This window comes from Pseudomonas sp. NFACC14 (assembly GCF_900106885.1).
In the GTDB taxonomy this organism is placed as follows: domain Bacteria; phylum Pseudomonadota; class Gammaproteobacteria; order Pseudomonadales; family Pseudomonadaceae; genus Aquipseudomonas; species Aquipseudomonas fluorescens_AA.
Genome location: NZ_FNOA01000001.1, coordinates 337,470 through 395,140 on the forward strand (window position 1 = coordinate 337,470; position 57,671 = coordinate 395,140).

At 61.6% G+C, this 57,671-nt stretch carries 47 protein-coding genes and 2 pseudogenes (1 of these 49 only partly in view); 30 read left to right on the forward strand and 19 right to left on the reverse strand.

Translation table 11 applies throughout. The features are described 5' to 3' along the window. Positions 1–267: 267 nt before the first annotated feature. Complete coding sequence (gene clpA / locus BLU85_RS01665; RefSeq protein WP_072406802.1) at positions 268–2,538, reverse strand: ATP-dependent Clp protease ATP-binding subunit ClpA; 2,271 nt, start codon at positions 2,536–2,538, stop codon at positions 268–270. A 29-nt stretch (positions 2,539–2,567) separates the two neighbouring features. Beyond that, a complete protein-coding gene (gene clpS, locus BLU85_RS01670) occupies positions 2,568–2,930 on the reverse strand; it encodes an ATP-dependent Clp protease adapter ClpS (RefSeq protein WP_003180089.1) in 363 nt (120 codons plus the stop codon). A 227-nt stretch (positions 2,931–3,157) separates the two neighbouring features. Here clpS and cspD point away from each other — a divergent pair, with 227 nt between their 5' ends. Beyond that, positions 3,158–3,433: a cold shock domain-containing protein CspD gene (gene cspD, locus BLU85_RS01675; RefSeq protein WP_092196957.1), complete on the forward strand. Its 276-nt coding sequence runs from the start codon at positions 3,158–3,160 to the stop codon at positions 3,431–3,433. Between the two features lie 80 nt (positions 3,434–3,513). Here the strand turns inward: cspD and icd are convergent, their stop codons facing one another. Next, positions 3,514–4,770 (reverse strand): NADP-dependent isocitrate dehydrogenase, encoded by a 1,257-nt coding sequence (icd, locus tag BLU85_RS01680; protein ID WP_060741560.1) that lies wholly within the window; start codon positions 4,768–4,770, stop codon positions 3,514–3,516. Between the two features lie 482 nt (positions 4,771–5,252). On the opposite strand from icd, the gene BLU85_RS01690 reads away from it, so the two are divergent. The 10 genes from BLU85_RS01690 to aceA all read left to right on the forward strand — a co-directional run bounded on the left by BLU85_RS01690 (position 5,253) and on the right by aceA (position 17,470). Next, positions 5,253–7,478, forward strand: coding sequence for an NADP-dependent isocitrate dehydrogenase (locus tag BLU85_RS01690; protein ID WP_092196963.1), 2,226 nt, complete (start codon positions 5,253–5,255; stop codon positions 7,476–7,478). A gap of 561 nt (positions 7,479–8,039) precedes the next feature. Next, positions 8,040–8,921 (forward strand): hypothetical protein, encoded by an 882-nt coding sequence (locus tag BLU85_RS01695; RefSeq protein WP_092196966.1) that lies wholly within the window; start codon positions 8,040–8,042, stop codon positions 8,919–8,921. Positions 8,922–9,097: 176 nt separating this feature from the next. Continuing rightward, complete coding sequence (locus tag BLU85_RS01700; protein ID WP_092196969.1) at positions 9,098–9,544, forward strand: NUDIX hydrolase; 447 nt, start codon at positions 9,098–9,100, stop codon at positions 9,542–9,544. A gap of 59 nt (positions 9,545–9,603) precedes the next feature. Further along, on the forward strand, positions 9,604–10,728 hold the full coding sequence (gene mnmA, locus BLU85_RS01705) for a tRNA 2-thiouridine(34) synthase MnmA (protein WP_092196972.1): 1,125 nt from the start codon (positions 9,604–9,606) through the stop codon (positions 10,726–10,728). Beyond that, on the forward strand, positions 10,725–11,348 hold the full coding sequence (gene hflD, locus BLU85_RS01710) for a high frequency lysogenization protein HflD (RefSeq protein WP_060741554.1): 624 nt from the start codon (positions 10,725–10,727) through the stop codon (positions 11,346–11,348). Before mnmA ends, hflD begins: the two co-directional genes overlap by 4 nt. A 296-nt stretch (positions 11,349–11,644) precedes the next feature. Beyond that, positions 11,645–13,015 (forward strand): adenylosuccinate lyase, encoded by a 1,371-nt coding sequence (purB, locus tag BLU85_RS01715; protein WP_053123194.1) that lies wholly within the window; start codon positions 11,645–11,647, stop codon positions 13,013–13,015. 84 nt (positions 13,016–13,099) lie between these two features. After that, positions 13,100–14,266, forward strand: coding sequence for a ribosomal protein uL16 3-hydroxylase (locus BLU85_RS01720; protein ID WP_092196975.1), 1,167 nt, complete (start codon positions 13,100–13,102; stop codon positions 14,264–14,266). Next, positions 14,259–14,684, forward strand: a complete 426-nt coding sequence (locus tag BLU85_RS01725) for a GNAT family N-acetyltransferase (RefSeq protein ID WP_092196978.1) — start codon at positions 14,259–14,261, stop codon at positions 14,682–14,684. Before BLU85_RS01720 ends, BLU85_RS01725 begins: the two co-directional genes overlap by 8 nt. A gap of 242 nt (positions 14,685–14,926) precedes the next feature. Then, positions 14,927–15,688, forward strand: coding sequence for a secretin N-terminal domain-containing protein (locus BLU85_RS01730; RefSeq protein ID WP_092196981.1), 762 nt, complete (start codon positions 14,927–14,929; stop codon positions 15,686–15,688). Positions 15,689–16,144: 456 nt separating this feature from the next. Further along, complete coding sequence (gene aceA, locus BLU85_RS01735; RefSeq protein WP_014337679.1) at positions 16,145–17,470, forward strand: isocitrate lyase; 1,326 nt, start codon at positions 16,145–16,147, stop codon at positions 17,468–17,470. Between the two features lie 107 nt (positions 17,471–17,577). On the opposite strand, the gene BLU85_RS31600 is transcribed toward aceA, so the two are convergent. Together BLU85_RS31600 and BLU85_RS31605 are read right to left on the reverse strand one after the other, a co-directional pair. Next, complete coding sequence (locus tag BLU85_RS31600; protein ID WP_371914225.1) at positions 17,578–18,495, reverse strand: methyl-accepting chemotaxis protein; 918 nt, start codon at positions 18,493–18,495, stop codon at positions 17,578–17,580. Beyond that, a pseudogene (locus BLU85_RS31605) lies at positions 18,481–19,500 on the reverse strand (methyl-accepting chemotaxis protein); the annotation flags it as partial. The pseudogene BLU85_RS31605 and the gene BLU85_RS31600, both read right to left, overlap by 15 nt. Positions 19,501–20,366: 866 nt before the next feature. On the opposite strand from BLU85_RS31605, the gene BLU85_RS01745 reads away from it, so the two are divergent. From BLU85_RS01745 to BLU85_RS01810, 14 genes are all read left to right on the forward strand, one after another. After that, positions 20,367–20,780, forward strand: coding sequence for an NADH-quinone oxidoreductase subunit A (locus tag BLU85_RS01745; RefSeq protein WP_003203367.1), 414 nt, complete (start codon positions 20,367–20,369; stop codon positions 20,778–20,780). A gap of 10 nt (positions 20,781–20,790) precedes the next feature. Continuing rightward, positions 20,791–21,465, forward strand: a complete 675-nt coding sequence (locus tag BLU85_RS01750; RefSeq protein WP_030141322.1) for a NuoB/complex I 20 kDa subunit family protein — start codon at positions 20,791–20,793, stop codon at positions 21,463–21,465. Positions 21,466–21,537: 72 nt separating this feature from the next. Next, a complete protein-coding gene (nuoC, locus tag BLU85_RS01755; RefSeq protein ID WP_092196987.1) occupies positions 21,538–23,322 on the forward strand; it encodes an NADH-quinone oxidoreductase subunit C/D in 1,785 nt (594 codons plus the stop codon). Positions 23,323–23,324: 2 nt separating this feature from the next. Next, positions 23,325–23,822: an NADH-quinone oxidoreductase subunit NuoE gene (nuoE, locus tag BLU85_RS01760; RefSeq protein ID WP_092196990.1), complete on the forward strand. Its 498-nt coding sequence runs from the start codon at positions 23,325–23,327 to the stop codon at positions 23,820–23,822. Continuing rightward, complete coding sequence (gene nuoF, locus BLU85_RS01765; RefSeq protein WP_092196993.1) at positions 23,819–25,177, forward strand: NADH-quinone oxidoreductase subunit NuoF; 1,359 nt, start codon at positions 23,819–23,821, stop codon at positions 25,175–25,177. The genes nuoE and nuoF overlap by 4 nt, the downstream gene beginning before the upstream one ends. A gap of 140 nt (positions 25,178–25,317) precedes the next feature. Beyond that, positions 25,318–28,032 (forward strand): NADH-quinone oxidoreductase subunit NuoG, encoded by a 2,715-nt coding sequence (gene nuoG / locus BLU85_RS01770; RefSeq protein ID WP_092196995.1) that lies wholly within the window; start codon positions 25,318–25,320, stop codon positions 28,030–28,032. Next, positions 28,029–29,036 carry an NADH-quinone oxidoreductase subunit NuoH gene (gene nuoH, locus BLU85_RS01775; protein ID WP_092196998.1) on the forward strand — a complete coding sequence of 336 codons (1,008 nt, stop codon included), beginning with the start codon at positions 28,029–28,031 and terminating at the stop codon, positions 29,034–29,036. Before nuoG ends, nuoH begins: the two co-directional genes overlap by 4 nt. 11 nt (positions 29,037–29,047) lie before the next feature. Continuing rightward, a complete protein-coding gene (gene nuoI, locus BLU85_RS01780) occupies positions 29,048–29,596 on the forward strand; it encodes an NADH-quinone oxidoreductase subunit NuoI (protein ID WP_003180051.1) in 549 nt (182 codons plus the stop codon). A gap of 9 nt (positions 29,597–29,605) precedes the next feature. Next, on the forward strand, positions 29,606–30,106 hold the full coding sequence (gene nuoJ, locus BLU85_RS01785; protein WP_003180049.1) for an NADH-quinone oxidoreductase subunit J: 501 nt from the start codon (positions 29,606–29,608) through the stop codon (positions 30,104–30,106). A 4-nt stretch (positions 30,107–30,110) separates the two neighbouring features. Then, positions 30,111–30,419 carry an NADH-quinone oxidoreductase subunit NuoK gene (nuoK, locus tag BLU85_RS01790; protein ID WP_003180046.1) on the forward strand — a complete coding sequence of 103 codons (309 nt, stop codon included), beginning with the start codon at positions 30,111–30,113 and terminating at the stop codon, positions 30,417–30,419. Further along, entirely contained in the window at positions 30,416–32,269 is a 1,854-nt protein-coding gene (gene nuoL, locus BLU85_RS01795; protein ID WP_092197001.1) for an NADH-quinone oxidoreductase subunit L, read from the forward strand. The genes nuoK and nuoL overlap by 4 nt, the downstream gene beginning before the upstream one ends. Positions 32,270–32,308: 39 nt before the next feature. Continuing rightward, positions 32,309–33,841 (forward strand): NADH-quinone oxidoreductase subunit M, encoded by a 1,533-nt coding sequence (gene nuoM, locus BLU85_RS01800; protein ID WP_092197004.1) that lies wholly within the window; start codon positions 32,309–32,311, stop codon positions 33,839–33,841. Between the two features lie 7 nt (positions 33,842–33,848). Further along, positions 33,849–35,312, forward strand: a complete 1,464-nt coding sequence (nuoN, locus tag BLU85_RS01805) for an NADH-quinone oxidoreductase subunit NuoN (protein WP_092197007.1) — start codon at positions 33,849–33,851, stop codon at positions 35,310–35,312. A gap of 282 nt (positions 35,313–35,594) precedes the next feature. Further along, positions 35,595–36,071, forward strand: a complete 477-nt coding sequence (locus tag BLU85_RS01810; RefSeq protein ID WP_092197010.1) for a hemerythrin domain-containing protein — start codon at positions 35,595–35,597, stop codon at positions 36,069–36,071. 51 nt (positions 36,072–36,122) lie between these two features. On the opposite strand, the gene BLU85_RS01815 is transcribed toward BLU85_RS01810, so the two are convergent. The 7 genes from BLU85_RS01815 to BLU85_RS01845 all read right to left on the reverse strand — a co-directional run bounded on the left by BLU85_RS01815 (position 36,123) and on the right by BLU85_RS01845 (position 42,972). Next, entirely contained in the window at positions 36,123–37,001 is an 879-nt protein-coding gene (locus BLU85_RS01815; RefSeq protein ID WP_092197013.1) for a LysR family transcriptional regulator, read from the reverse strand. 261 nt (positions 37,002–37,262) lie between these two features. Further along, entirely contained in the window at positions 37,263–37,892 is a 630-nt protein-coding gene (gene ycaC, locus BLU85_RS01820; protein WP_003203400.1) for an isochorismate family cysteine hydrolase YcaC, read from the reverse strand. A gap of 155 nt (positions 37,893–38,047) precedes the next feature. Next, positions 38,048–39,886 carry an amidohydrolase gene (locus BLU85_RS01825; protein ID WP_024617381.1) on the reverse strand — a complete coding sequence of 613 codons (1,839 nt, stop codon included), beginning with the start codon at positions 39,884–39,886 and terminating at the stop codon, positions 38,048–38,050. Positions 39,887–40,035: 149 nt separating this feature from the next. Continuing rightward, on the reverse strand, positions 40,036–40,668 hold the full coding sequence (locus BLU85_RS01830) for an antibiotic biosynthesis monooxygenase (RefSeq protein WP_092197016.1): 633 nt from the start codon (positions 40,666–40,668) through the stop codon (positions 40,036–40,038). Continuing rightward, positions 40,661–41,074 carry a DoxX family protein gene (locus BLU85_RS01835; RefSeq protein WP_092197019.1) on the reverse strand — a complete coding sequence of 138 codons (414 nt, stop codon included), beginning with the start codon at positions 41,072–41,074 and terminating at the stop codon, positions 40,661–40,663. Before BLU85_RS01835 ends, BLU85_RS01830 begins: the two co-directional genes overlap by 8 nt. Continuing rightward, positions 41,071–42,018 carry a LysR family transcriptional regulator gene (locus tag BLU85_RS01840; RefSeq protein WP_060741535.1) on the reverse strand — a complete coding sequence of 316 codons (948 nt, stop codon included), beginning with the start codon at positions 42,016–42,018 and terminating at the stop codon, positions 41,071–41,073. The genes BLU85_RS01835 and BLU85_RS01840 overlap by 4 nt, the downstream gene beginning before the upstream one ends. A 132-nt stretch (positions 42,019–42,150) precedes the next feature. Continuing rightward, positions 42,151–42,972 carry an alpha/beta fold hydrolase gene (locus BLU85_RS01845; protein ID WP_092197022.1) on the reverse strand — a complete coding sequence of 274 codons (822 nt, stop codon included), beginning with the start codon at positions 42,970–42,972 and terminating at the stop codon, positions 42,151–42,153. A gap of 256 nt (positions 42,973–43,228) precedes the next feature. Here BLU85_RS01845 and BLU85_RS01850 point away from each other — a divergent pair, with 256 nt between their 5' ends. Then, positions 43,229–46,033, forward strand: coding sequence for an ATP-binding protein (locus tag BLU85_RS01850; protein ID WP_092197025.1), 2,805 nt, complete (start codon positions 43,229–43,231; stop codon positions 46,031–46,033). On the opposite strand, the gene BLU85_RS01855 is transcribed toward BLU85_RS01850, so the two are convergent. Both BLU85_RS01855 and BLU85_RS01860 read right to left on the reverse strand, forming a co-directional pair. Next, positions 45,980–47,470, reverse strand: a complete 1,491-nt coding sequence (locus BLU85_RS01855) for an ATP-binding protein (protein ID WP_092197028.1) — start codon at positions 47,468–47,470, stop codon at positions 45,980–45,982. The genes BLU85_RS01850 and BLU85_RS01855 overlap by 54 nt on opposite strands. 184 nt (positions 47,471–47,654) lie before the next feature. After that, the gene (locus BLU85_RS01860; RefSeq protein ID WP_092197031.1) at positions 47,655–48,605 is read right to left on the reverse strand and encodes a GlxA family transcriptional regulator; all 951 of its coding nucleotides are present in this window, start codon (positions 48,603–48,605) and stop codon (positions 47,655–47,657) included. A 311-nt stretch (positions 48,606–48,916) separates the two neighbouring features. On the opposite strand from BLU85_RS01860, the gene BLU85_RS01865 reads away from it, so the two are divergent. After that, complete coding sequence (locus BLU85_RS01865) at positions 48,917–49,639, forward strand: pirin family protein (protein WP_092197034.1); 723 nt, start codon at positions 48,917–48,919, stop codon at positions 49,637–49,639. Between the two features lie 191 nt (positions 49,640–49,830). Here BLU85_RS01865 and BLU85_RS01870 read toward each other — a convergent pair whose 3' ends face one another. Then, positions 49,831–50,706: a LysR family transcriptional regulator gene (locus BLU85_RS01870; RefSeq protein WP_092197037.1), complete on the reverse strand. Its 876-nt coding sequence runs from the start codon at positions 50,704–50,706 to the stop codon at positions 49,831–49,833. 110 nt (positions 50,707–50,816) lie between these two features. Here BLU85_RS01870 and BLU85_RS01875 point away from each other — a divergent pair, with 110 nt between their 5' ends. Further along, positions 50,817–52,019 (forward strand): YbfB/YjiJ family MFS transporter, encoded by a 1,203-nt coding sequence (locus tag BLU85_RS01875; protein ID WP_092197040.1) that lies wholly within the window; start codon positions 50,817–50,819, stop codon positions 52,017–52,019. Positions 52,020–52,046: 27 nt separating this feature from the next. Here BLU85_RS01875 and BLU85_RS01880 read toward each other — a convergent pair whose 3' ends face one another. Then, on the reverse strand, positions 52,047–53,090 hold the full coding sequence (locus BLU85_RS01880; protein ID WP_092197043.1) for a GlxA family transcriptional regulator: 1,044 nt from the start codon (positions 53,088–53,090) through the stop codon (positions 52,047–52,049). Between the two features lie 373 nt (positions 53,091–53,463). Here BLU85_RS01880 and BLU85_RS31610 point away from each other — a divergent pair. Both BLU85_RS31610 and BLU85_RS31615 read left to right on the forward strand, forming a co-directional pair. Next, a pseudogene (locus BLU85_RS31610) lies at positions 53,464–54,465 on the forward strand (cache domain-containing protein); the annotation flags it as partial. A 93-nt stretch (positions 54,466–54,558) separates the two neighbouring features. Continuing rightward, a complete protein-coding gene (locus BLU85_RS31615) occupies positions 54,559–55,326 on the forward strand; it encodes a methyl-accepting chemotaxis protein (RefSeq protein ID WP_371914226.1) in 768 nt (255 codons plus the stop codon). Positions 55,327–55,362: 36 nt separating this feature from the next. Here the strand turns inward: BLU85_RS31615 and BLU85_RS01890 are convergent, their stop codons facing one another. The 3 genes in view from BLU85_RS01890 to BLU85_RS01900 are tightly spaced (at most 36 nt apart) and all read right to left on the reverse strand, a layout consistent with a single transcriptional unit that may run on beyond the window. Next, complete coding sequence (locus tag BLU85_RS01890; RefSeq protein ID WP_092197049.1) at positions 55,363–56,145, reverse strand: phosphate/phosphite/phosphonate ABC transporter substrate-binding protein; 783 nt, start codon at positions 56,143–56,145, stop codon at positions 55,363–55,365. A gap of 35 nt (positions 56,146–56,180) precedes the next feature. Beyond that, on the reverse strand, positions 56,181–57,509 hold the full coding sequence (locus BLU85_RS01895; RefSeq protein WP_092197052.1) for an LLM class flavin-dependent oxidoreductase: 1,329 nt from the start codon (positions 57,507–57,509) through the stop codon (positions 56,181–56,183). 36 nt (positions 57,510–57,545) lie between these two features. Continuing rightward, a protein-coding gene (locus tag BLU85_RS01900; RefSeq protein WP_256572823.1) for an ABC transporter substrate-binding protein crosses the window boundary here: on the reverse strand, positions 57,546–57,671 show its end. The gene runs 813 nt beyond the window's last position; the window shows 126 of its 939 coding nt (coding positions 814–939); the start codon falls outside the window, past its right edge; its stop codon occupies positions 57,546–57,548.

Consider the following 57,671-nt stretch of genomic DNA (forward strand, 5'->3'; position numbering starts at 1 on the left):
TGCAAGACGCCCGGCTAGATGCCGGGCGTTTTTGTTTGCCTGCGATTTGCCCAATCTTCAGAAACACACAGCCTCCCCTGTGAGAGCGAGCTTGCTCGCGATGGTGGCGGTACATTCGGCATTGATGCAAGCTGATCCGCCGCTATCGCGAGCAAGCTCGCTCCCACAAGGGATTAGCGGTGAAACACAATCTTGTGCCATGCCCACAACAGCCAGTAACAGCAAAAAGGCGCCTTTCGGCGCCTTTTGCTTTGTTGCAGTCAACGATCAGGCCATTTCGGCCGTGGTTTCGAAGTCGAAGGTCAGTTCGCCGTCCTTGATGTCGATGTGAACCACACCGCCATGCTCGGCCAGCTCGCCAAAGAGGATCTCCTCCGCCAGCGGACGCTTGATCTTGTCCTGGATCAAGCGAGCCATCGGCCGCGCACCCATCGTCACATCGTAACCACCTTCGGCCAGCCAACTGCGAGCCGCATCGGTAACCTCCAGCAACACACGCTTGTCTTCGAGCTGCGCCTGAAGTTCGGTAAGGAACTTGTCCACCACGCTCTTGATGACTTCATGACTGAGGCGACCGAACTGGATAATGGTGTCCAGGCGATTGCGGAACTCAGGCGTGAAGCTCTTCTTGATCACTTCCATCGCATCGGACGAGTGGTCCTGATGAGTGAAACCGATCGAAGCGCGAGCTGCGGTTTCGGCACCGGCGTTCGTGGTCATGATGAGGATCACGTTGCGGAAGTCCGCCTTGCGCCCGTTGTTATCGGTCAGCGTACCGTGGTCCATTACCTGCAGGAGCAGATTGAAGACTTCCGGATGCGCCTTCTCGATTTCGTCGAGCAGCAATACGCAGTGCGGTTGCTTGGTGATGGCTTCGGTCAACAGGCCGCCCTGGTCGAAACCGACATAACCCGGAGGCGCACCGATCAGACGCGATACGGTATGGCGCTCCATGTACTCGGACATGTCGAAGCGCACCAGCTCGATGCCCATCGCCTTGGCCAACTGTCGCGCCGCCTCGGTCTTGCCGACCCCGGTAGGACCGGCGAACAGGAACGAGCCCACCGGTTTGTCCGGCGACTTGAGACCGGCGCGGGACAGCTTGATGGCGGTCGACAGCGAGTCGATGGCCGCATCCTGGCCGAACACCGTCAGCTTCAGGTCACGCTCCAGGTTACGCAGCAGTTCCTTGTCGGAACTGGTGACGTGCTTGGGCGGAATACGCGCGATTTTCGCCACGATATCCTCGACCTGAGGCACTTCGATGCGCTTGACGCGTTTCTCCACGGGCTGCAGGCGCTGGTAGGCACCCGCTTCGTCGATGACGTCGATGGCCTTGTCCGGCATGTGCCGGTCGTTGATGTAGCGCGAGGCCAGTTCAGCCGCCGCACGCAAGGCTTCATCGCTGTATTCGATGTTGTGGTGCAGCTCGAAACGCCCTTTCAGGCCGCGCAGGATGCCAATGGTGTCCTCCACCGAAGGTTCCGACACATCGACCTTCTGGAAACGCCGGGCCAGGGCGCGGTCTTTCTCGAAGATCCCGCGAAATTCCTGGAACGTGGTCGAGCCGATGCAACGGATATCACCCGACGACAGCAGCGGCTTGAGCAGGTTCGACGCATCCATGACCCCGCCCGACGCCGCCCCGGCACCGATAATGGTGTGGATTTCGTCGATGAACAGGATCGCCTGCGGACGTTTTTTCAGTTCACCGAGCAACGCCTTGAAGCGCTTCTCGAAATCGCCGCGGTATTTGGTACCGGCCAGCAAGGCGCCCAGGTCGAGGGAATACACCACGCTGTTGGCCAGCAGGTCCGGCACCTGGTTATCGACGATGCGCTTGGCCAGGCCTTCGGCAATCGCGGTCTTGCCCACGCCTGCCTCGCCCACCAGCAATGGATTGTTCTTGCGACGCCGGGCCAGGATCTGGGCCACGCGCTCGACTTCCGCCTCGCGCCCGACCAACGGATCGATCCGGCCCTGGCGCGCCAGTTCGTTCAGGTTGCTGGCATAGGCATCCAATGGGTTGCCTGAAGAAGAAGACTCACCGCCCTCGTCGTCCTGCATATCCTGCTCACCTTCGGAATGATCGCCATGCCCCGGCACCTTGGAGATGCCATGGGCGATGTAGTTGACGACATCGATACGCGCAACGCTCTGCTGCTTGAGCAGGAACACCGCCTGGCTTTCCTGCTCGCTGAAGATGGCGACCAGCACGTTGGCGCCGGTGACTTCACGCTTGCCCGAGCTCTGTACGTGGAAGACAGCACGCTGCAGGACACGCTGGAAGCCCAGGGTTGGCTGGGTTTCACGATCCTCGTCATGCACGGGGATCAATGGCGTGGTGGAGTCGATGAACTCCTGCAGATCATGCTTGAGTTTATCGAGGTTCGCGCCGCAGGCACGCAAAACGGTGGCGGCAGCCTCGTTATCCAATAGGGCCAGCAGCAGGTGCTCGACGGTCATGAATTCATGACGCTTCGAACGAGCCTCCTTGAAGGCAAGATTGAGGGTGACTTCGAGCTCGCGGTTTAACATAGCTTCACCTCATACCCAAGTGGTCGGCGTTAACCGTCCTTCTCGATTTCACAGAGTAGCGGATGCTGGCTTTCCCGGGCGTACTGGTTGACCTGCATGGCCTTCGTCTCGGCGATGTCGCGGGTAAACACTCCACATACTGCCCGTCCCTCTGTATGGACGGCCAGCATGACCTTGGTCGCCAGCTCCCGATTCAGGTTAAAAAACACCTCGAGCACTTCGACGACGAAATCCATCGGTGTGTAGTCATCGTTGAACAAAACCACCTTGTACATCGGTGGCGCCTGTAATGCGGGCTTTGCTTCCTGAACAGCAATGCCTGCGGAATCGTCGTCGTGTAGATCCGGGCGATCCTGATTGAATGTTAGTCGAATCTGGCTGACTGCATGCATGGAAAGAAAGGTTCGTTTAGTTGGCGAATACAGTGATGGGGGCGCTTGTGGGCGATTTCAACCACGACCACCGGAGCCACCTTGACTATCGGGAAAACGGTGTTACAACCAATAGAGCCCATCGTGGGTTAAAAAGGTCCGTGGAATCTATCCTGTTAACAAGATTAGCCTGCGGATGGACTGGATGATACTCCAGTGATGGAGTGCGTTGCAGAGGGAAATGGGTTATGTCGGTCGTCAAGATGAAGGGTAAGGTGAAATGGTTCAATAATGCCAAGGGTTACGGTTTCATTCTTGCGGACGGCAAGGATATTGGAGACCTGTTCGCCCATTTTTCGGCGATCGAGATGGACGGCTACAAGACCCTGAAGGCTGGGCAGCCTGTGACATTCAACGTCATCCAGGGGCCCAAGGGCCTGCACGCGGTCAACATCAAGGTTGTCCTCGCCGAAGACTCGCCCGCCCCTGTCAACGCCATTGCCAGGGTCACCGAGCCCCATTGACCGGCAGTCGCCACCCCGACTGAATGAAAATGCCCGGTTCGATCACTCGAACCGGGCATTCGCGCTGAGCGCCGATTCGCTTACATGTGCGAGATCAGGGCATCACCGAAGCCCGAGGACGATACCAGCTTGGCGCCCTCCATCAGGCGTTCGAAGTCATAGGTCACGGTCTTGGCCGAAATCGCGCCGTTGGTGCCCTTGATGATCAGGTCGGCCGCTTCGGTCCAACCCATGTGGCGCAGCATCATTTCCGCCGACAGAATCAGCGAGCCCGGGTTGACCTGGTCCTTGCCGGCATACTTGGGCGCGGTACCGTGGGTGGCTTCGAACATCGCCACGGTGTCGGACAGGTTGGCACCCGGCGCGATACCGATACCGCCCACTTCCGCCGCCAGGGCGTCGGACAGGTAGTCACCGTTCAGGTTCAGGGTGGCGATCACGTCATACTCGGCCGGACGCAACAGGATCTGCTGCAACATCGCATCGGCGATGGCGTCCTTGACGATGACGTTCTTGCCGGTCCGCGGGTTCTTGAACTGCATCCACGGCCCGCCGTCGAGCAGGGTCGCGCCGAACTCTTCGGCCGCCACTTCGTAGGCCCATTCCTTGAAGGCACCTTCGGTGAACTTCATGATGTTGCCTTTATGCACGATGGTCAGCGAATCGCGGTCGTTGTCGACCACATATTGCAGGGCCTTGCGAGCCAGGCGCTTGGTGCCCTGCTTGGAAACCGGCTTGACGCCGATGCCGCAATCCTCGTCGAAACGGATCTTGGTCACGCCCATTTCTTCTTTCAGGAACTTGATGACCTTGGTGGCTTCGGGCGAGCCGGCTTTCCACTCGATGCCCGCGTAGATGTCCTCGGAGTTCTCACGGAAGATCGTCATGTCCACGTCGCCAGGCTTCTTGACCGGGCTTGGCACACCTTCGAACCAGCGCACCGGCCGCAGGCAGACATACAGGTCGAGCTGCTGGCGCAGCGCTACGTTCAACGAACGGATACCGCCACCGACCGGCGTGGTCAGCGGGCCCTTGATGGAAACCACGTAGTCCTTGACCGCATCCAGGGTTTCCTGGGGCAGCCAGGTGTCCTGGTCGTAGACCTGGGTCGCTTTTTCACCGGCATAGACTTCCATCCAGGAAATCTTGCGCTTGCCGCCATAGGCCTTCTGAACCGCAGCGTCCACAACCTTGATCATGACCGGGCTGATATCGACGCCAATGCCGTCGCCTTCGATGAAGGGGATGATCGGGTTGTCGGGAACATTAAGAGAATGGTCTGCATTGACGGTGATTTTGTCACCGACGGCTGGAACCTGAATCTTTTGATACCCCATGCTGAACTCCATTGCTTGGATTGAACATCTGGCTGCGTTCGAGCGTACCCCAGTTGAATCGGCACGCAAACCCTACGTTAGGCCCATCGGCGGCAAAGCGTTGCACTTCGCCGCGTACAACCCTGAAAACCAAGGGAAAAGCGCCAAACATGAGCATAGTCCGCCCCAGGGGTACTGCGACGTTTAGACCAATGGACGTGTACGGAAGTCTATGAACCATCGGCAGATCGCCAGCTACCTATGTATAATGCCGCCGCTGACCACAGGGTCACGACGGCTGACGGCTCTATCACAGGACTTTCCGCCAACTTAAAAGCCGGACCGTTACCGCGGCCCAACCGCTTGACGCTCGACTGATGCACCCAACATCACCGCGAAGAAACCTCGACATTCGGTTCACGGATGACTTTGAACGAACGCGCTTACCCGGCGCCCCTCGAGTTTCTGCGCATGCTTTAGCAAAGAAGAGAGTTAATCCGAATATGCCCACCCGCTCGAAGATCATCTATACCTTCACCGACGAAGCGCCTGCCCTCGCCACCTATTCGCTGCTGCCGATCGTCGAAGCCTTTACCGCTTCGGCCGATATCGCCGTGGAAACCCGCGATATCTCCCTCGCAGGGCGCATCCTGGCCAGCTTCCCCGAGCAACTGGGTGACAAAGCCGTAGCCGACCACCTCGCCGAACTGGGCGACCTGGCCGTTACGCCTGAAGCCAACATCATCAAGCTGCCGAACATCAGCGCCTCGGTGCCGCAACTGCAGGCCGCGATCAAGGAATTGCAGGCCCAGGGCTACGCGCTGCCGGACTACCCGGAAACCGTGACCACCGACGCCGAGAAAGATGCTCGTGCCCGTTACGACAAGGTCAAGGGCAGCGCCGTGAACCCGGTCCTGCGCGAAGGCAACTCCGACCGCCGCGCACCGCTGTCGGTCAAGAACTACGCACGCAAGCACCCACACAAGATGGGCGCCTGGGCCGCGGACTCCAAGTCCCACGTAGCCCACATGAGCACCGGCGATTTCTACGGCAGCGAAAAAGCCGCCCTGATCGACGCCGCCGGCAGTGTGAAAATCGAGCTGATCGCCCAGGACGGCACTGCCACTGTCCTGAAGGAAAAAACCACCGTACAAGCCGGTGAGATCCTCGACTGCGCCGTGATGAGCAAGAACGCCCTGCGCGACTTCATCGCCGCTGAAATCGAAGACGCCAAGCAAAAAGGCGTGCTGCTGTCGGTTCACCTCAAGGCCACCATGATGAAGGTCTCCGACCCGATCATGTTCGGCCAGATCGTTGCCGAGTTCTATAAAGACGCCCTGGCCAAGCACGCACAAGTGCTGGAGCAGATCGGCTTCAACCTGAACAACGGCATCGGCGACCTGTACGCCCGCATCAAGGCCCTGCCGGCCGAGCAACAGGCGCAGATCGAAGCCGACATCCAGGCGGTCTACGCGGCGCGCCCCTCCCTGGCGATGGTCAACTCCGACAAAGGCATCACCAACCTGCACGTGCCGAGCGACGTGATCGTCGACGCCTCGATGCCGGCCATGATCCGTGACTCCGGCAAGATGTGGGGCACCGACGGCCAACTGCACGACACCAAGGCCGTGATCCCGGATCGCTGCTACGCCACCATCTACCAGGCGGTGATCGAAGACTGCAAGCAACACGGCGCCTTCGACCCTACCACCATGGGCAGCGTGCCGAACGTCGGCCTGATGGCCAAGAAAGCCGAAGAATACGGCTCCCACGACAAGACCTTCCAGATCAAGGCCGACGGCGTGGTCCGCGTTTCGGACAACATCGGTCGCACGTTGCTGGAGCAGAACGTCGAGGCTGGCGACATCTTCCGCATGTGCCAGACCAAGGACGCGCCGATCCAGGACTGGGTCAAACTGGCCGTCAACCGTGCCCGCGCCAGCAGCACCCCGGCGATCTTCTGGCTGGACCCGATGCGCGCCCACGACGGCGTCGTCATCGAGAAAGTCCAGACCTACCTGAAGGACCACGACACCAGCGGCCTGGACATTCGCATCATGTCGCCTGTCGACGCGATGAAGTTCACCCTGGGCCGCACCCGCGAAGGCAAGGACACCATCTCGGTGACCGGCAACGTGCTGCGTGACTACCTGACCGACCTGTTCCCGATCATGGAACTGGGCACCAGCGCCAAGATGCTGTCGATCGTGCCGCTGATGAACGGCGGTGGCCTGTTCGAAACCGGCGCTGGCGGCTCGGCGCCCAAGCACGTTCAGCAGTTGCTGGAAGAGAACTTCCTGCGCTGGGATTCCCTGGGCGAGTTCCTGGCCCTGGCCGCGTCCCTCGAACACCTGGGCGTGACCTACAACAACCCGAAAGCCCTGGTGCTGGCCAAGACCCTCGACCAGGCCACCGGTGAGTTCCTGGACCGCAACAAGTCGCCTTCGCGCAAGGTCGGCGGCATCGACAACCGCGGCAGCCACTTCTACCTGACCTTGTTCTGGGCCCAGGCACTGGCCGCCCAGGACGACGACGCAGCCCTCAAGGCCCAGTTCGCTTCCCTGGCCAAGACATTGACCGACAACGAAGAAAAGATCGTTGCCGAACTCAATGCCGTGCAGGGCAAGTCCGTGGACATCGGCGGTTACTACTTCGCCAACCCCGAGCTGACCAGCAAGGCCATGCGCCCGAGCAGCACCTTCAACGCGGCGATTGCTGCGCTGGTGTAAGGTTGTAAGGGAACACCACGAACCCCGGCCTTGTGCCGGGGTTTGTGTTTCCGGCCCCAGCACTTCCTGCCTGTGGGAGCCAAGCTTGCTCGCGATGACGGCTGCACATTCAACATCGATGCAAGCAGCCCCACCCTGTCGCGAGCAAGCTCGACTCCCACAGAAGGCACAGCCGCCCTTCACCCTCTTTTGACTCACTCATGCTGGCTACCCAGGCTCGCCTTGACAGAACAACGAGACAGCCTAGCCTTAAAAGCATCGTTCTAAGTACGCCCTCTTCACTGAAGGCGCATGAAGTAAAACATGAGCGCCGAAAGCCCCGGCTTGATCCAAGCACACCCTTTCAGCGTTTGTGGATGCGGGATGTCTCGGCAAGAGAACGAGAGAGCGTCAGATCGGGCAGCATTCTGAACTGCCTGCAGCGGTATCGACCTCAAGTGGAGCGAAACCGGGTTGCTCGAATCGCCTGTGTAGCGATAGCAATCCTTCCTGGTTTGAGTTTTTAACGAACGACACGCTAAAAACTCATTACCTGATTCGCATCCGTTGAGGAAGCACACCATGAAAAACAATGCGCAAGTAACCCTCCCCGCCCAAAGGCACTTCTCTATTGGTAACTGGAGCTTTCTGGAGCTGACAGTTTCCCCAACCCTCTATAAAAGAGACCATGACAATGAGCCCTTCGCCTATTATGAAGTGAGCAAGATCAGCTCTACGGGTGGAAGATACTCTACCGACGTTCGTACCAATGACCATGGCCAGCGATACAGCTACGCCACTGCCTCCCATGAATTACTGTTTAAAAGCGCATCCGCCGAATACCGATTCAATGCGACCAAGTTTGGAAATCAAGTCACCTACTCAACCAACTCACCGGGCGCCTCGGTCGAAGCGTTCTATTTTATCTTCGATGATTTTCTCCGCATGATCGAACTTACAATGCGCAAGCCGGGAGAGCCCACCGAGCGAGCGAGAGATGAGGCCGACAGGGAGTGCGAGGTTCAGATCAACGGCCAGATCATTCAATGCCCTTCAGCCGACCCTGTGCATCCCGCCCCCCAAAAAAAAGTGTCGCAAATCGTTTTCGCAGACACGGATAAATTTTCTTTTTTATCCAACGTCAATCTCTATTTTTCGGGCTGCGACGTATACCTGGAAGAGTCTCCAGAGAAAATAAAAAAAATTGATCGACACGGCGAGGGCAATCCAAGTGCGGCCACCGGATACTACCTCACACCGGACAAGAACTACCCTCCCGGAATCACAACCCTGACTATAAAAGACGGGTTTTCGGAAACGACGGCTGTCGTCGAGTTCGATCACGACACACTCGACAAACAGGTCACCATGACAATTAAATCATTCACAAGCAAACTGTGCGATATCCGAGCATTCACCTACAACGAACACCACTTTCCCAATGCGATATGCCTTGCCCTTTAAGGGCGTCCAAACCTTGCATGGGCCAGCATCGCTGACAAGGGAAACATAACCATAGGCGTGGGCATTTGCTCGGGACGGCGATTGGTCATTCATTTAATATCGATTGACCCGCCGCTATCGCGAGCAAGCTCGCTCCACGGTGGCCCATATTCCCTCCGAGAAATTAAAGGAACCCCATGGACTGGCAACCCCACATCACCGTCGCCACCATCGTCGAGGACAACGGCCGTTTCCTGATGGTGGAAGAATCCAAGGGCGGACGCGCGGTGCTCAACCAGCCCGCCGGACACCTGGACCCGAACGAAACGCTGATCGAAGCCGCCGTGCGCGAAACCCTGGAAGAAACCGGCTGGGACGTCGAGCCCACCGGCGTGACCGGCATTTACCTGTACACCGCCCCCAGCAACGGTGTGACCTACCAACGTGTCTGTTTCGCCGCCAAGGCCTTGCAACACCACCCCGAGTATCAATTGGACGACGGCATCCTCGGCGCCAAATGGCTGACCCGCGACGAACTGCTCGAGCGGCGCGAGCACTGGCGCAGCGAGCTGATCATCCGTTGCATCGACGATTATCTGGCCGGCCATTGCCACAGTCTGACGCTGATCCGTCCTTCTCTTTAGCCTTGCGCGCCCGGGCCTGATAGAATCGCGTCCTTTTTCAAGACACTCATTGAATTCCTATGCGTGATCCAGCCCCTTCTGACACACCCAAGAAGCGCGTCATTGTCGGCATGTCCGGCGGCGTGGACTCTTCCGTTTCCGCCCTTCTGCTGATCGAGCAGGGTTATGAGGTGGAAGGCCTGTTCATGAAGAACTGGGAAGAAGACGACGGAACCGAATACTGCACCGCCATGGATGACCTGGCGGACGCCCAGGCCGTGTGCGACAAGATCGGCATCAAGCTGCACACCGCCAACTTCGCCGCCGAGTACTGGGATAACGTGTTCGAGCACTTCCTGGCCGAATACAAGGCCGGTCGCACGCCGAACCCGGACATCCTCTGCAACCGCGAAATCAAGTTCAAGGCGTTCCTCGACTACGCCATGATGCTGGGCGCCGACCTGATCGCAACCGGCCACTACGTGCGCCGCCGCGACATCGATGGCCGCACCGAACTGCTCAAGGGCCTGGACCCTAACAAGGACCAGAGCTACTTCCTGCATGCCGTCGGTGGCGAGCAGATCGCCAAGACCCTGTTCCCGGTAGGCGAACTGGAAAAGCCCGAAGTGCGCGCGATTGCTGAAAAACACCAGCTCGCCACCGCCAAGAAGAAGGACTCCACCGGGATCTGCTTCATTGGCGAGCGCCGTTTCAGCGACTTCCTCAAGCAATACCTGCCAGCCCAGCCGGGCGAGATCAAGACGACCGAAGGCGAAGTCATCGGCCGCCACCATGGCCTGATGTACCACACCATCGGCCAGCGCCAGGGCCTGGGCATCGGCGGGCTGAAAGACGCCGGGGAAGAGCCGTGGTACGTGCTGGTCAAGGACCTGGAGCACAACGAGTTGATCGTCGGCCAGGGCAACGACCATCCCTGGCTGTTTTCCCGCGCCCTGCTCGCCTCTGACATCTACTGGGTCAACCCGATCGACCTCAGCGAACCACGCCGCCTGACGGCCAAGGTTCGCTACCGCCAGAGCGACCAACCCTGCACCCTGGAAAAAACCGCCACGGGCTACCGCGCCACCTTCGATGACCCGCAGCGAGCGGTCACACCCGGCCAATCCGTAGTGTTCTACGACGACGACATCTGCCTGGGCGGCGGCGTGATCGAAGTCGCAGAGCCCTGGAGCAACCAGGCATGAACCCGATCCAGGAACAACTGACGGCATTGGGTGGCGTGTTTCTCGCCGCCGTGCTGGTGGACAGGATCGCCAAGACCGGCCAGGCCACCGAGGCGGGCGTGGCCTGCATGCTCGGCAGCCTGCTGGTTCGCGACCCCAAGGACACCCTGGAAGTCTATGGCGGCGACGACCTGAACCTGCGCGAAGGCTACCGTGCGCTGATCGGCGCCCTGGAGCGCGATCCCAGCGCCCTGCAACGCGAGCCGCTGCGCTATGCCCTGTCGATGCTGGGCCTCGAGCGCCAGTTGGCCAAGCGCGACGACCTGCTGGAGACCATCGGCAAACGCTTGCCGCAGATCCAGTCCCAGGTCGAGCACTTCGGCCCGGCTCACGAAAACGTCGTCGCGGCCTGCGGTTCGCTGTATCAGGACACCTTGAGCACCTTGCGCCAGCGCATCCAGGTGCATGGCGACATGCGCAACCTGCAACAGCCAAGCAATGCCTCGAAGATCCGCGCCCTGCTGCTGGCCGGGATTCGCTCGGCACGACTTTGGCGGCAGTTGGGTGGCCATCGCTGGCAACTGGTGATCAGCCGCCGCAAATTGCTGAAAGAGCTTTACCCGTTGATGCGCAACGAATAAGTCGCCTCGACCTGCTTTTTTTGTGGCGAAGGCGCTTGCTCCCGCCGGGTTTGTAGGAGCTGCCGAGCGAAGCGAGGCTGCGATCTTTCCCCTGACGCTTGAGTCTCAGGCGAAAGATCAAAAGATCGCAGCCTTCGGCAGCCCTACAAGCCCGGCGGGAGCAAGCGCCCTCGCCACAGGTAATAACAGTTTTAGTTTGTCACGCGTAGCACGCCGGTCAGTTGGCGACGGACCGGCACTTGTTTTCATGTATGATACGCGCCCCATTTCGTTGCCCGACTGTCCGAGAACACCCCATGCAGCTCTCTTCGCTCACTGCGGTTTCCCCTGTTGACGGCCGCTACGCCGGCAAAACCCAGGCCCTGCGCCCGATTTTCAGCGAGTACGGCCTGATCCGTGCCCGTGTCCTGGTTGAAGTGCGCTGGCTCCAGCGCCTGGCCGCCCACCCTGCCATCGGCGAAGTGCCGGCGTTTTCCGCCGAAGCCAACGCGGTGTTGAACGCGCTGGCAGAAAACTTTGTGCTGGAGCACGCCGAGCGCGTCAAAGAGATCGAGCGCACCACCAACCACGACGTCAAGGCCATCGAATACCTGCTCAAGGAGCAGGCGGCCAAGCTGCCGGAGCTGGCCAATGTCAGCGAGTTCATCCACTTTGCCTGCACCAGCGAGGACATCAACAACCTGTCCCACGCCCTGATGCTGCGCGAAGGCCGCGATGAGGTGATGCTGCCCCTGATGCGCCAGACCGCCCAAGCCATCCGCGAACTGGCGATCCGCTTCGCCGACGTGCCGATGCTGTCGCGTACCCACGGTCAACCGGCTTCGCCGACCACCCTGGGCAAGGAGCTGGCAAACGTGGTCTACCGCCTGGAGCGCCAGATCGCCCAAGTGGCCGCCGTGCCGCTGCTGGGCAAGATCAACGGCGCCGTGGGCAACTATAACGCCCACCTGTCGGCCTACCCGGACATCGACTGGGAAGCCAATGCCCGCGCCTTCATCGAAGACGAACTGGGCCTGAGCTTCAACCCGTACACCACCCAGATCGAACCGCACGATTACATCGCCGAACTGTTCGATGCGATCGCGCGCTTCAACACTATCCTGATCGACTTCGACCGTGACATCTGGGGCTACATCTCCCTGGGCTACTTCAAGCAGCGCACCATTGCCGGCGAAATCGGTTCTTCGACCATGCCGCACAAGGTCAACCCGATCGATTTCGAAAACTCCGAAGGCAACCTGGGCATCGCCAACGCGCTGTTCCAGCACCTGGCGAGCAAACTGCCGATCTCCCGCTGGCAGCGCGACCTGACCGACTCCACCGTGCTGCGCAACCTGGGCGTGGGCTTTGCCCATAGCGTCATTGCCTACGAAGCCAGCCTCAAGGGCATCAGCAAGCTGGAACTGAACGAGCAGAAGATCGCCGCCGACCTCGACGCTTGCTGGGAAGTTCTCGCCGAGCCAATCCAGACCGTGATGCGTCGCTACAACATCGAAAACCCGTATGAAAAGCTGAAAGAGCTGACCCGTGGCAAGGGCATCAGCCCTGAAGCGCTGCAGACTTTCATCGATGGCCTGGACATGCCTGCCGAGGCCAAGGCAGAGCTGAAGAAACTCACGCCGGCCAGCTACATCGGCAACGCGGCGGCGCAAGCCAAGCGCATCTGATCCACGGCCTTACCTTTGAGACGCCCGGCCGCGCCGGGCGTTTTTATTCGCGTCTGAAAAGTATATTTTTTCAATAGGTTACACATGAATCCTGATATTCCTCTGCAACTCCTGGGCGGCATCACGGCACGGGAATTCCTGCGCGACTACTGGCAGAAAAAACCCCTGCTGATCCGTCAGGCGATTCCTGATTTCCAAAGCCCGATCGACGCCGATGAACTGGCCGGCCTGGCCCTGGAAGAAGAAGTCGAATCGCGCCTGGTGATCGAACACGGCCAGACCCCTTGGGAAATGCGTCGCGGCCCGTTCGCCGAAGACGAATTCAGCAAGTTGCCGGAGCGCGAGTGGACCCTGCTGGTTCAGGCGGTCGATCAGTTCGTACCGGAAGTCAGCGAACTGCTGGAGAACTTCCGCTTCCTGCCGAGCTGGCGCATCGACGATGTGATGATCAGCTTCGCCGCCCCCGGTGGCAGCGTGGGTCCGCATTTCGATAACTATGACGTGTTCCTGCTGCAAGGCCATGGCCAGCGCAACTGGAAAATCGGCCAAATGTGCGACTCCGAAAGCCCGCTGCTGCAGCACGCCGACCTGCGCATCCTCGCCGACTTCGAAGCCACAGACGAGTGGACCCTGGCACCGGGCGACATGCTCTACCTGCCGCCGCGCCTGGCGCACTGCGGCGTGGCCGTGGACGACTGCATGACCTACTCGGTGGGTTTCCGTGCGCCAAGCGCCGCTGAAGTGCTGACCCACTTCACCGACTTCCTGAGCCAGTTCCTGCCGGACGAAGAACGCTACACCGACGCCGACGCGCGCCCGGTGACCGACCCGCACCAGATCCAGCAAGACGCCCTCGACCGCCTCAAGGGCCTGCTGGCCGAGCACATGAGCGACGAGCGCCTGCTGCTGACCTGGTTCGGCCAGTTCATGACCGAGCCGCGCTACCCGGAACTGGTGGTGGGTCCGGAAATGGAAGATGACGAGCTGTTGGCCGGCCTGGAGCAAGGCGCAGTGATCATCCGCAACCCAAGCGCCCGCCTGGCCTGGTCGGAAGTCGACGACGACCTGTTGCTGTTCGCCAGCGGCCAGAGCCGTTATCTGCCGGGCAAGCTGCGCGAACTGCTGAAAATGATCTGCGCCGCCGACGCCCTGCACAGCGAAAACCTCGGCCCGTGGCTGGCCGACGAAGACGGTCGCAGCCTGATCTGCGAGCTGGTCAAGCAAGGCAGCCTGGGGTTCGCCGATGAATAAAATTCACGTTCGTGTCGCAGACTGGCAAAAGGATAACGCCGAGATCCGGCGCATTCGTGAGACCGTGTTCATCGCCGAGCAATCCGTCCCGCCCGAGCTGGAATGGGATGCCGACGACCAGGGCGCGGTGCATTTCCTGGCGTTTGAAGGCGATTTCCCCATCGGCACCGCGCGCCTGTTGACCGACGGCCACATCGGCCGTGTCTCGGTCCTCAAGGACTGGCGCGGCCTGAAGGTGGGCGATGCGTTGATGCACGCCGTGATCGCCGAAGCCGAGAAACGCGGGCTCGAGCAACAAATGCTCAGCGCCCAGGTGCATGCCACGCCGTTCTACGAGCGGCTGGGTTTTGCAGTGGTCAGCGAGGAGTTCCTGGAAGCCGGGATTCCCCATGTGGACATGGTGCGGCGCTCGGCCTGAAACCGCAGCGCGGCCATCGCGAGCAAGCTCGCTCCCACAGGAGGCCGGCGGTGAACCTATGATTCATATACGCCTGCCTCCCATGTGGGAGCGAGCTTGCTCGCGATGAGGCCCTCAAGCCTTACCAAAAAACGCCCCGCCATCCCCCGATGCCGGGGCGTTTTGCCGTCTACCATTCAACTTGCCCCACCCCGGGCCGACAAACTGGCAATATCAAGCCTTTGTCTCGCGGAGAAATGGACATGCCTCTACGCACCCTCCTGGTCACCCTGCTGCTCGGTTGCAGCCTGTCGGTCATGGCCGACACGCAAATCGTGCCGCTGAACTACCGCACCAGCGCCGACCTGTTGCCGGTGGCGCAGAATTTCATCGGCAAGGACGGCCAGGTCAGCGCCTACGGCAACCAACTGATCGTCAACGCCGAGCCCGGCAAAATCGAAGAACTCCGGCAATTCCTGGCCCAATTGGACACCGCGCCCAAGCGCCTGCTGATCACGGTCGATACCAACGAAAACAACCTCCAGGGCGACCAGGGTTACTCGATCAACGGTGCCGCCCCCAGCCAGACCCGCATCATCAACCGCAGCACCGCCAGCCGCGACGGCGGCGTACAGCAGGTGCAGGCCAGTGAAGGCCAGCCGGCGCTGATCCAGGTAGGCCAGAGCGTGCCGTTCACCAGCAGCCAGACCGACAACTATGGCCGGATGCAAAGCCAGACCGAATACCGCAACGTCACCCAGGGTTTCTATGTGACTGCGAGCGTCACCGGCGACACCGTCCACCTGAACATCAGTACCAACCGTGACCGCATGAGCCAGGAGCGTCCCGATGTAGTGAACGTTCAGAGTACCGACACAACTGTCAGCGGACGCCTCGGCGAATGGATCACCCTGGCCGGCGTGAATCGCCAGACTCAGGCCGACAAACAGGGCCTGACCCGCAGCTACTCGACCCAGGGCCGCGACGACATGATTTTGCGGGTCAAGGTCGACACCCTGAACTGAAGCACCAAAAACTGACTGATGAGTCGTATTAGACCAAAGATGTAGTGCTATAAAAAAAGCACTACAAAACGTTTGACGAGCCAAAAAACCGAAGGCATGATGGCCTCGCTCCCGCTAATCAGGGGCCCTGGCAAGGGCCTTCGGGTCGACGCTTGCAACTACCCTGCGAGCCGATTCGTGTCTGTACCGCCCATAAGGTGTGTTTGACGAGGTTGCGACTGGAACGAAGTTGTCCCGAGGGACGGAAGCGTAACTAGGTAACCCGGCATCACTCTGAGTTCGTATTGAAGGCCCACGACGCCCGAATGCGCCCGCAGTTCGCCCCTACCTGCTCACTTTCCCCTCGAGCCCATCGTTCATCCCGTCGCCGCCTCGCCTGAACCGACTTGTACGCCAACCCCCGGTCGGCAGGAGCAGGAATTTTCCACCAAGACCTATGCGACGAGGTTTATCTCCATGGCACTGACACGCGAACAGCAAATTGCAGCCCTTGAAAAAGACTGGGCTGAAAACCCGCGCTGGAAAGGCGTGAAGCGCAATTATTCCGCTGCTGACGTCGTCCGTCTGCGTGGCTCGGTTCAACCTGAGCACACCTTTGCGAAAATGGGCGCCGAGAAGCTGTGGAACCTGGTCACCCAGGGCGCCAAGCCAGCCTTCCGTCCCGAGAAAGATTTCGTCAACTGCATGGGCGCCCTGACCGGCGGCCAGGCTGTGCAGCAAGTCAAGGCGGGCATCCAGGCAATCTACCTGTCGGGCTGGCAAGTGGCTGCGGACAACAACTCCGCCGAGTCGATGTACCCCGACCAGTCGCTGTACCCGGTGGATTCGGTTCCAACCGTGGTCAAGCGCATCAACAACTCGTTCCGTCGCGCCGACCAGATCCAGTGGAAAGCCGGCAAGAACCCGGGCGACGAAGGCTACATCGACTACTTCGCACCGATCGTGGCTGACGCCGAAGCCGGTTTCGGCGGCGTTCTGAACGCCTACGAGCTGATGAAGAGCATGATCGAAGCAGGCGCCGCCGGCGTTCACTTCGAAGACCAACTGGCCTCGGTGAAGAAATGCGGCCACATGGGCGGCAAGGTTCTGGTTCCAACCCAGGAAGCCGTGCAGAAGCTGACGGCTGCTCGCCTGGCCGCCGACGTTGCCGGTGTACCGACCATCATCCTGGCCCGTACCGACGCCAACGCCGCTGACCTGCTGACCTCCGACTGCGACCCGTACGACCAGCCGTTCGTGACCGGTACCCGCACCCAGGAAGGCTTCTACAAGGTGCGCGCCGGTCTCGACCAGGCCATCGCCCGTGGCCTGGCCTACGCGCCGTACGCCGACCTGATCTGGTGCGAAACCGCCAAGCCGGACCTGGACGAAGCCCGTCGCTTCGCCGAAGCGATCAAGAAGGAATACCCGGACCAACTGCTGTCGTACAACTGCTCGCCTTCCTTCAATTGGAAGAAAAACCTGGACGACGCGACCATCGCCAAGTTCCAGCGCGAGCTGTCCGCCATGGGCTACAAGCACCAGTTCATCACCCTGGCCGGTATCCACAACATGTGGCACAGCATGTTCAACCTGGCGCACGACTACGCCCGCAACGACATGACCGCCTACGTGAAACTGCAAGAGCAGGAGTTCGCCGATGCCGCCAAGGGCTACACCTTCGTGGCTCACCAGCAGGAAGTGGGCACCGGTTACTTCGACGACATGACCACCGTGATCCAGGGCGGCACTTCGTCGGTGACCGCACTGACCGGCTCCACCGAAGAAGAACAGTTCCACTGATTCACACGCTTGCCTCGAGTAAGCGGCCCTTGCGGACCGGATAAAAACTAACCGCAAAGCCGACGATCTGAAGCCCCGACTGGTTCGGGGCTTTTTTTTGCCGGTTTTTACACTTTGAAGTGACTGACCAACTGCTGCAACTGGTTACCCAGGCGCGCCAGCTCGATGCTGGAGGCTGCGGTTTCTTCGCTGGCCGAAGCGGTCTGTTCGGATACATCGCGTACGCTCAGGATACTGCGGCTGATGTCCTCGGCCACCGAGCTTTGTTGTACCGCGGCAGCGGCAATCTGCTGATTCATGGCCTGGATACCGGAAACCGCCTGGGTGATGTTGCCCAGGGAGATGCCAGCCTTGCCGGCCAGTTCCACGCTGCTGTCGGTCAGTTCGCGGCTGTTTCGCATGATACTCGACACCTGGCGTGTGCCGTTCTGCAGGCCCGCCACCAGGCTTTCAATCTCTTCGGTGGAATGCTGGGTACGCTGGGCCAGCCCACGCACTTCGTCGGCGACCACGGCAAAACCGCGTCCGGCGTCACCCGCGCGGGCGGCCTCGATGGCGGCGTTAAGGGCCAACAAGTTGGTCTGCTCGGCCACCGCCTTGATCACGTCCATGATCTTGCCGATGCGCGCGCTTTCATGTTCCAACTCATCCATGGCGTCGACGGAGCGCCCGACTTCGCCGGCCAAACGCTCGATCTGAACGATGGCCTGCGCGACCACCTGATCGCCGATACGGGCCTGTGCATCGGCCTCCGATGCGGCAGTGCAAGCCTGTTCGGCATTACGCGCGACTTCATGCACGGTGGCCGACATTTCGTGCATGGCGGTGGCCACCTGGTCGGTCTCGGTCTTCTGACTGTTGACCCCGGCACTGGTCTGCTCGGTGACGGCCGATAACTCTTCGGCGGCGCTGGCGATTTGGGTGACGCCATCGCGGATGCCACCGATCAGGTCGCGCAACGTGGTGCCCATGCGCTGGATGCCTTGCTGCAGGACACCCAGTTCATCACCACGGGTCACGACCATGTCTTGCGTAAGGTCCCCTGCTGCGATGCGATCGACCACCGCCAATGTGTCCTGCAACGGCCGCGTAATCTGGCGGGTGATGATCATGGCCGCAAGAATTCCCAACAGCATCGCCAAGGCCGTGCAGCTCAGTTGCAGGATGCGGGCCTGGGCGCTGTCTTCGTCGCGGGAGACCAGTTGGCTGGCATACATTTCGTCAGACAGGCGGGTGATGGTGTCACCCAAATCGATGGTGTCCTGCACGGCCTTGCCAATGGCCTGGTTACTGGCGGTGAAGTCCTGCACCGAACGACGGTAAGCAATCAGTGCGGTTTCCAGCTGCTTGATGGTGTCGGCATAGGTCGGGCCGAAAGCGCTGTTGAGGGTTTCGATGCCCTTGAGGGTATTTTCGAGCTGGCGGGTGGCGGCTTGTTCGGTGGTGCTGTTGGGGTTGCCGGTGTAGCCACGCACCTCATAACGCACCAGCGCCACGTCCTCCTTGGCCTTGAGGATGATCCTGTACAACTCGAAACGGCGCTCATCCGAGGCAGGCATTGCTTCTACGTCATTGATGACCTTGGCAATCAGCGCGGCGCCCTTGACCGCATTGACGCCCATCTCCTTGCGCATGGCTGCGTCATTGCGATACGCCTCGCGCATCGTATTCAGTGCCACTTGATACTGCTTGCTGGCCTGCTCGATCAACGCAAGTTTTTTCAGGTTTTCAGGTTTTTTCAACTCGTTCGCAAGGCTTTTCTGCTTGGCGACAAACTGCTCCAGCGACGCCTGGATCAATGCCCCCTTTTGTTCATCGCCCTTGTCCAGCTGGTATTGCAAACGAGCCCTGCGCAGGTGATCAAGACGGTCGCCGAGTTCGGTAATGCTGGTCATTCGATCAGTGCGCTCGACCATTTTTCCCAGGCTGAACCAGCCGGTGGCGGCAAGGATAGCGGTCAGAAGCAGCACAACGGCGAAACCCAAAGCCAACTTGAGCATGACGCTCATATTCGCGAACCAAGAATTCATGACATTCCTTTGGTAATCAGCCGCGAACGATGGGAACTGACGCAGCTATCTATGAAGGGGAGCGATTGTCTAATCAATATTGATATAGATGATTAGATGAGCGAGCGGCAAAGATAGCTATTTGCCATCAATCCTTCAAGGCTCTAGGCCAAGCCTCTTGCCGATTTTTTTGCTGGCAAAGGGGTTTCGCTTGAACGCGCTGATCACCGGCCACAGGTTTTGCGCTGGCTCAACTGATCGACATCGATCCGACGACCGCGGCTTTTTTCACCCGTTTTCTTTGAAGCAACCTACGCTGTTAGAGCAAGCCTGCATCTGTGGGAGTCGGGCTTGGCCGCAATGCACGATAAGGCAGTCTGCCTCGGGACCGCGTTGCCGGCATCGCGAGCAAGCCTGGCTCCCACGGGAGCAGTCCCCATGCAGATCCAACCCTCACCGAGCCCTTCCCTTCGGCGCACCGATAGAAAAATTGATCGAACGCAGCATTGGGCAGTCCGAAAAGGAGTAAAACGTCCGAGGCTGACAATTGCAGTAGCGACGATGTAAGACAGCCGTTCAGACACGACACTAAGTGCACTGTAGAAAAGGCCGACACAGATAATAATAATTATCATTTGGAAGTCGTTATCATTGTTACATTCCGCACGAAATATTATTGATCAATAGCCGGCCAACGCCCACGGGGCCGGGGCCGCAGGGTCCTGGAGGCAAGCTATGTCCTTATTCCAATAAATAATTTCGCTATAGGAATTTTACTTGCCCGGTGTTTAGCCATAAAATCACCGCGATTGATTGCTGCGACATATCGTCACTGCGTTATTTCATTCAAGCTCAGAGACCTTTGCTCTCTGTTAAGGATTTCCAGCATGTCCGAAGCGACAGGACTCATGGCCCACAATTGGGGCTTTGCCATTTTCCTTCTGGGCGTTGTTGGCCTGTGTGCTTTCATGCTCGGTGTGTCGAGCCTGCTTGGGTCAAAAGCCTGGGGCCGCAGCAAAAATGAACCGTTCGAGTCCGGCATGCTGCCTACCGGTGGCGCCCGCTTGCGGCTCTCAGCCAAATTCTATCTGGTCGCGATGCTGTTCGTGATCTTCGATATCGAAGCCCTCTTTCTCTTTGCATGGTCTGTGTCCGTCCGCGAAAGCGGCTGGACCGGATTCGTCGAAGCGCTCGTTTTCATAGCAATTCTGTTGGCAGGTCTTGTCTACCTTTACCGGGTGGGGGCACTTGATTGGGCTCCGGAAGCTCGGCGCAAGCGGCAAGCGAAGCTGAAACAATGAGGCTTTGGCAATGCAATACAATCTCACCAGGATCGACCCCGATGCTCCTAACGAGCAGTATCCGATTGGCAAGCGGGAAACCGTCGCCGATCCGTTAGAAGATCAAGTCCACAAGAACATCTTCATGGGCAAGCTCGAAGACGTGCTGAACAGCACGGTCAACTGGGGTCGCAAGAACTCCCTGTGGCCGTACAACTTCGGCCTTTCGTGCTGCTACGTGGAAATGACCACCGCCTTCACGGCGCCCCACGACATCGCGCGCTTTGGCGCCGAGGTGATCCGGGCATCGCCACGCCAGGCGGATTTCATGGTTATCGCCGGTACCTGCTTCATCAAGATGGCGCCGATCATCCAGCGTCTCTACGAGCAAATGCTCGAGCCCAAGTGGGTCATCTCCATGGGTTCGTGCGCCAACTCCGGTGGCATGTACGACATCTACTCTGTCGTTCAAGGGGTGGACAAGTTCCTGCCCGTGGACGTCTACGTGCCCGGCTGCCCGCCTCGCCCTGAAGCTTTCCTGCAAGGCTTGATGCTGTTGCAGGAGTCGATTGGCCAGGAGCGTCGCCCACTGTCCTGGGTCGTTGGCGATCAAGGCGTCTATCGCGCCGAGATGCCGTCGCAAAAGGAACAGCGCCGCGAACAGCGTATCGCAGTCACCAACCTGCGCAGCCCCGACGAAGTCTGATCCAGCTCTGCTCTGTACAAGAAACGAGAACCTGGCTTCATTCTTTACGTTGACCGAAAGCGATAAATAACCATGACTACAGGCAGTGCTCTGTACATCCCGCCTTACAAGGCAGACGACCAGGATGTGGTCGTCGAACTGAACAACCGTTTTGGCCCCGAGGCGTTCACCGCCCAGCCGACCCGTACCGGCATGCCGGTGCTTTGGGTCGCCCGTGCCAAACTCGTCGAAGTCCTGACTTTCCTGCGCAACCTGCCCAAGCCGTACGTCATGCTCTATGACCTGCACGGCGTGGACGAGCGCCTGCGCACCAAGCGTCAAGGGCTGCCCGACGGCGTCGATTTCACCGTGTTCTATCACTTGATGTCGATCGAGCGTAATAGTGACGTAATGATCAAGGTCGCCTTGTCCGAGAGCGACCTCAGCGTGCCGACCGTGACCGGCATCTGGCCGAACGCCAACTGGTACGAGCGTGAAGTGTGGGACATGTTCGGGATCGATTTCCCCGGCCACCCGCACCTGTCGCGCATCATGATGCCACCGACCTGGGAAGGTCACCCGCTGCGCAAGGACTTCCCGGCCCGTGCCACCGAGTTCGACCCGTTCAGCCTGTCCCTGGCCAAGCAACAGCTCGAGGAAGAAGCCGCGCGCTTCAAGCCTGAAGACTGGGGCATGAAGCGTTCGGGCGCCAACGAGGACTACATGTTCCTCAACCTGGGCCCGAACCACCCTTCGGCCCACGGTGCGTTCCGCATCATCCTGCAACTGGACGGCGAAGAGATCGTCGACTGCGTGCCGGACATCGGCTACCACCACCGTGGCGCCGAGAAAATGGCCGAGCGCCAGTCCTGGCACAGCTTCATCCCGTACACCGACCGTATCGACTACCTCGGCGGCGTGATGAACAACCTGCCGTACGTACTGTCGGTGGAGAAACTGGCCGGGATCAAGGTCCCGGAGAAGGTCGACGTCATCCGCATCATGATGGCCGAGTTCTTCCGCATCACCAGCCACCTGCTGTTCCTGGGTACCTATATCCAGGACGTGGGGGCGATGACGCCGGTGTTCTTCACCTTCACCGACCGCCAGAAGGCCTACACGGTGATCGAAGCCATCACCGGTTTCCGCCTGCACCCGGCCTGGTACCGCATCGGTGGCGTGGCCCACGACCTGCCGCGCGGCTGGGAAAAGCTGGTCAAGGACTTCGTCGAGTGGATGCCCAAGCGCCTGGACGAATACACCAAGGCCGCCCTGCAGAACAGCATCCTCAAGGGTCGTACCATCGGGGTCGCCGCCTACAACACCAAGGAGGCCCTGGAATGGGGCGTCACCGGTGCCGGCCTGCGTTCCACCGGTTGCGACTTCGACCTGCGCAAGGCGCGCCCCTACTCCGGCTACGAAAACTTCGAGTTCGAAGTCCCGCTGGCGGCCAACGGTGACGCCTACGACCGTTGCATGGTGCGCGTCGAGGAAATGCGCCAGAGCATCAAGATCATCGACCAATGCCTGCGCAACATGCCGGAAGGCCCGTACAAGGCGGATCACCCGCTGACCACGCCGCCGCCCAAAGAGCGCACGCTGCAGCACATCGAGACCCTGATCACGCACTTCCTGCAGGTTTCGTGGGGCCCGGTCATGCCGGCCAACGAATCCTTCCAGATGATCGAAGCGACCAAGGGCATCAACAGTTATTACCTGACGAGCGATGGCGGCACCATGAGCTACCGCACCCGGATTCGCACCCCAAGCTACCCGCACCTGCAGCAGATCCCTTCGGTGATCAAGGGCAGCATGGTCGCGGACTTGATCGCGTACCTGGGTAGTATCGATTTCGTTATGGCCGACGTGGACCGCTAAGCATGAACAGCACGCTTATCCAGACTGACCGTTTCGCCCTGAGCGAAACCGAGCGCTCGGCCATCGAGCACGAGCTGCATCACTACGAAGACCCGCGCGCGGCGTCGATCGAAGCCCTGAAGATCGTCCAGAAGGAACGTGGCTGGGTGCCCGACGGCGCGCTCTACGCCATCGGCGAGATCCTCGGCATCCCGGCCAGCGACGTCGAAGGCGTCGCCACCTTCTATAGCCAGATTTTCCGCCAGCCAGTGGGCCGTCACATCATTCGCGTCTGCGACAGCATGGTTTGCTACATCGGCGGCCACGAATCGGTGGTCGGCGAGCTCCAGAGCAAGCTGGGCATCGGCCTGGGCCAGACCACCGCCGACGGCCGCTTCACCCTGCTGCCGGTGTGCTGCCTGGGTAACTGCGACAAGGCTCCGGCGCTGATGATCGATGACGACACCTTCGGTGACGTCAAGCCAGATGGCGTCGCCAAACTGCTGGAGGGCTACGTATGACCCTGACTTCCTTCGGGCCCGCCAACCGCATCCAGCGTTCGGCCGAAACCCATCCCCTGACCTGGCGTCTGCGTGACGACGGCGAAGCGGTGTGGCTGGACGAGTACCAGGCCAAGAACGGCTACGCCGCCGCGCGCAAGGCGTTCGCCGACATGGCCGGCGACGACATCGTCCAGACCGTGAAAGACTCCGGCCTCAAGGGCCGTGGCGGCGCGGGCTTCCCCACGGGCGTGAAGTGGGGCCTGATGCCCAAGGACGAATCCATCAACATCCGCTACCTGCTGTGCAACGCGGATGAAATGGAACCCAACACCTGGAAAGACCGCATGTTGATGGAGCAACTGCCCCATCTGCTGATCGAGGGCATGCTGATCAGCGCCCGTGCGCTGAAGACCTACCGAGGCTACATCTTCCTGCGTGGCGAATACACCACCGCCGCCAAGCACCTGAACCGTGCCGTGGAAGAAGCCAAGGCCGCGGGCCTGCTGGGCAAGAACATCCTGGGCAGCGGCTTCGATTTCGAGCTGTTCGTCCACACCGGCGCCGGGCGCTACATCTGCGGTGAAGAAACCGCGCTGATCAACTCCCTGGAAGGCCGCCGCGCCAACCCGCGCTCCAAGCCGCCCTTCCCTGCCGCCGTGGGTGTGTGGGGCAAGCCGACCTGCGTGAACAACGTCGAGACCCTGTGCAACGTGCCGGCGATCATTGCCGACGGCGTGGACTGGTACAAATCCCTGGCCCGCGACGGCAGCGAAGACATGGGCACCAAGCTCATGGGCTTCTCCGGCAAGGTCAAGAACCCTGGCCTGTGGGAACTGCCGTTCGGCATCACCGGTCGCGAGCTGTTCGAAGACTACGCCGGCGGCATGCGCGACGGCTACACGCTCAAGTGCTGGCAGCCCGGCGGCGCCGGTACCGGTTTCCTGTTGCCGGAACACCTGGACGCACAAATGTACGCCGGCGGCATCGCCAAGGTGGGCACCCGCATGGGGACCGGCCTGGCCATGGCGGTGGACGACAGCGTCAACATGGTGTCGCTGCTGCGCAACATGGAAGAATTCTTTTCCCGTGAGTCGTGCGGCTTCTGCACCCCTTGCCGCGACGGCCTGCCGTGGAGCGTCAAGCTGCTGCGGGCCATTGAAAACGGCGAAGGCCAGGCCGGCGACATCGAGACCCTGCTGGGTCTGGTGGGCTTCCTCGGCCCAGGCAAGACCTTCTGTGCTCACGCACCGGGTGCCGTGGAGCCGTTGGGCAGCGCGATCAAATACTTCCGCCCTGAATTCGAGGCCGGCATCGCGCCAACGCGCGCCGGAGACCTCAATCAGGTGGTCACGCCGACCATGGTCGGCGCGTAACGACGCTTTAAAAGGCGAAGGGTCCGTGCCCTTCGCCTTTCGTCCGATGACGCCTTTACCCAGGCTGTTTGGATTCGGACGAACAACAAGATTCCATTAGCCACGCCCGCTGACACCGGGCCAACGAAGAACTTTGAACCATGGCCACTATCCACGTAGACGGCAAAGAGCTCGAAGTCGATGGCGCAGACAACCTGTTACAGGCATGTCTGTCGCTGGGCCTCGACATTCCTTATTTCTGCTGGCACCCCGCCCTTGGCAGCGTTGGCGCTTGTCGCCAGTGCGCGGTCAAGCAGTACACCGACGAAAACGACAAGCGTGGTCGGATCGTCATGTCCTGCATGACCCCCGCCACCGACGGCAGCTGGATCTCCATCGACGACGAAGAGGCGAAAGTGTTTCGCGCCAGCGTCGTCGAATGGCTGATGACCAACCACCCTCACGACTGCCCGGTCTGTGAGGAAGGCGGCCACTGCCACCTGCAAGACATGACGGTGATGACCGGCCACAACGAGCGTCGCTATCGCTTCACCAAGCGCACCCACCAGAACCAGGACCTCGGCCCGTTCATTTCCCACGAGATGAACCGCTGCATCGCCTGCTACCGTTGCGTGCGTTTCTACAAGGACTACGCCGGCGGCACCGACCTGGGCGTGTTCGGTGCCCACGACAACGTGTACTTCGGTCGCGTCGAAGACGGCACCCTGGAAAGCGAGTTCTCCGGCAACCTCACCGAGGTCTGTCCGACCGGTGTGTTCACCGACAAGACTCACTCCGAGCGCTACAACCGCAAGTGGGACATGCAGTTCTCGCCGAGCATCTGCCATGGCTGCTCCAGCGGCTGCAACATTTCCCCGGGCGAGCGCTACGGTGAACTGCGGCGCATCGAAAACCGCTTCAACGGCTCGGTCAACCAGTACTTCCTGTGTGACCGTGGCCGTTTCGGCTATGGCTACGTCAACCGCAAGGATCGCCCACGCCAACCGCAGCTGGCGGGCGGCGCCAAGCTGAACCTGGACGAAGCGCTGGACAAGGCCGCCGAGCTGCTGCGCGGGCGCAACATCGTCGGCATCGGTTCGCCACGGGCCAGCCTGGAAAGCAACTACGCCCTGCGTGAACTGGTCGGCGCCGAGCACTTCTACAGTGGCATCGAAGCCGGCGAGCTGGAACGCATCCGCCTGGTGCTGCAGGTGCTCAAGGACAGCCCGCTGCCGGTGCCGACGATGCGCGACATCGAAGACCACGACGCGGTGTTCGTCCTTGGCGAAGACCTGACCCAGACCGCCGCCCGCATGGCCCTGGCCCTGCGCCAATCGGTCAAGGGCAAGGCCGAGGACATGGCCGACGCCATGCGCGTGCAGCCATGGCTCGACGCCGCCGTGAAGAACATCGGCCAGCACGCGCTGAACCCGCTGTTCATCGCCAGCCTCGCTGAAACCAAGCTCGACGACGTCGCCGAAGAATGCGTCCACGCCGCTCCGGACGACCTGGCCCGCATCGGTTTCGCCGTGGCCCACGCCCTGGACGCCAGCGCCCCGGCCGTCGACGGCCTGGACAGCGAAGCGGCCGCCCTGGCCCAACGCATCGCCGACGCCCTGCTGGCGGCCAAGCGCCCATTGATCATCGCCGGCACCTCCCTGGGCTCCAAGGCCTTGATCGAAGCCGCCGCCAACATCGCCAAGGCCTTGAAACTGCGCGAGAAGAACGGTTCCATCAGCCTGATCGTGCCGGAAGCCAACAGCCTCGGCCTGGCCATGCTCGGTGGCGAATCGGTGGACGCGGCCCTGCAAGCGGTGATCGACGGCAGTGCCGACGCCATCGTCGTGCTGGAAAACGATCTCTACACCCGCACCGACAAAGCCCGCGTGGACGCCGCCCTGAACGCCGCGAAAGTGGTGATCGTCGCCGACCACCAGAAAACCGCCACCACCGACCGCGCCCACCTGGTGCTGCCGGCGGCGAGCTTCGCCGAAGGCGACGGTACGCTGGTCAGCCAGGAAGGCCGCGCCCAGCGCTTCTTCCAAGTGTTCGATCCGACTTACCTGGACGCCAGCATCCTGGTCCACGAAGGCTGGCGCTGGCTGCACGCCCTGCGCTCGACCCTGCTGAACCAGCCGGTGGACTGGACGCAACTGGACCATGCCACCGCTGCCTGCGCCGAGAGCAACCCGCAACTGGCGCGCATCGTCGATGCCGCCCCGTCGGCTTCGTTCCGCATCAAAGGCCTGAAACTGGCGCGCGAACCGCTGCGCTACAGTGGCCGTACCGCTATGCGCGCAAATATCAGCGTCCACGAACCGCGCACCTCCCAGGACACGGATACCGCGTTCTCGTTCTCCATGGAAGGTTACTCGGGCTCCGCCGAACCGCGCTCGCAAGTGCCGTTCGCCTGGTCCCCGGGCTGGAACTCGCCGCAAGCCTGGAACAAGTTCCAGGACGAAGTGGGTGGTCACCTGCGTGCTGGCGACCCGGGCACCCGCCTGATCGAAAGCCAGGGCGATGGCCTGAGCTGGTTCGCCAGCGTGCCACGCGCCTTCAACCCGGCACCGGGCACCTGGCAGGTCGTGCCGTTCCATCACCTGTTCGGCAGCGAAGAGAACTCTTCCAAGGCCGCACCGGTGCAGGAACGCATCCCGGCCGCCTACGTGGCGCTGGCCAAGTCCGAAGCCGACCGCCTGGGCGTCAATGACGGCGCCCTGCTGAGCCTGAACGTGGCCGGTCAGACCCTGCGTCTGCCGCTGCGCATCAATGAAGAACTGGGCGCCGGCCTGGTGGCCCTGCCGGCCGGCCTGGCGGGCATTCCACCGGCGATATTCGGCAAAACCGTCGACGGTCTGCAGGAGGCAGCGCAATGAGCTGGTTCACCCCTGAAGTGATCGATGTGATCCTGACGGTCCTCAAGGCCATCGTGATCCTGCTGGCCGTGGTGGTCTGCGGGGCACTGCTGAGCTTCGTCGAACGTCGCTTGCTGGGCTGGTGGCAGGACCGCTACGGTCCGAACCGCGTCGGCCCGTTCGGCATGTTCCAGATCGCCGCCGACATGATCAAGATGTTCTTCAAGGAAGACTGGACGCCACCGTTCGCCGACAAGGTGATCTTCACCCTGGCACCGGTCGTGGCCATGAGTGCCTTGCTGATCGCCTTCGCGATCATCCCGATCACTCCGACCTGGGGCGTGGCGGACCTGAACATCGGCCTGCTGTTCTTCTTCGCCATGGCCGGCCTGTCGGTGTACGCGGTGCTGTTCGCCGGCTGGTCGAGCAACAACAAGTTCGCCCTGCTGGGCAGCCTGCGGGCCTCGGCCCAGACCGTGTCCTACGAAGTGTTCATGGGCCTGGCGCTCATGGGCATCGTGATCCAGGCCGGCTCGTTCAACATGCGCGACATCGTCGAGTACCAGGCCCAGAACCTGTGGTTCATCATTCCGCAGTTCTTCGGTTTCTGTACCTTCTTCATCGCTGGCGTGGCCGTGACTCACCGTCACCCCTTCGACCAGCCGGAAGCGGAGCAGGAACTGGCCGACGGTTACCACATTGAATATGCCGGCATGAAATGGGGCATGTTCTTCGTCGGTGAGTACATCGGCATCATCCTGATCTCGGCGCTGCTGGTGACGCTGTTCTTCGGTGGCTGGCACGGTCCGTTCGGCATCCTGCCGCAACTGTCCTTCGTCTGGTTCGCCCTGAAGACCGCGTTCTTCATCATGCTGTTCGTCCTGCTGCGCGCCTCGATCCCGCGCCCACGCTACGACCAGGTGATGGATTTCAGCTGGAAATTCTGCCTGCCGCTGACCCTGATCAATATGCTGGTGACCGCAGCGATCGTTTTGATGAACGCGCCAGCGGCCGCGGTTCAGTGAGGATTTGACCCATGTTCAAATATATTGGCGACATCGTTAAGGGTACCGGTACCCAACTGCGAAGCCTGGTCATGATCTTCGGCCATGGCTTTCGCAAGCGCGACACCCTGCAATACCCGGAAGAACCGGTCTACCTGGCCCCCCGTTACCGTGGCCGCATCGTCCTGACCCGCGACCCCGACGGCGAGGAGCGCTGCGTGGCCTGCAACCTGTGCGCCGTGGCGTGCCCGGTGGGTTGCATCTCGCTGCAGAAAGCTGAAACCGAAGACGGTCGCTGGTACCCGGACTTCTTCCGCATCAACTTCTCGCGCTGCATTTTCTGCGGCCTCTGCGAGGAAGCCTGCCCGACCACCGCGATCCAGCTCACGCCGGATTTCGAAATGGCCGAGTTCAAACGTCAGGACCTGGTGTACGAGAAAGAAGATCTGCTGATTTCCGGTCCCGGTAAAAACCCTGATTACAACTTCTATCGTGTTGCAGGTATGGCCATTGCCGGTAAGCCAAAAGGCGCCGCGCAGAACGAAGCCGAACCGATCAACGTGAAGAGCTTGCTGCCTTAAGGAAGAAAGATGGAATTCGCTTTCTATTTCGCATCGGGTATCGCGGTGGTGTCCACGCTTCGTGTGGTCACCAATACCAATCCCGTGCACGCCCTGCTCTACCTGATCATTTCGCTGATCGCCGTGGCCATGACCTTCTTCGCCCTCGGCGCGCCGTTCGCCGGTGCCCTGGAAGTGATCGCCTACGCTGGCGCCATCATGGTGCTGTTCGTGTTCGTGGTGATGATGCTCAACCTCGGCCCGGCCGCGGTCCAGCAGGAACGCTCCTGGCTCAAGCCCGGCATCTGGGCGGGACCTGTGATCCTGTCCGCCCTGCTGCTGGGTGAACTGCTGTATGTGCTGTTCGCTCACCAGAGCGGCCAGGCCATCGGCCACACCACCGTAGGCGCCAAGGCCGTGGGCATCAGCCTGTTCGGTCCGTACCTGCTGGTGGTCGAACTCGCCTCGATGCTGCTGCTTGCCGCAGCCGTCACGGCGTTCCATTTGGGCCGTAACGAGGCGAAGGAGTAATCACATGCCTGCTATCCCTCTCGAACATGGCCTGGCGGTTGCCGGCATCCTGTTCTGTCTCGGTCTGGTCGGCCTGATGGTCCGCCGCAACATCCTGTTCGTGTTGATGAGCCTGGAGGTCATGATGAATGCCTCCGCCCTGGCCTTCATCGTCGCGGGCGCTCGCTGGGCGCAGCCGGATGGACAGATCATGTTCATCCTGGTGATCAGCCTGGCAGCCGCCGAGGCCAGTATCGGCCTGGCGATCCTGTTGCAGCTGTATCGCCGCTTCCACACTCTCGATATTGACGCTGCCAGCGAGATGCGCGGATGAACCTTCTCTTCCTGACTTTCATATTTCCTCTTGTCGGTTTCCTGCTGCTGTCGTTCTCCCGTGGACGCTGGTCGGAAAACCTGTCGGCGCTGGTTGGCGTGGGCTCCATCGGCCTGTCTGCCATCGTCACGGCCTACGTGATCTGGCAATTCAACGTCGCCCCGCCGGAAGGTGGCCGGTACGTGCAAGTGCTGTGGCAGTGGATGGCGGTGGAAGGCTTCACGCCGAACTTCGCCCTGTACCTGGACGGTCTCTCGGTCACCATGCTCGGCGTGGTGGTCGGCGTGGGGTTCCTGATCCACCTGTTCGCGTCCTGGTACATGCGCGGTGAAGCCGGTTATTCGCGCTTCTTCGCCTACACCAACCTGTTCATCGCCAGCATGCTGTTCCTGGTGCTCGGCGATAACCTGTTGTTCCTGTACTTCGGCTGGGAAGGCGTGGGCCTGTGCTCGTACCTGTTGATCGGTTTCTACTACAGCAACCGCAACAACGGCAACGCGGCACTCAAGGCGTTCATCGTGACCCGGATCGGCGACGTGTTCATGGCCATCGGCCTGTTCATCCTGTTCCAGCAACTGGGCACGCTGAATATCCAGGAACTGCTGGTCAAGGCACCCGAGCACTTCAAGGTCGGTGACTTCTGGATCGTCCTGGCGACCCTGCTGCTGCTGGGCGGTGCCGTCGGTAAATCCGCGCAACTGCCGCTGCAGACCTGGCTGGCGGACGCGATGGCCGGCCCTACGCCGGTCTCGGCCCTGATTCACGCCGCGACCATGGTGACCGCCGGTGTCTACCTGATCGCCCGTACCCACGGCCTGTTCGCCCTGGCGCCGGACATCCTGCACCTGGTCGGCATTGTCGGCGGTGTGACCCTGGTGCTGGCCGGTTTTGCCGCCCTGGTGCAGACCGACATCAAGCGCATCCTCGCCTACTCGACCATGAGCCAGATCGGCTACATGTTCCTGGCCCTGGGCGTCGGTGCCTGGGAAGGCGCGATCTTCCACCTGATGACCCACGCCTTCTTCAAGGCCCTGCTATTCCTGGCGTCCGGTGCGGTGATCGTGGCCTGCCACCACGAGCAGAACATCTTCAAGATGGGCGGCCTGTGGAAGAAGCTGCCGCTGGCCTACGCCAGTTTCATCGTCGGCGGCGCGGCCCTGGCGGCCCTGCCACTGGTCACCGCCGGTTTCTACTCCAAGGACGAGATCCTCTGGGAAGCGTTCGCCAGCGGTAACCAAGGCCTGCTCTATGCCGGCCTGGTGGGTGCGTTCATGACCTCGCTGTACACCTTCCGCCTGATCTTCATCGCATTCCACGGTGAAGCCAAGACCGAAGCCCACGCCGGCCACGGCATTGCCCATTGGCTGCCACTGTCGGTGCTGATCGTGCTGTCGACCTTCGTCGGCGCCCTGATCACTCCACCGCTGGCCGATGTGCTGCCGCAAAGCGTCGGCCATGCCGGCGGCGAAGCCAAGCACAGCCTGGAAATCGCCTCCGGCGCCATCGCCCTGGCGGGTATCCTGCTGGCCGCCCTGCTGTTCCTGGGCAAGCGTCGTTTCGTCACGGCGGTCGCCAACAGCGGCATCGGGCGGTTCCTTTCGGCCTGGTGGTTCGCCGCCTGGGGCTTCGACTGGATCTACGACAAACTGTTCGTCAAGCCATACCTTGCGATCAGCCACATTCTGCGCAAAGACCCGCTCGACCAGACCATTGGCCTGATCCCGCGCATGGCCAAGGGCGGCCACACCGCCCTGAGCCGTACCGAGACCGGTCAATTGCGTTGGTATGCGGCTTCCATGGCGGCTGGCGCCGTGCTGGTTATCGGCGCCATCGTGCTGGTAGCGGTCTGATATGAACCTTGCGAACTTGCGAAAGGAAACGAGCCCGTCATGATTCTGCCCTGGCTAATCCTGATCCCCTTCATCGGCGGCCTGCTGTGCTGGATCGCGGAGCGCTCCAGCTCCACGCTCCCGCGCTGGATTGCGCTGCTGACCATGTCCCTGGAACTCGCGCTCGGCCTCTGGCTGTGGGCGACCGGCGACTATTCATTCGCTCCGGCCCCTGGCGCCGATCCGACCTGGGCACTTGAGTTCAAGCACGCCTGGATCGCGCGCTTCGGCATCAGCGTGCACCTGGCCCTCGACGGCCTGTCGTTGCTGATGATCCTGCTGACCGGCCTGTTGGGTATTCTCTCGGTCCTCTGCTCCTGGAAAGAGATCCAGCGTCACGTCGGTTTCTTCCACCTGAACCTGATGTGGATCCTGGGCGGCGTCGTCGGCGTGTTCCTGGCGCTGGACCTGTTCATGTTCTTCTTCTTCTGGGAAATGATGCTGGTGCCGATGTACTTCCTCATCGCGCTCTGGGGTCACAGTTCTTCGGACGGCAAGAAGACCCGGATCTACGCGGCGACCAAGTTCTTCATCTTCACCCAGGCTTCCGGCCTGATCATGTTGGTGGCGATCCTTGGCCTGGTGCTGGTCAACTTCAACAACACCGGCGTGATTACCTTCAACTACGCCGACCTGTTGAAAGTGCAGATGTCGCGCACCACCGAGTACGTGCTGATGCTGGGCTTCTTCATCGCGTTCGCGGTGAAGCTGCCGGTGGTGCCGTTCCACTCCTGGCTGCCGGACGCCCACGCCCAGGCGCCGACCGCCGGTTCCGTGGACCTGGCGGGTATCTTGCTGAAGACTGCGGCCTACGGCCTGCTGCGCTTTGCCTTGCCGCTGTTCCCCAATGCCTCGGCGGAGTTCGCGCCGATTGCCATGACCCTGGGCCTGATCGGGATTTTCTACGGTGCGTTCCTGGCGTTCGCCCAGACCGACATCAAGCGCCTGATCGCGTTCTCCAGCGTTTCGCACATGGGCTTCGTGCTGATCGGGATCTATTCCGGCAGCCAGCTGGCCCTGCAAGGCGCGGTGATCCAGATGCTCGCCCACGGTCTGTCGGCCGCCGCACTGTTTATTCTCAGCGGTCAGTTGTACGAGCGCCTGCACACCCGGGACATGCGTGAAATGGGTGGCGTCTGGTCGCGCATCGCCTACCTGCCGGCCATCAGCCTGTTCTTCGCAGCCGCGTCCCTGGGCTTGCCGGGCACCGGCAACTTCGTCGGCGAGTTCCTGATCCTGATCGGCTCGTTCGTCAGTGCGCCTTGGATCACGGCGATTGCCACCTCTGGCCTGGTGTTCGGTTCGGTCTACTCGCTGATCATGATCCACCGCGCCTACTTCGGTCCGGCCAAGTCGGATGAAGTGTTGCGTGGCATGGACGGTCGCGAACTGATCATGGTGCTCGGCCTTGCGGTGCTGCTGGTTTACCTCGGCGTGTACCCGCAACCGTTCCTCGACACCTCTGCCGCCACGATGCATGGCGTGCAGCAGTGGCTCGGCACTGCCTTCTCTCAACTCGCTTCGGCCCGGTAAGAGCGCTATGGAATTCACGATTCAACACTTTATCGCGCTTGCGCCGCTGTTGATCACCAGCGCCACGATCATCGTGGTGATGCTGGCGATCGCCTGGCGGCGCAATCACTCGCAGACCTTCCTGCTGTCGGTGGCGGGGCTGAACCTGGCCCTGCTGTCGATTTTGCCGGCCCTGAAAGTCGCGCCACTGGCGGTCACGCCGCTGATGCAGATCGACAGCTTCGCCTGCCTCTACATGGCGTTGATCCTGGTCGCCACCCTGGCCTGCGTCACCCTCGCCCACGCCTACCTCGGCGATGGCGGCTCGGGTTACCCGGGCAACCGCGAAGAACTGTACCTGCTGATCCTGATGGCCGCCGCCGGTGGCCTGGTGCTGGTCAGCTCGCAGCACCTGGCCAGCCTGTTCATCGGCCTGGAACTGCTGTCGGTACCGGTCTACGGCCTGGTGGCCTACGCCTTCTTCAACAAGCGTTCCCTGGAAGCCGGCATCAAGTACATGGTGCTGTCGGCGGCCGGTTCCGCGTTCCTGTTGTTCGGCATGGCCCTGCTCTACGCCGAAGCCGGCACCCTGAGCTTCGTCGGCATCGGCCAGGCCCTGGCGGCCACCGGCCTGCCTAGTCCGATCGCGCAACTGGGCCTGGGCATGATGCTGATCGGCCTGGCGTTCAAGCTGTCGCTGGTACCGTTCCACCTCTGGACCCCGGACGTCTACGAAGGCGCCCCGGCGCCGGTGGCGGCGTTCCTGGCCACCGCGTCGAAAGTGGCGGTGTTCGCGGTCATGGTGCGGCTGTTCCAGATCTCGCCTGTGGCCAGCAGCGGTGTACTGAGCAACGTGCTGACCCTCATCGCCATCGCGTCGATCCTGTTCGGTAACCTGCTGGCACTGACCCAGAGCAACCTCAAGCGTCTGCTGGGTTACTCGTCCATCGCCCACTTCGGGTACCTGCTGATCGCCCTGATCGCCAGCAAGGGCCTGGCCGTGGAAGCCATCGGCGTGTACCTGGTGACCTACGTGATCACCAGCCTCGGCGCCTTCGGCGTGATCACCCTGATGTCCTCGCCGTACAACGGCCGCGACGCCGACGCCCTGTACGAATACCGCGGCCTGTTCTGGCGCCGTCCGTACCTGACCGCCGTGCTGACCGTGATGATGCTGTCCCTGGCCGGCATCCCGCTGACCGCCGGCTTCATCGGCAAGTTCTACATCATCGCCACCGGCGTCGAGGCTCACCAATGGTGGCTGGTCGGTTCCCTGGTGCTGGGCAGTGCCATCGGCGTGTTCTACTACCTGCGCGTGATGGTCACCTTGTACCTGATGGAACCGAACCTGCGTCGTCACGATGCCGAGTTGCACTGGGAACAGAAGGCAGGCGGCGTGATGCTGCTGGCCATCGCCGTGTTGGCGTTCTTCCTTGGCGTGTACCCGCAGCCGTTGCTGACCCTGGTTCAGCAAGCGGGCTTGACGGGCTGATCGCCCAAGCGTCGTAACCACTGAAAATGCCCGTATCGCGAGATACGGGCATTTTTTTTGGCTCTGAATCACGAGGAGTGGCAGGCCATCAGCGCAAAGTGCAACGCGTTTCTTGCCCGGCTCATGCAGCTTGCACGACGCTGAAAATAATGACTCTCTCAACCCATTGTTTTTAAAAGGCTTTAAAACCCTGTTCGGCTGGCACAGCTGATGCAATTCAGCTTTTACGCGGCGTCGGCGCTTGAAGCCTGCCCGCATCCGTGAATTGCCGAGGAGCTACCCATGAATGCCATCGATCTGTTGAAAGCCGACCATGAGCGCGTCAAAGCCATCCTGACTCAACTGAGCGAGTCGACCGAACGCGCCGTGAAAAAACGCACCGACCTGTTGGCGAAACTGGAAATGGAAATTTCCATCCATACCCGCCTGGAAGAAGAAATCCTTTATCCGGCTTTCAAGCAGGCAGGTGGCAAGGAGGAGGCACAGATGTACTACGAAGCCAAGGAAGAGCACCGCACCGTCGACTCGCTGGTGCTGCCTGACCTGAAGGCGACCGACCCGTCCACGCCTGAATTTTCCGGCCGGGCAAAAGTGGTCAAGGAGCTGCTTGAGCACCACATCGAGGAGGAAGAAAAAGAAATGTTCCCCCACGCGAAAAAACTGCTGGGCAAGGCAAAACTGGACGCCTTGGGTGCGGAAATGGAAACCATGAAAGCGCAGTACAAAAAAGAACTGAGCAGCGCCAGCCTCGCCGCCTGATCGCACGCCGCGGGTGCGTCGCCGTCGCCCGACGGCTGCACGCCCGCGGCGTTATTGCATGTGTTCGCGCAAGAACTCCACCAACGCCTGCACCGGGCGTGAGCCTTGGCGATGTTGCGGGTAGACCGCCGACAACGCCAGGGGCTCGGTTTCGAACCCCTCCAACACTTTGATCAACCGACCATCCTTCAAGGCATCGCCGAGGATGAAGGTAGGCAAGTAGGTGACCCCCATGGCGGCGATGGCCGCGTCCCTGAGCACATCGCCGTTATTGGCGCGCATGCGCCCCGTAACCTCCAGGATCAACGGTTTGCCGGCCCCCGCGAAACGCCACTGCACCTGGCGGCTGTGACCATAGGGCAGGCAGTCATGATGGCGCAGGTCTTCAGGTCGCGTGGGTGTGCCTTTTAGCGCCAGGTAGGCGGGACTGGCGCAGTACACCCGCTCGATGGTCGCGATGCGCCGGGCAATCAGCGTCGAGTCCTCCAGCACGCCGATGCGCAGCGCCAGGTCATAGCCCTCCCCCAGCAGGTCCACCGAACGGTCGCTCAGGTCCACTTCGACGCTGACGCCCGGATAGCGCTGCAGGAACCGCGGCAACAGGCTACCCAGATGCGCCATGGCGAAGGACAGCGGTGCGCTGAGCCGAATCGTGCCACGGGGCTCAGTGGTCTGGCCGCTGATCCCCTGCTCCACCTGTTCGACGTCATTGAGCAGGCGCAGCGACGCTTCGTAATAGCGCTGGCCCAACGGGGTGACGTCCAGCCGGCGGGTCGAACGATTGAGCAGGCGTACGCCCAGGCGCTGTTCCAACGCCATGAGCTTGCGGCTGACGAACTGCTTGGACAGCCCCAGCTTGTCCGCCGCGGCGGTGAAACTGCCTGACTCCATGACCTGGGCAAAGATACGCATTTCTTCGAAGGGGTTCATTGTCATTCCTGGGGTGGACAGTCAGGGGGATGAGTTGGGCATTGTGGATGGAGCAAGGCAGGTTGGAAAGATGTTGGATGGGCTGACGCTATCGCGAGCAAGCTCGCTCCCACATGGGTTCCCAGTGATTACAGAGCCTGAATACACCCCAAACCCTGTGGGAGCGAGCTTGCTCGCGATAGCGGCGGATCCGCTCGTAAGAACCTGATGCCAGGCACAAAAACGCCCGCACAAAGGCGGGCGTCATTGAGCATGAACCGCTTACTTGGCCGTCAGCGCCGAGTAGCTGTTCATCAGGTTGCGGTAGTTCGGAATGCGCTGGGACAGCAGGTTGCCCAGGCCTTCGATGTCGTTGCGCCAGTCGCGGTGCAGCTCACAGGCCACCGAGAACCAGTTCATCATCTGCGCGCCGGCGGCGGTCATGCGGACCCAGGCGGCCTGTTGCACGGTTTCGTTGAAGGTGCCCGAGGCATCGGTCACGACGAACACATCGAAACCTTCAGCCAGCGCCGACAGGGTCGGGAACGCTACGCAGACATCGGTGACCACGCCCGCGATGATCAATTGCTTGCGGCCGGTGGCCTTGATCGCCTTGACGAAATCTTCGTTGTCCCAGGCATTGATCTGGCCTGGACGCGGGATGTATGGCGCGTCCGGGAACATTTCCTTGAGCTCCGGCACGATCGGGCCGTTGGGGCCTTTTTCGAAGCTGGTGGTCAGGATGGTCGGCAGTTCGAAGAACTTCGCCAGGTCGGCCAAGGCCAGCACGTTGTTCTTGAACTCGTTGGGCGAGAAGTCCTGGACCAGGGAAATCAGGCCGGTCTGGTGATCGACCAGCAGGACGACCGCGTCGTCTTTGTTCAGACGGTTGTAGGCGGGAACGTTGCTCATGGGATGACTCCTTTGGGATGGATAGTAAAGCCTGTGGGAGCGAGCTTGCTCCGGGCGGCGTTCCGACGATGGCGGAGTGTCAGGCGACGGCAGTGCTGAATGTTCAACCGCTATCGCGAGCAAGCTCGCTCCCACAGAGGGGGTTTGTGTGTTAGTTAAAAGGCAAAGCAGGAACAGCCAAACGCGCCCCAGAAGCCTTGGAAATCGCTGACCGGAACGTTCGACAGTCGTGCGCGTTCATGGCTATGGGCATGCACCGTGCACGGGCCGCTGCACTGGTGGACCTGAGCCTGCAACGGTGAAGTCGGGCGCCAATGGCCCGGCACCTTGACCACCGGCGACCAGTCGGGCAGCACCGGAACGCTGGCCGGACCGAGTTTTTCGAAATCACCGGCGGCGTACACCACCTTGCCGTCCACAACGGTCAGCACCGACTCGATCCACTTGATGGCTTCTTCCTCGACGCTGAAGAAGTCCGCGCTCAGGGCCGCCAGGTCCGCCAGTTGGCCGACCTTGATCTGGCCCTTCTTGCCCTGCTCCGACGAGAACCAGGCGCTGCCATGGGTAAACAGTTCCAACGCGGTCAGGCGCGGCAGGCCCTCTTCGTGCAACGAAAGCCCACCGACCGTGCGGCCGCTGACCATCCAGTACAACGAGGTCCAGGGGTTGTAGCTGGAGACGCGGGTGGCATCGGTGCCGGCGCCCACCGGTACGCCTTCGGCCAACATGCGCTTGATCGGCGGCGTGGCTTCGGCGGCCTTGGCACCGTAGCGGTCGACGAAGTATTCGCCCTGGAAGGCCATGCGGTCCTGGATCGCAATGCCACCGCCCAACGCCCGCACACGTTCGATGTTCTTCGGCGTGATGGTCTCGGCGTGGTCGAAGAACCACGGCAGGCCGTTGAACGGAATATCGCGATTGACCTTCTCGAACACGTCGAGCATGCGGCTGATGGATTCGTCATAAGTGGCGTGCAAGCGGAATGGCCAGCGTTGCTCCACCAGGTGCCGGACCACCGGTTCCAGGTCCTGCTCCATGCCCGGCGGCAGGTCCGGACGCGGCTCCAGGAAGTCCTCGAAATCCGCCGCCGAGAACACCAGCATTTCCCCGGCGCCGTTGTGCCGCAGGAAATCGTCGCCCTGGTGCAGCTTGACGCTGCCGGTCCAGTTCTTGAAGTCGCTGAGTTCTTCCTTGGGCTTCTGGGTGAACAGGTTGTAGGCGATGCGCACCGTCAACTGCTGCTCCCGGGCCAACTGCTCGATCACCGCGTAGTCGTCCGGGTAGTTCTGGAAACCGCCGCCGGCATCGATGGCGCTGGTCAGGCCCAGGCGATTGAGTTCCCGCATGAACTGGCGAGTGGAGTTGACCTGGTATTCCAGCGGCAGCTTCGGCCCTTTCGCCAGCGTCGAGTAAAGGATCATCGCATTGGGCCGCGCCACCAGCATGCCGGTGGGCTCGCCCTTGCTGTCACGCACGATCTCGCCACCTGGCGGGTTCGGTGTGTCACGGGTGTAGCCGGCGACCCGCAGCGCGGCGCGGTTGAGCAAGGCGCGGTCATACAGATGCAACACGAATACCGGCGTATCGGGGGCCGCCTGGTTGAGTTCTTCCAGGGTCGGCATGCGCTTTTCGGCGAACTGGAATTCGTTCCAGCCGCCGACCACGCGCACCCATTGTGGCGTTGGCGTGCGGTCGGCCTGATCCTTGAGCATGCGCAAGGCATCGGCCAGGGACGGCACGCCTTCCCAGCGCAGTTCCAGGTTGTAGTTCAGACCGCCACGGATCAGGTGCAGGTGCGAGTCGTTGAGGCCGGGAATGACCGTGCGGCCCTTGAGGTCGATGACCTGGGTGCCGCTGCCCCGCAGGGCCATGGCCTCGGCATCGGTGCCCACCGCGACGAAGCGGCCCTGGCTGATGGCGACTGCGCTGGCCCGGGGCTTCTCGCGGTCGACGGTATGGAATTGACCGTTGAATAGAATCAGATCGGCGTTCATAGGGTTACCTTTGACGATAAGAGTGAATACGGTCCGTGGCGAGGGAGCTTGCTCCCGCTCGGCTGCGTAGCAGCCGCAAAAAGCCAGGGGCCGCTTCGCAGCCCAGCGGGAGCAAGCTCCCTCGCCACAACTATGTTTGTCATAACCGCTCAGCGATGCTCGGGCTCCAGGTGCTCATGGGTCTTGGGTTGCAGCCAAGGCGCGAACAGGCGTGTCGCCAAAGGCATGCACACGTAGACCACCGAGAGCACGATGGTCAGGGTGATCAGGAACGTGGCCACCACGTAGTTGGAAAGGAAAGCATCGAGTTGCAGCACCGGCCCCCAGAGCAACGGCACCAGCAGCGTGTGGGGCAGGATCACCAGCAGCGTCACCACCGCCTGCTTCCAGCGCGGCGGCGGTGTCGCGGCGTCGGCCAGCGGGGCGAACCAGAACTCCTTGTGCGACCCGACTTCGGTCTGGTCGCCGTCGGCCAGCATGGGAGCGGCTTGCGCGACCAGCTCGCGGCGTTCGGGGGAGTCCAGCCAGCGTTGCATGGTCTCGGTGGAGCAAAAACGCAGCACGCAGGTGAACAGCGACAACCCGCCCTGCTTGCCCCGCACCACATCCACGCCCAAGTGTCCGGGCCACTGACCGGCCAGGCTCACGATGCGACGCAGCCAGGCTTCGTAGGCCGCGTCCTGGCCGGCCTTGATCCGGTGCTTGACCACCAGGGTCACGATTTCATCGAAGCCGGGTTTGGCCGGGCTCCCAGGGGAGTCGATGGTTTGAGATTCAGACATGGCGAAGCACTCCAACAAAACGCGTGTTCATCGCCAGGCGCCCGGGCCCGGCGATCAATACGCTGGTAAATATGATCAACAGCAACCAACCGAACTGCCCCTCTTCCAGGCTCCACTGCGGATGCACCACCAGCAGCGCCACGGCCAGCAGAAACAGGATCGGCAAGCACGCCAGGCGCACCAGCACACCGGCCATGATCAGCAGCGGACACAGCACCTCGGCGAAAATCGCCAGGATCAGGGTTGGCGCCGCGCCGAGGTGAAACGGGTCTTCGATCCGGGTCAGCTCGACGCTGTAGTGCAACAGCTTCGGCAACCCATGGATCCACAGCAGGAACAACGCGCCACTCAGGCGCAGGAACAACAGACCCAGGTCCTGCCACGGGCGCTCATCGGTCATGTTCATCGGTGGGCTCCGTCCGGGGCGGCCGAGGCAGCGGCCGGTAATGGTTGGGACATGTGGCTGGCAATGCGCGAGCGCAGCCAGCGCTCGGCCGGGTCGTTGTCATGCACGCCGCTCCAGACCATCGACAGTTCAGCCGCATTGATCTCGAACGGCGGGTCCTCGGCGCGCAAGGCACAGCCTTCTACCAAGGCACAGGCGGCATAGTCAGGCACGGTGGCGATCAGCTCGGTACCCGCCAGCAAGGCTCGCAGCCCGCTGAATTGCGGCACCGCCAGCACCACTTTGCGGGTCCGGCCGATGCGGGCCAGGTCCAGGTCGATGTTGCCGCTCAAGTCGCCCGAAAACGAAACCATGGCGTGGGGCCGCGAGCAGTACTCGTCCAGGGTCAGCGGCCCCGGGCGCTTGTCGCCACGCAAGACCTTGCAAGGAATGTCCCGCAGTTTCTTACGCTTGGCATTGGCCGGCAGATCGGTGGTGTAGCTCACGCCGACGCTGATTTCACCGCTGGCCAGCAGCGACGACATCAGCAGGAAATTGGCCCGGCGCACCACCACGATGATCCCCGGCGCCTCTTCGCGCAGTTGGCTCAACAATGGAGGAAACAGGCCGAATTCGGCATCGTCGGACAACCCGATGCGAAACACATCGCAACTGGTGGACGGGTCGAACGCCTTGGCCCGGCTGACCGCGCCGGAGATGGTGTCCATGGCCGGTTGCAGCTCTCGCAGGATCGCCAGGGCTCGCGGGGTCGGCTCCATGCCACGACCGTGACGGATCAGCAGCGGGTCATCGAACAGATCCCGCAGCCGCCCCAGCGCCGCGCTCACCGCCGGTTGGCCCATGAACAGTTTTTCGGCGACGCGGGTCAGGTTTTTCTCGAACATCAGCGCCTCGAAGATCACCAGCAGGTTCATGTCGAGACGGCGTAAATCGTTGCGGTTCATCGGTTTGGGTCCTGTTGGGTGCCAATCCTGTGGGAACGAGCTTGCTCGCGATAGCCGGGTGTCAGTCGGCGGCAATGTTGACTGTTGCATCGCCGTCGCGAGCAAGCTCGCCCCTACAGGTTTGTGGCTTGATCAGCCCCGGATGAACGCCAGCAGGTCCGCGTTCAGCCGGTCCTTGTGGGTATCGGTCAGGCCATGGGGCGCGCCCGGGTACACCAGCAACTGCGAGTTCTTCAGCAATTTGGCGGCGGCGATGCCGGCGGTTTCGATGGGGACCACCTGGTCGTCATCGCCATGGACCACAAGGGTCGGCACGTCGATGTTGCGCAGGTCTTCGGAAAGATCGGTCTCCGAGAACGCCTTGATGCAGTCGTAAGCGTTCTTGTGACCGGCGAGCATGCCCTGCATCCAGAACCAGTCGATCATGCCTTGGGAAACTTTGGCGCCCGGACGGTTGGCGCCGAAAAACGCACTGGCCACATCTTTGTATAGCTGAGAACGATCGGCCAGGGAGGCCTGGCGGAAACCGTCGAAGACTTCGATAGGCAAGCCGCCAGGATTGGCCGCGGTCCTGACCATCAGCGGCGTCACCGCCGAGATCAGGCCGAGCTTGGCGACCCGGGCGGCGCCATGGCGACCGATGTAGCGCGCCACTTCGCCACCGCCGGTGGAGAAGCCGAGCAGCACCGCGTCCTTCAAATCCAGGCGTTCGATCAGCTCGGCCAGGTCATCGGCGTAGGTGTCCATGTCGTTGCCGTCCCAAGGCTGGCTGGAACGCCCGTGTCCACGGCGGTCATGGGCGATCACCCGATACCCGTTGGACGCCAGGAACATCATCTGCGCCTCCCAACTGTCCGAGTTCAACGGCCAGCCGTGGCTGAAGACCACCGGTTGACCACTGCCCCAATCCTTGTAGTAAATCTCGGTGCCGTCGCGGGTGATGAAGGTGCTCATGACATGACTCCTTGAGATGGGTGGATCGCTTTATGGTCTGGTCAGAGGGGGCATGGGCGTGAGTTAAACGTTGTTAATTTTTTCGGGACTGAAGTGTTAAAAAACCCGCTTTTGTGGAGAGGGAGCTTGCTCCCTCGCCACAGGGTCCGGCGACTGGAAGGCTCGGAGCAGAGCCCGCGCCGTTGCGCTTGAAGCCAAACCTGAGGAATATGCTCGGGTAAAGCCCAGGCATCGGGCCCAGAACATTGAGAGCACCATGAGCCAATACCTCAGCCTGCCCGTCGAACAGACGGTGCATTTCGGCCCTTACCGGGTCCATCCGCGCCAGCGCCTGGTACTGGAGGGCGAGCAACCGTTGCGCCTGGGACGGCGGGCCGTGGAGATTCTGCTGGTGTTGCTCGAACACGCAGGCGAGGTGGTGAGCAAGCAGCAACTGATCGCCCGGGTCTGGCCCAGGAGCGTGGTGGAAGACACCAACCTGCGCGTACACGTCGCGGCACTGCGCAAGGCCCTCGGGGACGGCCAGGCCGGGCAGCGCTACATCGTCACCGTGGCGCAGCGCGGCTACAGCTTTGTCGCGCCGGTGTCATTCGGATCCCTCGACCCATTGGCGCGCATTCCTCATCCGTCCCTGGCGCGCAACCTGCCGCTGCAGCGCACGCGCCTGATCGGACGCCAGGCCCTGGTGGAAAACCTGGTGACCCAGTTGCCCCGGAAGCGTTTCATTACCCTGGTCGGCACCGGCGGCATCGGCAAGACCACCGTCGCCCTGCGGGTCGCTGAACGGCTGATCGGCCACTACCGTGACGGCACCCATCTGCTGGACCTGGCATCGCTCAACGATGCGGCCATGATCGTCCCCAACCTGTGCGCATTGCTCGACCTGCCGCTGCAGGACGGTGATCCGCTGGACACCGTCGCCCGACAGCTCAAAGAGCGGCATCTGCTGCTGGTGATCGACAACTGCGAGCACCTGATCGACGCCATCGCCCAGCTCAGCGAAACCTTGCTGCGCGGCGCCCCTCACCTGCACATCCTGGCCACCAGCCGCGAAGGCCTGCGCGCCGAAGGCGAACACGTGCAGCGCCTGGATGCCCTGGCATGCCCGCCCCGGGAAATGCCCATCGAGGGGTATCCCGCCCTGGAGTACCCGGCGCTGCAACTGTTTGCCGAGCGTGCGATGGCCAGCCGTGACGACTTCGAACTGACCGACCGCGAGGTGCCGTTGATCGTCGACATCTGCCAGCGGCTGGACGGGATTCCCCTGGCCATCGAGCTGGCCGCCGGACAACTCGGCCGCTTCAGTCTCGAAGCACTGCACCGGCAATTGCAAGACAGCGTCGCCCTGCTCCACAACGACACCGGCACCGCCCCACGCCAACAGACCCTGCGCGCCACGCTGGACTGGAGCTTCGCGCTGCTCACGGCCTGCGAGCAGACCTGCCTGCGGCGGCTGGCGGTGTTCATGGGCAGTTTCAACCTGGCCTCGGCCGCGGCGGTGATCGTCGGCCAGCATGTCGCCCCCGACCAGGTGCTGGTGTCGGTCAGCCAGTTGGTCGCCAAGTCGTTGCTCAACGTCGAGATCGGCGATGAAGAGGTGCGCTATCGCCTGCTGGACACCACCCGCCGTTATGCCTTGGAAAAACTGGCCGAAGCTGGGGAATTGGCGGCCAGCCAGGAACGCCACGCCGAACGCTGCCTGGCGCTCATGGGGCAAGCGGAAAACGATTGGGAGAACACCCCCACCCGACTGTGGATCGCTCGCTACGCCGACTATCGCGACGACATCCGCGCAGCGCTCGACCGCGGCTTGGGCCCGCAGGGTTCACACGCCGTGGCGATCCGCCTGACCGCCCGCACCCTGCCCCTCTGGCAAGAGCTGTCGCTGCTCAAGGAGCACGGCCTCTACGTCAACAAGGCGCTGCAATTGTTGCGGGCCAGCCCCACACCATGTCCACGCCTGACCCTGGCCCTGGAGCTGGCCCACGCCAGTTTCAACTACCACACCGAGGGTGGCACGCCGGCCACGGTCCGTGCCTTCGCCACCGCCCGACAACTGGCCCGGCAATGCCAGGACCTGGCCAGCGAGCTGCGGGCCGTGTCCGGGCAAATGACCGTGGACCTCAGCTGTGGCAACTACCAACAGGCCCTGGCACACAGCCTGGATTTCGACCGGCTCGGGTTGCAGGGCGACCCGATCCTGTCCTTGAGCACCCAACGCCTGCGGGTGCTGGCGCTGCATTTCACCGGCGACCAGGGCGCGGCGCGGCGTGAGGCCGAACAGGTGATCCAGCGCCTGGCCCAGAGCGGCCACCTCAGCCGCTTCAGCCACGGCTTCGGCGTGCAATACGACCAGAGCGTGGCCGCGCTGACGATTCTGGCGCGCATCCTCTGGCTGCAAGGTTTCGCCGAGAAAGCCCGGCGTACCGCCAACCTGGCGCTGCAGATCGCCTTGCAGATCAATCACGGCATTTCGATCTGCTACACCTTGGCGCTGGCCGGTTGCGTGATCGCCCACTACACCGGCGATCATCCGACTGCCCGGGAAAGGCTCGACCTGTTGAAGCAGCAGGCCAAGAAACATTCGGTGATGCTGTTCCATGACTGGGCCTGTCATTACGACAGCGTATTCAACGACCAGCCCCTGGAGACGAGCCCGACAAACGGGCTGATCCAGGACATCGCCGTCACCCTGCGCCCTGACGTTGTCAGCCCGGCGCAACTGGAACGGGCCCGCAGTGGCGCCGCGGGCTGGTGTTCGGCGGAGCTCCTGCGGGCCGGCGCCGAAACCTGGCTGGCCCGGAACGAGCCCTCCTTGGAAGGCCCTGCCGAAACGCAACTGCTGGCCGCCCTGGCCGTCGCCCGTCGTCATCATGCCCTGGCCTGGGAACTGCGCTGCGCCACGTCCCTGGCCCGCTTGTGGCAACGCCGCGGACAAGTCCAAGCCGCGCAAGAACTGCTCGGGCCGGTCTACCGACGCTTCAGCGAGGGGTTCGACACTCCCGACCTATTGGAAGCCGGCGCGCTGCTCCAAGGGCTGACTCGCCGGTTGGGGCCTTGAACGGCGCGCGCCCCAAGCGCCTTGCAGCACATAACGCCGATGAAACACGGGCCACTGACCACTGCGCCGCAATTTGTCCAAGGCATAGGCGCGAGTGGTGTGCAGCAGTCGAAAACACCCTCCGTCGGCCAGTGGCTCGACCATCAGCAATGACACGCTCGCCAGCCGTAATAGCAACGAAGGCAATCGCCCGACACTCAGCTCAGCGCAACTGATCACTGCCAGCGCCGCCCTGAGCGTAAACGGCCCCTCGAACACCGCCAGGCGCTGGAACACGGTTTGTTCGTCAGCACTCAAACGCTCGACACTCGAATCCAGCACGGCCTCCAGGCTTCGATGCCGGGCCACCGCCGTACGCCGCCCGAGGCTTAAGAGTGACAAGCCGTAATCCAATTGCTCGAGGACCCCGGCCAGCCCCAAGGCGTCGACCTGGGCCGCCGCCAGTTCCAACGCCAGCGGCAAACCGTCCAGGCGCTGGCAGATCTGGGCCAGGATCAACCAGTCGCGGCCAGCGGGCTGGAAACCCTGTTGCCGGGCGCCCACCCGCTCGATGAGCAACTGCACCGCCGGGCACGCTACGATCTGGTGCTCGGGTTCCAGGGGCGATGCCACGGCCAGGCCCGGCAGCGGCACGATTTTTTCGCCCGCCAGGGCCAGGGGCTCGCGACTGCTGCACAACAACGACACCCCGGGCGCTGCCGTAGCCAATGCCTGGGCCAACTCCCGACAGGCATCGAGCACGTGCTCGCAACCGTCGAGCACCAGCAACATGCGGCAGGACTCAAGGCGCCGGCCCAAAGAACCGGGCGCCAGGCCCAGCGTGCCGGCCACCCGCGCCCTCACCTGTGAAGAATCGCTGACGTCCGCCAGGTCAACGAACCAGGCCCCGTCGTCAAAGTGCTCAAGCAGCAGCTCCGCTACCCGCAACACCACGGTGGTCTTGCCGACTCCACCCGGGCCGCTCACGGTGGTCAGGGCTTGACGGGGCACTTGCGCCAGCAGCCGCCCCAGGACTCTGTCGCGGCCGACTATCGGGCTCAAGCGCGTGGGCAGGTTGTGTCGCTCTGCCCTGGGACTCAAAGGCGACTCAACACCTTCTTGCACCACCAGGGGCATCGCCAGGCAATAGCCTTGTCGCGGATGGTTGAGGATATAGCGAGCGCCATCCCGTCCGTCGCCGAAGGCCCGCCGCAGCGCCGCGATGTGCACCCGCAGGTTGATGGCTTCCACGACGCTGTCAGGCCAGACGTGGGCGATGAGGGTTTGCTTGCTGACGTAGTGGCCGGCGTGCTCCACCAGTACCTGCAAAACATCCAGGGCCCGGCCACCCAGCGCGAGGGGCTGGCCGTCACGGGTGACCAGCCGTTGCTGCCGGTAGAAGGCGAACGGACCGAAGCTTACCGCCGGCTCGCTATCGGGTTTGACGAAACTGTTCATGGGCGATGCAGCGCGGGATAACCGGTACGGGCGTCAGCGTGCGGATCACCGAACACGTCTGCCCCGGGCTCCTGCGCATCCTTTCCAAGGGGTTCGCCGTAATCTTGGCAGGCGCAGATCTCAGGACAATGCTGGCACTGGGAGCGTCACGGACATCACGGTGCCCTGGACGGACACCGATGCCTCAACTGAACTGCTGACGATATTGCACCGGGGTCAGGCCGAGCTTTTCACCGAACAAAAAGCGCATGTGCCGCACACTGCCGAAGCCGCTGCGAAACGCCACGGTCTTGAGCGGCAGGTCCGTGGTTTCCAACAGTTGACGCGCCCGGTCGATGCGCGCGCCCTGCAGGAACTCCATTGGCGTCATTTTCACTTCACGGGCGAAGACCCGGGCGAAATGCCGCGCGCTCATGGAGGCCAGGGCGGCCATACGCTCGATGGTGAAGGGTTCTTCCAGGTGCTCCATCACATGATTCTGCACCCGGGTGATGGCCGATTCCTGCGTCGACACTGCCGCCACCGAGGGGCTGAACTGTGCCTGGCCGCCCTGGCGCTTCATCACCACCAGCAACACCTTGGCCACGTCCAACGCGACTTTGCGGCCGTGATCCTGGGCCACGATGGACAAGGCCAGGTCGATCCCGGCGGTGACACCGCCCGAGGTGATCAGGCGGCGGTCCTGCAGGAAGATCTTGTCGGTTTCCACCTGGGCCTTGGGGAAACGCTGTATCAGGCGTTCGGTGTAATGCCAGTGGGTCGTGACGCGATAACCGTCGAGCAAGCCCGCCTCACCAAGCACGAAAGCACCGGTGCAGATGGAGCCGTAGCGCGTAGCCCGTTGCGCCGCGGCCCGCAGCCAGGTGTGCAGCCCCGGATGCCGGTCGTTATAGGCCCCCGGCCCACCCGGCACCAGCAACACGTCATAGGCTGCCCATGCCTGGTCGATATGGATATCGGCCTGCACCGCCACACCGTTGGACGCCCGCAACGGCCCGCGCTCGGTCCCCAGGGTCAACAGTTGATAACGCAGGTCCCCTTCGAGGTAACGATTGGCGATGGAAAACACTTCCATAGGCCCGGCCATGTCGAGCAGTAAAAAATCCGGGAACAGCACCATTGCAACGGTTTTCATTAAAAAGACGCCAAAAAAATCCAGAAACGATAAATGCCCCCTGTGGGAGCGAGCTTGCTCGCGATAGCGGTGTGTCAGTTACTTCAATCCCAACTGATCCGACGCTATCGCGAGCAAGCTCACTCCCACAGGGTTTATCGTCAGCATTATGGCGAAGCCAGGCATCCGCTGGTAGGCATTCTCGATTGTCCACCAATAACGGACAGTCTTTCGTTTTCTGCCTGCTTATTGAACCTCAGGATAACCATTAACCTTCTTCTGAACCCGGCGAACGGCCCCAGCCGCCGCCCATAGACATCAGGAGAATCATCATGCTGACCCTTCGCAAAGCTTCGGACCGCGGCATTGCCCGCCACGGCTGGCTGACTTCGTTCCACACCTTCTCGTTCGCCAGCTACCGCAACCTCAACGAACAGGGCTTCTCCGACCTGCTGGTCATCAACGACGACCGGGTCGCCGCGGCCAAGGGTTTCGGCCAGCATCCCCACCGGGACATGGAGATCTTTTCCTACGTGCTTGAAGGGGCGCTGGAACACAAGGACACCCTGGGCACGGGCTCGGTCATTCGCCCCGGTGACGTGCAGTTGATGAGCGCCGGCAGCGGCGTGGCCCACAGCGAGTTCAACCACAGTGCGGACGAGCCGGTGCACTTCCTGCAGATCTGGATCGTGCCCAACGTCAGTGGCGCCACGCCACGCTATCAACAGGAGCATTTCAGCAGCGAGCAGAAACGCGGTCGCCTGCAATTGATCATCTCCCCGGACGGCGCCGGCGGCTCGCTCCAGGTGCGCCAGGATGCACGGGTCTACGCCGGGCTGTTCGATGGTGAGCAAAGCGCCACCTTGACCCTGGCCCCGGATCGCTATGCCTACGTGCATGTGGCCCGAGGCGCTGTCGAGCTCAATGGTGTGCAATTGCAGGAAGGTGATGGTGTGCGGGTGCGCGAGGAGCAGGTCCTGACCTTGAGTCACGGCCAGGATGCCGAGGTGCTCGTGTTCGATCTGCGGCCGCAGGAACTGCCACAGATGCCATGAAACACCCTTTAGGCCCTGTAGGAGAAATTGTCACAGAGGCTATGAGACACCCATTGTGGGAGCGAGCTTGCTCGCGATGGCGGAGTGTCAGCCACATGAGTATCGGCTGACCTGACGCCAACGCGAGCAAGCTCGCTCCCACAGTGGCTACAGGGTATTTCGTAATGGAGCCTCCACATTCCCCCGACGCTTCACTCATTCTCCTGTGCAAACACCGCGACAATCTCATCGATCACCGCCCGCACCCGTGCGGTATGGCGCAGGTCCGCGTGGGTGACCAGCCAGACCTCGTAAGGCAGCGCACGTGTGCGCTCCGGCCAGATTCTCAGCAACCCGTCACGCGCCCCCATATACAGCGGAATCTCCCCGACACCGATGCCCGCGGCAATCGACCGGCGCACCAACAGGCTCGAACTCAGGCTGGCCACGATCCGTCCGCGATTGATCGGCTCCGAAACCAGGGTGAAATCTTTGCTGCCCTGCCAGTACGGCTGATAAACCACCAAGTCATGCCCCTCGAACTCGCTGCCGGGCGACGGTACGCCACGGGCTTCGACATAGGCTTGGGACGCAAACAATCCTACCGGCCAACGGGCGATTCGCCGAGCGATCAGGTCAGGGTTGTCGGGCCGGGTGTTGCGCACGGCGATGTCCGCTTCGCGCTTGACCAGGCTGAGGATCTGCGTGGACGCGTCCAGTTGCACGCGCACATCGGGATGGCGCCCATGCAGGCTGGCAATGGCCGGAATCAAGAAGTCGATGGCCAATGAGTCGGTGGTGGCGACCCGGACATTGCCGAGCAGGCGATCATCCAGGCCCTGAATCCGGCGCTCCAACTCAAGCGCCGAATGCTCCATCTTCTCCACCGCCTTGAGCGCCGCCTCGCCGACGGCCGTCAGTGCGTAACCGTCTGAAGTACGCAGGAACAACGCGGCATCCAAGGACTTCTCCAAAGCCGTAACGCGCCGCCCCACAGTCGCCTGATCCACCCCCAATACTCGCGCGGCACCGCGCAAGGTCGACGCTCGACAGACGGCCAGAAACACCCGTGCATCATCCCAATTCACTCGCCCTCCTCCGATGCAGATATGCATCACTCTGACGCTAAATCGCTGCGCAAACGCAGCGACGATAGCCGATATGCTGGACGCTATAAACCTTTCACAGGAACGCTCTCATGCCCTCCTCATCCGCTGCACTCGAATCACCGCCCACAAGCATCTGGCTGCCCATTTTCGCCGGCCTCTGCGCCAGCCTCGTCAGCATCGGCCTGGCGCGTTTCGCCTATACGCCACTGATCCCGGCATTGATCGAGGCCCGTTGGTTTTCCGCCAACGACGTGGTCTACCTGGGGGCGGCGAACCTGGTCGGTTACCTGATCGGCGCCCTGCTCGGCCGTCCCATGGCCCACCGCCTGACCAACCGGAACGCGTTGCGGCTGATGATGCTCGTCGTGACCGGCGCATTTTTCGCCTGTGCCTTCCCGGTGTCGGTGACCTGGTATTTCGCCTGGCGACTGCTGTCGGGGATCGCCGGCGGCGCGATCATGGTACTGGTGGCGGCGACTGTATTGCCCCATGTACCGGCGGCACGTAAAGGCTTGGCCAGTGGCGCGATTTTCCTTGGCATCGGCCTTGGCATCGCCGGCTCAGGCACGATTGTGCCGCCGCTGTTGAGCCTGGGCCTGCCGGCCACCTGGCTGGGGCTTGGTGTCCTGTCGCTGGCATTGACCGGGTTGAGCTGGTTCGGCTGGCCCCGGGACACGGTGCAGGTAACAACCAGCGCTGCGCCCGACGAGCCCATGCCCCCTGCGGTTTTCCAGTTGTTCGCCCAGTATGCGTTCATGGCCGCGGGGCTCGTGCCTGCGATGGTCTTTTTGGTCGACTACGTGGCGCGCGGCCTCGGGGCCGGGGCACATGTCGGGGCGATGGTCTGGGTAATGTATGGCCTCGGGGCGATCATCGGGCCGGTGAGCTATGGTTTTCTCGCCGATCACCTCGGCGCGCGCAAGAGCATCCGACTGGTCCTGGCCGTGCAAGCGATTGCTCTCGGCTTGCTGGCGGTTTCACACACCTTCATGGCACTGGCGCTGTTAGCCGTGATCATCGGTTCGTTTCCGCCGGGCATCGTGCCCTTGGCCCTGGCCCGAGTGCATGAACTGCTCCCGGACCATCATCGTCAACAACTGGCCTGGAGCCGGGCCACTGTTTCGTTCGCCACCTTCCAAGCGCTGGCCGGGTTTGCCTATTCGGCCCTGTTCAATGCCAGTGGCGGACACCACGGATTGCTTTTCCTGATCTCCGCCGGGGCGATTCTTTTTGCATTGATGCTCGATTTCCCTTTCGGCGCAGAAAAAAGCTCGAAAATCCTGAAACCGTGATTACCGACTCGGCTCAGACGAAAAACGTCAGCGCAAGGCTTGCTTGCGCTCCGATTTCGAACGGTAACTGCCAGGCGGCACACCAAAGAAATCCCGGAAGCGACGCTGGAAGTGCGGGGAACTGACAAAGCCTGTCGCCACGGCGATTTCGGTCACGGACCGATTGGTTTGCTGGATGAGCTGGCGAGCACGCGTCAGGCGCAGCTCCAGGTAATAGCGCGTCGGAGTCGCGCCGAGAAAACTGCAGAACCGTCGCTCCAACTGGCGCTTGGAAATATTCACGCACGCCGCCAGCTCATCGATGGTCAAGGGCTCCTCCACGTTCTGCCACATCAGCTCCAGCGCCAACTTGAGACTTTCCGGCAGCGTCGGGTCGGTCTCGACGAAAACCGGTGGCAAGTCCGTCGCATCGTCGCCGGACTCGTCACAACGCAGAATTTCCTCGATGGCCCCCACCAGCGCCGCTCCGCCCGTCTGGCGAATCAATTGGAGCATCATGCGCAGCGAACTGTTGGCGCCCGCGCAACTGACCCGCTCCCGATCCACCACATAGGCCCGGCTGGACACCTTCACATGGGGGAACACCTCCACCATCATGGCGCGGCTCTCCGGGTGGACAGCGCATTCGAAACCATCCAGCAGATTGGCATCGGCGACGAAAAAAACACCGTTCCACAAGCCACCCAGGATCGCCCCGGACGCCGCATTGGCGCGCAGCTTGCGGCGCAGCAACGGATGGCCTTGCAACTTCACGCGAAAGCCCCCGGCGACAATCAGCACATCCTGGTTTTCCGGCATCTGCGCCAGTTCGACGTCCGTCGAGATGACAATGCCCAGGTCGCTCGTCACCTGCCCACCTGAAACCCCCACCGTCAGCACCTCGTAGAGGGGCATGTCGCTCATCAGGTTGGCGGTCACCAGCGCGTCCACCGCACCGGTGAAGGACATCATCGAGAAGTTGTCCATCAATACGAACGCGACACGGATCGGTGCCTGGCTGGCGGGCGCCGCTCCGAGCGGTCGATAAGCCATGTTCTTGTTTTTGAGTACGCTCTCGAATGCGCTTGGCATAGGGCCTCGTTAATACATTAAAGACAATGAGGATTTACTGCACGTGAGTGCCCGAGCCGCAGGGCGAAGGCGCAGAGCAAACCACGCTATCTTCCAGGCTACTCAAGTCGGCTGCAATCGCGCCTGCGCCCTCCACCGATCGTCCCGCGCCAAAATGGCAAGCCTCAAGTGCCTACGACTTTGGTCGATACACTGACAGTAGGCATAGGCGCTTTTCCCTTCCAGAGACTCGCAACGCCAACCACTGCTGTTTCTGCCGTTCCAACACTTAAAATATTCCGCGGGAGAAGTCATGAATATCAAACAGAAGCTGACATGGGCGTTCGCGGCCATCGCCTGCCTCCCGGTCATCCTGGTGGCGGTGCTTGTCGTGATGAACCTGCGCGACGCCGCGAAGGCCAACTTCCTGGATAGCAGCGGCCGTGAAATCCGCCAGATCGACAACGGCATGAAGCAGTTCTTCGATGGCATCAGCCAGAACGTCGAATACATCGCCAAGGATCCACGGATCATCGCCGCCAAAGGGTTGAAAAACTACTCCCTGGCCGATGCGGCACAAACACCGCTCCCCGAGATCAACCAACAGCTTTTGGAAATATTCGACCGATTCGCCAAGAGCCATCCGACCACCGCCTATCTGTCCGTGGGAACGAGCGACGGTGGCTACGCCAGTTGGCCTGACGACCCGAAGATGACCAACTATGACCCGCGCGTGCGCCCCTGGTACAAGGCGGCCATCGCCGCACCGGGTACTACCGTGCGCACGGACGCCTATTACTGGGCGCCGGACGATGTGTCTCTGATCGGCACCGTTCACACGGTCGCCGACGCCAGCGGCAACGTCGTGGGCGTGGTCGGCCTGGACGTGTCGCTCAAGCAGCTCACCGAACTGGTCAAGAACATCAAGCTGGGCGACAGCGGCTACCTGATGCTGGTGGAAGCCAACGGCAACGTGCTGGTGGACGCCGCCGATGCCAAGCACAACTTCAAGCCGCTGGCCGACCTTGGCCCCAACTATGCCGAGCTGGCCAAAAGCAGCGATGGCGTGACTCAGATCGAGATCGACGGCGTGCCCTACATGGCCAACGTGGTCAGCTCCAAAGGGTTGGGCTGGCGTTTCATCGGCCTGATCAAGCGCGATGAAGTGATGGCCGAGGCCGCGAGCCTGACCTGGCTGATCGCCGCCATCGCCGCCGCGCTGGCCGTGGTCTTCGCCGTGGTGGGCGCCAGTTTCGCCAGCGTGATCGTGCGGCCGATTCGCGGCGTTGCCAATGGCCTGCAGGAAATCGCCGAAGGTGAAGGCGACCTCACCCGCAAACTCATCGTGCAAGGCAAGGACGAAACAGCCACCCTGGCGGGCTGGTTCAACCAGTTCCTGGGCATGATCGCGCAACTGATGCAACGCATCGGCAGCGCCTCTTCCGACCTGCAAAACGCCGCGGCCGATACCAGCCACGTGGCCCAGAACATGAACGATGCCGCCGGGCGCCAGCGCCAGGCGGTAGAATTGGTGAGCACCGCGTTCAACGAAATGGTTGCCACCGCCAACGAAGTGGCCCGTTCTTGCAGCCAGGCCGCCTCCAGTGCGGACGAAGGCTACCGCGATGTGCACGACGGCCAGCATCACATCGGCGAAGCCACCGGCAGCGTGCTGAAACTGAGCGAAGACCTGCAACAATCGACCCAGACCATGCAGGCGTTGGAGCAGGACAGCAAGAACATCAACACCATCCTCGACACCATTCGCTCGATTGCCGAACAGACCAACCTGTTGGCCCTCAACGCCGCGATCGAAGCCGCACGGGCCGGCGATCAAGGCCGTGGGTTCGCCGTGGTGGCCGACGAAGTGCGGGCCCTGGCACGGCGCACCGCCGACTCCACCGGCGAGATCGACAGCCTGCTGGGCAACCTCGCCCGGCGCACCCAGGAAGTCACCCAGCAGATGCAAAGCAGCCTGCAGGTGTCGCACACCAGCGTCGAGCGCATTCAGCAGGCCCGTGACAGCTTCGACAAGATCCGCAATTCGGTGGACTCGATTCGCGACCAGAACACCCAAATCGCCACGGCGGCAGAGGAGCAGCACCAGGTGGCCGAAGACATCAACCGGCACATCGCGCAGATTCATGCCGATGCCCAGTTGGTCGAGGAGTTCGCTCACTCGGCACAGACCGGCTCGGGGCGTCTGACGGATATTTCCGGGCAGCTCAAGGGTTTGGTTGGGCGCTTCAAGTTCTAGCGTGTTCGAGGTGGCGAGCCAGGGACGGCTCGCCGCTCAGGATGATACGAACGAAAAGCCGCGATTGGCCGCACTGCGCTCATACGCCAAAAGACACTCATAGTCAGCCTTACTGGCCGGCAGCACTTCCCTGATCGCCAGGTCATGGGAAATCTCGGGAAGCTGGCTCAAGGCTTCGTTCATTGCGCGCCGGATAGACGCTGCCTGCGTCGCCGTTCGACGAATCGACGTGATGTAAGGCAGGCAGGGACTGCGCACACTTCGCACCAGGATCCTGAGGCCTTCGATCTCGTCACTGTTGTCTCTCGCCAGATAGTCATAGGTGACGCTGTCGATGGAAGCCAAATCGCCCTCGCCCTTTTTCAGTCTTCGCATGCTCTCCCTGTGGGATCCGGTGAAGGTGAGTTTCGAGAAAAAACCACGGTCGCTGATCCCCGCCAACGTGTGGCGCAATAAGTTCATTCCAGAGTTGGAATCCCGGGCGTTGATCAGTCCATGGCTGCCCTGCAAACCTGCCAGATCAGTCACGGGCGAATCAGCCCTGCACAGCAGCAAACTGCAATGGTCACCCCCCGAGCTATGAGCAAGCTCATAGCTCGGACGCCCTATCAGCCTCACCTTCCCCCGCAGTGACGTGACGAATGGATAGCCGCAGGTCTGGGATAACAACAGATCAGGGGACAGCCAATGGGACACGGGATCGACGATCGGCTTTCGCTCATGGCGCTCACCCAGAATCTCCAGGGTGCGCTGGAGCCAGGCGTCCTGTGCCTGTAAAACCCTGGCGGGAGCGAGGTACATGGATAGATCGCTGGTCATATGAAAGCCATCCAGAGGATTGTGAGTGACGCTGATCACGGCAGGAAGCGGTTGGCAGGCGTCTTCAAACCCAAGCGATCCCTCAAGGTCCCGGGTTCATATTCCTTGCGGAAAACCCCTCTGGCTTGCAGCAAAGGCACCACGCCACGGGTGAATGTTTCGAAGTCAGTGGGCAGAAACGGAAACATGAGGTTGTAGCCATCGACGGCATTCGACTCGTATAACGCTGAAAGCTTATCGGCAATATGCTCCGCCGTTCCGATCAGCAGCCAGGTACTGGAGCTCTTGACCAACCGGCGTCCTATTTCACGGATGGACAAGGTCGTGTCGTACTTCTTGAGCAGGGCCAGCTCGGTTCGAATGCCATCGAATTCAGACTCATCCGGCAACGCGGGTAGCGGGCTGTCCGGCGACAGGCCTGTCAGATCAAGACGGGTGTAGCTGGAGACCAGATCAATCGCCACGGCATCGATAATGAGGCTGTCCTCCAGTTGCCGACGGCGCTCCTGCTCAGTCTCATCCTCCAGAACCACCGGAAGCACACCGGTAATGATTTTCAGATCACTGGAATGCCGGCCCTTCAACTCGAGTCGGCGATTCAAATCGGCCCTGTACGCCAGTCCCTCTTCGACCGAGTCGATGAAACAGAAATGCACGTCCCCATGGGCGGCGGCCAGATCCTTGCCCGCTTCAGAAGACCCCGCCTGGGCGAGGACCGGGTGGCCTTGGGGTGGACGCGGCACGTTAAGCGGCCCACGTACGCTAAAATGTTCGCCTTTGTGATGGATCGGGTGAATTTTCGAGGGGTCGGCAAAGTCGCCGGTACCCTTGTCAAATTCAAGCGCCCCCTCCTCCCAGGAGTCCCAAAGCTGCTTGACGACATGAATGAACTCCTCGGCCCGCCGATAACGATCGCCGTGTTTCGTCACGCCTGACAGTCCGAAATTCGAAGCCTCCTCTTCCAACCAGGAGGTCACGATATTCCAGCTGGCTCGCCCGGCGCTGAGGTAGTCCAGCGAAGCAAAATATCGCGCAATATTGAAGGGCTCGTTATAGGACGTTGAAGCGGTGCCCATCAGCCCGATGTGTTCGGTGACAGCCGCCAATGCGGACAAGAGCGTAATCGGTTCAAGGCGGGCGTTGGCATAGTGCCTCAACCCACTGGCGACGGAATCCCAGACCGCGACGTGATCCGCGACAAACACCGCATCGAACTTCGCCGCCTCGGCCGCCTGCACCAGTTTTACGTAGTAGCCCAGCGTCAATATTTCCTTGGTCGGCGACAGCGGGTGGCGCCAGGAAAAACGATGATCCCCTTGGGGATTAAAAAAGAACAAATTCAAAATCATGCTTTTATTGGACATAACGCCTCCGCGACCTGACCCACATCGCATTCATGTTCAGTTGGTCGCCTTGACGGTATTTTCAGCGACCCACTGCGCCGCGACTTTTGCGGGATCCTTGTGATCGATATCAACCAGGCGATTGAGTTGCTTGAGGTCGTCATCGGTCAGTTTGGCGGAGAC

What these genes read in the sequence shown, in the direction of transcription:
- clpA (WP_072406802.1), bottom strand. Translation starts at nt 2,538, where the DNA reads ATGTTAAACCGCGAGCTCGAAGTCACCCTCAATCTTGCCTTCAAGGAG.
- clpS (WP_003180089.1), bottom strand. Translation starts at nt 2,930, where the DNA reads ATGCATGCAGTCAGCCAGATTCGACTAACATTCAATCAGGATCGCCCG.
- cspD (WP_092196957.1), top strand. Translation starts at nt 3,158, where the DNA reads ATGTCGGTCGTCAAGATGAAGGGTAAGGTGAAATGGTTCAATAATGCC.
- icd (WP_060741560.1), bottom strand. Translation starts at nt 4,770, where the DNA reads ATGGGGTATCAAAAGATTCAGGTTCCAGCCGTCGGTGACAAAATCACC.
- BLU85_RS01690 (WP_092196963.1), top strand. Translation starts at nt 5,253, where the DNA reads ATGCCCACCCGCTCGAAGATCATCTATACCTTCACCGACGAAGCGCCT.
- BLU85_RS01695 (WP_092196966.1), top strand. Translation starts at nt 8,040, where the DNA reads ATGAAAAACAATGCGCAAGTAACCCTCCCCGCCCAAAGGCACTTCTCT.
- BLU85_RS01700 (WP_092196969.1), top strand. Translation starts at nt 9,098, where the DNA reads ATGGACTGGCAACCCCACATCACCGTCGCCACCATCGTCGAGGACAAC.
- mnmA (WP_092196972.1), top strand. Translation starts at nt 9,604, where the DNA reads ATGCGTGATCCAGCCCCTTCTGACACACCCAAGAAGCGCGTCATTGTC.
- hflD (WP_060741554.1), top strand. Translation starts at nt 10,725, where the DNA reads ATGAACCCGATCCAGGAACAACTGACGGCATTGGGTGGCGTGTTTCTC.
- purB (WP_053123194.1), top strand. Translation starts at nt 11,645, where the DNA reads ATGCAGCTCTCTTCGCTCACTGCGGTTTCCCCTGTTGACGGCCGCTAC.
- BLU85_RS01720 (WP_092196975.1), top strand. Translation starts at nt 13,100, where the DNA reads ATGAATCCTGATATTCCTCTGCAACTCCTGGGCGGCATCACGGCACGG.
- BLU85_RS01725 (WP_092196978.1), top strand. Translation starts at nt 14,259, where the DNA reads ATGAATAAAATTCACGTTCGTGTCGCAGACTGGCAAAAGGATAACGCC.
- BLU85_RS01730 (WP_092196981.1), top strand. Translation starts at nt 14,927, where the DNA reads ATGCCTCTACGCACCCTCCTGGTCACCCTGCTGCTCGGTTGCAGCCTG.
- aceA (WP_014337679.1), top strand. Translation starts at nt 16,145, where the DNA reads ATGGCACTGACACGCGAACAGCAAATTGCAGCCCTTGAAAAAGACTGG.
- BLU85_RS31600 (WP_371914225.1), bottom strand. Translation starts at nt 18,495, where the DNA reads ATGGTCGTGACCCGTGGTGATGAACTGGGTGTCCTGCAGCAAGGCATC.
- BLU85_RS01745 (WP_003203367.1), top strand. Translation starts at nt 20,367, where the DNA reads ATGTCCGAAGCGACAGGACTCATGGCCCACAATTGGGGCTTTGCCATT.
- BLU85_RS01750 (WP_030141322.1), top strand. Translation starts at nt 20,791, where the DNA reads ATGCAATACAATCTCACCAGGATCGACCCCGATGCTCCTAACGAGCAG.
- nuoC (WP_092196987.1), top strand. Translation starts at nt 21,538, where the DNA reads ATGACTACAGGCAGTGCTCTGTACATCCCGCCTTACAAGGCAGACGAC.
- nuoE (WP_092196990.1), top strand. Translation starts at nt 23,325, where the DNA reads ATGAACAGCACGCTTATCCAGACTGACCGTTTCGCCCTGAGCGAAACC.
- nuoF (WP_092196993.1), top strand. Translation starts at nt 23,819, where the DNA reads ATGACCCTGACTTCCTTCGGGCCCGCCAACCGCATCCAGCGTTCGGCC.
- nuoG (WP_092196995.1), top strand. Translation starts at nt 25,318, where the DNA reads ATGGCCACTATCCACGTAGACGGCAAAGAGCTCGAAGTCGATGGCGCA.
- nuoH (WP_092196998.1), top strand. Translation starts at nt 28,029, where the DNA reads ATGAGCTGGTTCACCCCTGAAGTGATCGATGTGATCCTGACGGTCCTC.
- nuoI (WP_003180051.1), top strand. Translation starts at nt 29,048, where the DNA reads ATGTTCAAATATATTGGCGACATCGTTAAGGGTACCGGTACCCAACTG.
- nuoJ (WP_003180049.1), top strand. Translation starts at nt 29,606, where the DNA reads ATGGAATTCGCTTTCTATTTCGCATCGGGTATCGCGGTGGTGTCCACG.
- nuoK (WP_003180046.1), top strand. Translation starts at nt 30,111, where the DNA reads ATGCCTGCTATCCCTCTCGAACATGGCCTGGCGGTTGCCGGCATCCTG.
- nuoL (WP_092197001.1), top strand. Translation starts at nt 30,416, where the DNA reads ATGAACCTTCTCTTCCTGACTTTCATATTTCCTCTTGTCGGTTTCCTG.
- nuoM (WP_092197004.1), top strand. Translation starts at nt 32,309, where the DNA reads ATGATTCTGCCCTGGCTAATCCTGATCCCCTTCATCGGCGGCCTGCTG.
- nuoN (WP_092197007.1), top strand. Translation starts at nt 33,849, where the DNA reads ATGGAATTCACGATTCAACACTTTATCGCGCTTGCGCCGCTGTTGATC.
- BLU85_RS01810 (WP_092197010.1), top strand. Translation starts at nt 35,595, where the DNA reads ATGAATGCCATCGATCTGTTGAAAGCCGACCATGAGCGCGTCAAAGCC.
- BLU85_RS01815 (WP_092197013.1), bottom strand. Translation starts at nt 37,001, where the DNA reads ATGAACCCCTTCGAAGAAATGCGTATCTTTGCCCAGGTCATGGAGTCA.
- ycaC (WP_003203400.1), bottom strand. Translation starts at nt 37,892, where the DNA reads ATGAGCAACGTTCCCGCCTACAACCGTCTGAACAAAGACGACGCGGTC.
- BLU85_RS01825 (WP_024617381.1), bottom strand. Translation starts at nt 39,886, where the DNA reads ATGAACGCCGATCTGATTCTATTCAACGGTCAATTCCATACCGTCGAC.
- BLU85_RS01830 (WP_092197016.1), bottom strand. Translation starts at nt 40,668, where the DNA reads ATGTCTGAATCTCAAACCATCGACTCCCCTGGGAGCCCGGCCAAACCC.
- BLU85_RS01835 (WP_092197019.1), bottom strand. Translation starts at nt 41,074, where the DNA reads ATGAACATGACCGATGAGCGCCCGTGGCAGGACCTGGGTCTGTTGTTC.
- BLU85_RS01840 (WP_060741535.1), bottom strand. Translation starts at nt 42,018, where the DNA reads ATGAACCGCAACGATTTACGCCGTCTCGACATGAACCTGCTGGTGATC.
- BLU85_RS01845 (WP_092197022.1), bottom strand. Translation starts at nt 42,972, where the DNA reads ATGAGCACCTTCATCACCCGCGACGGCACCGAGATTTACTACAAGGAT.
- BLU85_RS01850 (WP_092197025.1), top strand. Translation starts at nt 43,229, where the DNA reads ATGAGCCAATACCTCAGCCTGCCCGTCGAACAGACGGTGCATTTCGGC.
- BLU85_RS01855 (WP_092197028.1), bottom strand. Translation starts at nt 47,470, where the DNA reads ATGAACAGTTTCGTCAAACCCGATAGCGAGCCGGCGGTAAGCTTCGGT.
- BLU85_RS01860 (WP_092197031.1), bottom strand. Translation starts at nt 48,605, where the DNA reads ATGAAAACCGTTGCAATGGTGCTGTTCCCGGATTTTTTACTGCTCGAC.
- BLU85_RS01865 (WP_092197034.1), top strand. Translation starts at nt 48,917, where the DNA reads ATGCTGACCCTTCGCAAAGCTTCGGACCGCGGCATTGCCCGCCACGGC.
- BLU85_RS01875 (WP_092197040.1), top strand. Translation starts at nt 50,817, where the DNA reads ATGCCCTCCTCATCCGCTGCACTCGAATCACCGCCCACAAGCATCTGG.
- BLU85_RS01880 (WP_092197043.1), bottom strand. Translation starts at nt 53,090, where the DNA reads ATGCCAAGCGCATTCGAGAGCGTACTCAAAAACAAGAACATGGCTTAT.
- BLU85_RS31615 (WP_371914226.1), top strand. Translation starts at nt 54,559, where the DNA reads ATGAACGATGCCGCCGGGCGCCAGCGCCAGGCGGTAGAATTGGTGAGC.
- BLU85_RS01890 (WP_092197049.1), bottom strand. Translation starts at nt 56,145, where the DNA reads ATGACCAGCGATCTATCCATGTACCTCGCTCCCGCCAGGGTTTTACAG.
- BLU85_RS01895 (WP_092197052.1), bottom strand. Translation starts at nt 57,509, where the DNA reads ATGTCCAATAAAAGCATGATTTTGAATTTGTTCTTTTTTAATCCCCAA.